56 protein-coding genes (1 of these 56 cut by a window edge) are annotated in these 55,414 nt (G+C 62.9%); 34 read left to right on the top strand and 22 right to left on the bottom strand.

Features of this window, described 5'->3' with window-relative positions; all coding sequences use genetic code 11:
* Together KBB36_RS10555 and KBB36_RS10550 are read left to right on the top strand one after the other, a co-directional pair.
* On the top strand, window positions 1-363 hold the end of the coding sequence (locus tag KBB36_RS10555; protein ID WP_290979957.1) for a leucyl aminopeptidase. It extends 1,134 nt beyond the left edge of the window; 363 of the gene's 1,497 nt are visible here — the last part of the coding sequence; its start codon lies beyond the left edge, outside the window; its stop codon occupies window positions 361-363.
* Between the two features lie 107 nt (window positions 364-470).
* Window positions 471-923 (top strand): DNA polymerase III subunit chi, encoded by a 453-nt coding sequence (locus KBB36_RS10550; RefSeq protein WP_290979954.1) that lies wholly within the window; start codon window positions 471-473, stop codon window positions 921-923.
* Here KBB36_RS10550 and KBB36_RS10545 read toward each other — a convergent pair.
* Window positions 920-2,824, bottom strand: a complete 1,905-nt coding sequence (locus KBB36_RS10545) for an ABC-F family ATP-binding cassette domain-containing protein (RefSeq protein ID WP_290979951.1) — start codon at window positions 2,822-2,824, stop codon at window positions 920-922. The genes KBB36_RS10550 and KBB36_RS10545 overlap by 4 nt on opposite strands.
* 118 nt (window positions 2,825-2,942) lie before the next feature.
* On the opposite strand from KBB36_RS10545, the gene ndk reads away from it, so the two are divergent.
* The 3 genes from ndk (at window position 2,943) to KBB36_RS10530 (ending at window position 4,146) form a co-directional block, all read left to right on the top strand.
* Window positions 2,943-3,365, top strand: a complete 423-nt coding sequence (gene ndk, locus KBB36_RS10540; protein ID WP_290979948.1) for a nucleoside-diphosphate kinase — start codon at window positions 2,943-2,945, stop codon at window positions 3,363-3,365.
* A 195-nt stretch (window positions 3,366-3,560) separates the two neighbouring features.
* Entirely contained in the window at window positions 3,561-3,881 is a 321-nt protein-coding gene (locus tag KBB36_RS10535) for a type II toxin-antitoxin system RelE/ParE family toxin (RefSeq protein WP_290979944.1), read from the top strand.
* A complete protein-coding gene (locus KBB36_RS10530) occupies window positions 3,859-4,146 on the top strand; it encodes an addiction module antidote protein (RefSeq protein WP_290979942.1) in 288 nt (95 codons plus the stop codon). Before KBB36_RS10535 ends, KBB36_RS10530 begins: the two co-directional genes overlap by 23 nt.
* Before the next feature lie 30 nt (window positions 4,147-4,176).
* Here the strand turns inward: KBB36_RS10530 and purN are convergent, their stop codons facing one another.
* Both purN and purM read right to left on the bottom strand, forming a co-directional pair.
* Window positions 4,177-4,803 carry a phosphoribosylglycinamide formyltransferase gene (purN, locus tag KBB36_RS10525; protein WP_290979939.1) on the bottom strand — a complete coding sequence of 209 codons (627 nt, stop codon included), beginning with the start codon at window positions 4,801-4,803 and terminating at the stop codon, window positions 4,177-4,179.
* A gap of 2 nt (window positions 4,804-4,805) precedes the next feature.
* Window positions 4,806-5,888, bottom strand: coding sequence for a phosphoribosylformylglycinamidine cyclo-ligase (gene purM, locus KBB36_RS10520; protein WP_290980015.1), 1,083 nt, complete (start codon window positions 5,886-5,888; stop codon window positions 4,806-4,808).
* Window positions 5,889-5,936: 48 nt separating this feature from the next.
* On the opposite strand from purM, the gene KBB36_RS10515 reads away from it, so the two are divergent.
* From KBB36_RS10515 to KBB36_RS10505, 3 genes are read left to right on the top strand one after another with little or no spacing between them, the layout of a single operon-like run.
* Entirely contained in the window at window positions 5,937-7,079 is a 1,143-nt protein-coding gene (locus KBB36_RS10515) for a DUF2066 domain-containing protein (RefSeq protein ID WP_290979936.1), read from the top strand.
* A complete protein-coding gene (locus tag KBB36_RS10510) occupies window positions 7,076-8,158 on the top strand; it encodes an AI-2E family transporter (RefSeq protein WP_290979932.1) in 1,083 nt (360 codons plus the stop codon). The genes KBB36_RS10515 and KBB36_RS10510 overlap by 4 nt, the downstream gene beginning before the upstream one ends.
* Window positions 8,159-8,824 carry a DNA replication protein gene (locus KBB36_RS10505; protein ID WP_290979930.1) on the top strand — a complete coding sequence of 222 codons (666 nt, stop codon included), beginning with the start codon at window positions 8,159-8,161 and terminating at the stop codon, window positions 8,822-8,824. It abuts the gene before it with no gap.
* Here KBB36_RS10505 and KBB36_RS10500 read toward each other — a convergent pair.
* The gene (locus KBB36_RS10500) at window positions 8,821-9,714 is read right to left on the bottom strand and encodes a DMT family transporter (protein ID WP_290979927.1); all 894 of its coding nucleotides are present in this window, start codon (window positions 9,712-9,714) and stop codon (window positions 8,821-8,823) included. The two genes, KBB36_RS10505 and KBB36_RS10500, sit on opposite strands and share 4 nt — an antisense overlap.
* Before the next feature lie 147 nt (window positions 9,715-9,861).
* Here KBB36_RS10500 and KBB36_RS10495 point away from each other — a divergent pair, with 147 nt between their 5' ends.
* Entirely contained in the window at window positions 9,862-10,743 is an 882-nt protein-coding gene (locus KBB36_RS10495) for a prolyl oligopeptidase family serine peptidase (protein ID WP_290979924.1), read from the top strand.
* Here the strand turns inward: KBB36_RS10495 and KBB36_RS10490 are convergent.
* On the bottom strand, window positions 10,740-10,913 hold the full coding sequence (locus tag KBB36_RS10490) for a DUF4169 family protein (protein WP_290979921.1): 174 nt from the start codon (window positions 10,911-10,913) through the stop codon (window positions 10,740-10,742). The genes KBB36_RS10495 and KBB36_RS10490 overlap by 4 nt on opposite strands.
* A gap of 38 nt (window positions 10,914-10,951) precedes the next feature.
* A complete protein-coding gene (locus KBB36_RS10485; RefSeq protein ID WP_290979918.1) occupies window positions 10,952-11,491 on the bottom strand; it encodes a histidine phosphatase family protein in 540 nt (179 codons plus the stop codon).
* A 137-nt stretch (window positions 11,492-11,628) separates the two neighbouring features.
* On the opposite strand from KBB36_RS10485, the gene KBB36_RS10480 reads away from it, so the two are divergent.
* Together KBB36_RS10480 and KBB36_RS10475 are read left to right on the top strand one after the other, a co-directional pair.
* Entirely contained in the window at window positions 11,629-13,833 is a 2,205-nt protein-coding gene (locus KBB36_RS10480; protein WP_290979915.1) for an RNA degradosome polyphosphate kinase, read from the top strand.
* 2 nt (window positions 13,834-13,835) lie between these two features.
* Window positions 13,836-15,356, top strand: a complete 1,521-nt coding sequence (locus tag KBB36_RS10475; RefSeq protein WP_290979912.1) for a Ppx/GppA family phosphatase — start codon at window positions 13,836-13,838, stop codon at window positions 15,354-15,356.
* A gap of 4 nt (window positions 15,357-15,360) precedes the next feature.
* On the opposite strand, the gene rnd is transcribed toward KBB36_RS10475, so the two are convergent.
* On the bottom strand, window positions 15,361-16,530 hold the full coding sequence (gene rnd, locus KBB36_RS10470; protein ID WP_290979909.1) for a ribonuclease D: 1,170 nt from the start codon (window positions 16,528-16,530) through the stop codon (window positions 15,361-15,363).
* 138 nt (window positions 16,531-16,668) lie between these two features.
* On the opposite strand from rnd, the gene aspS reads away from it, so the two are divergent.
* Genes aspS through KBB36_RS10455 form a run of 3 tightly spaced genes read left to right on the top strand, consistent with a single transcriptional unit; the run spans window position 16,669 to window position 20,077 of the window.
* Window positions 16,669-18,453: an aspartate--tRNA ligase gene (gene aspS, locus KBB36_RS10465; RefSeq protein WP_290979904.1), complete on the top strand. Its 1,785-nt coding sequence runs from the start codon at window positions 16,669-16,671 to the stop codon at window positions 18,451-18,453.
* 25 nt (window positions 18,454-18,478) lie between these two features.
* Window positions 18,479-19,111 (top strand): MarC family protein, encoded by a 633-nt coding sequence (locus KBB36_RS10460; RefSeq protein ID WP_290979901.1) that lies wholly within the window; start codon window positions 18,479-18,481, stop codon window positions 19,109-19,111.
* 24 nt (window positions 19,112-19,135) lie between these two features.
* Window positions 19,136-20,077, top strand: coding sequence for an alpha/beta hydrolase (locus tag KBB36_RS10455; protein WP_290979898.1), 942 nt, complete (start codon window positions 19,136-19,138; stop codon window positions 20,075-20,077).
* Window positions 20,078-20,080: 3 nt separating this feature from the next.
* On the opposite strand, the gene KBB36_RS10450 is transcribed toward KBB36_RS10455, so the two are convergent.
* From KBB36_RS10450 to KBB36_RS10440, 3 genes are read right to left on the bottom strand one after another with little or no spacing between them, the layout of a single operon-like run.
* Window positions 20,081-21,016 (bottom strand): pentapeptide repeat-containing protein, encoded by a 936-nt coding sequence (locus tag KBB36_RS10450; protein WP_290979895.1) that lies wholly within the window; start codon window positions 21,014-21,016, stop codon window positions 20,081-20,083.
* A 44-nt stretch (window positions 21,017-21,060) separates the two neighbouring features.
* A complete protein-coding gene (locus KBB36_RS10445; RefSeq protein ID WP_290979892.1) occupies window positions 21,061-21,498 on the bottom strand; it encodes a CAP domain-containing protein in 438 nt (145 codons plus the stop codon).
* A complete protein-coding gene (locus KBB36_RS10440) occupies window positions 21,489-25,139 on the bottom strand; it encodes a vitamin B12-dependent ribonucleotide reductase (protein WP_290979889.1) in 3,651 nt (1,216 codons plus the stop codon). The genes KBB36_RS10445 and KBB36_RS10440 overlap by 10 nt, the downstream gene beginning before the upstream one ends.
* Before the next feature lie 286 nt (window positions 25,140-25,425).
* Here KBB36_RS10440 and KBB36_RS10435 point away from each other — a divergent pair, with 286 nt between their 5' ends.
* The 4 genes from KBB36_RS10435 (at window position 25,426) to KBB36_RS10420 (ending at window position 27,265) form a co-directional block, all read left to right on the top strand.
* A complete protein-coding gene (locus KBB36_RS10435) occupies window positions 25,426-25,902 on the top strand; it encodes a hypothetical protein (protein ID WP_290979886.1) in 477 nt (158 codons plus the stop codon).
* Window positions 25,903-25,990: 88 nt separating this feature from the next.
* Complete coding sequence (locus KBB36_RS10430; RefSeq protein ID WP_290979882.1) at window positions 25,991-26,326, top strand: NADH:ubiquinone oxidoreductase subunit NDUFA12; 336 nt, start codon at window positions 25,991-25,993, stop codon at window positions 26,324-26,326.
* A 12-nt stretch (window positions 26,327-26,338) separates the two neighbouring features.
* Window positions 26,339-26,815 carry an outer membrane lipid asymmetry maintenance protein MlaD gene (mlaD, locus tag KBB36_RS10425; RefSeq protein WP_290979879.1) on the top strand — a complete coding sequence of 159 codons (477 nt, stop codon included), beginning with the start codon at window positions 26,339-26,341 and terminating at the stop codon, window positions 26,813-26,815.
* Between the two features lie 6 nt (window positions 26,816-26,821).
* Window positions 26,822-27,265 carry a DUF2155 domain-containing protein gene (locus tag KBB36_RS10420; protein WP_290979876.1) on the top strand — a complete coding sequence of 148 codons (444 nt, stop codon included), beginning with the start codon at window positions 26,822-26,824 and terminating at the stop codon, window positions 27,263-27,265.
* Window positions 27,266-27,283: 18 nt separating this feature from the next.
* Here the strand turns inward: KBB36_RS10420 and KBB36_RS10415 are convergent, their stop codons facing one another.
* From KBB36_RS10415 to aroQ, 5 genes are read right to left on the bottom strand one after another with little or no spacing between them, the layout of a single operon-like run.
* Window positions 27,284-28,345, bottom strand: a complete 1,062-nt coding sequence (locus KBB36_RS10415) for a metal-dependent hydrolase (RefSeq protein ID WP_290979873.1) — start codon at window positions 28,343-28,345, stop codon at window positions 27,284-27,286.
* Window positions 28,338-29,024: a leucyl/phenylalanyl-tRNA--protein transferase gene (gene aat / locus KBB36_RS10410; RefSeq protein ID WP_290979870.1), complete on the bottom strand. Its 687-nt coding sequence runs from the start codon at window positions 29,022-29,024 to the stop codon at window positions 28,338-28,340. Before aat ends, KBB36_RS10415 begins: the two co-directional genes overlap by 8 nt.
* A gap of 24 nt (window positions 29,025-29,048) precedes the next feature.
* Window positions 29,049-30,392 (bottom strand): acetyl-CoA carboxylase biotin carboxylase subunit, encoded by a 1,344-nt coding sequence (accC, locus tag KBB36_RS10405; protein WP_290979867.1) that lies wholly within the window; start codon window positions 30,390-30,392, stop codon window positions 29,049-29,051.
* Window positions 30,393-30,409: 17 nt separating this feature from the next.
* Window positions 30,410-30,895 (bottom strand): acetyl-CoA carboxylase biotin carboxyl carrier protein, encoded by a 486-nt coding sequence (gene accB / locus KBB36_RS10400; RefSeq protein ID WP_290979864.1) that lies wholly within the window; start codon window positions 30,893-30,895, stop codon window positions 30,410-30,412.
* Window positions 30,896-30,921: 26 nt separating this feature from the next.
* Window positions 30,922-31,407, bottom strand: a complete 486-nt coding sequence (gene aroQ, locus KBB36_RS10395; protein WP_290979861.1) for a type II 3-dehydroquinate dehydratase — start codon at window positions 31,405-31,407, stop codon at window positions 30,922-30,924.
* A gap of 163 nt (window positions 31,408-31,570) precedes the next feature.
* Between aroQ and KBB36_RS10390 the strand changes: the two genes are divergently transcribed.
* The 5 genes from KBB36_RS10390 to KBB36_RS10370 all read left to right on the top strand — a co-directional run bounded on the left by KBB36_RS10390 (window position 31,571) and on the right by KBB36_RS10370 (window position 38,027).
* Entirely contained in the window at window positions 31,571-32,239 is a 669-nt protein-coding gene (locus KBB36_RS10390) for an MBL fold metallo-hydrolase (RefSeq protein ID WP_290979858.1), read from the top strand.
* 170 nt (window positions 32,240-32,409) lie between these two features.
* Window positions 32,410-32,979 (top strand): hypothetical protein, encoded by a 570-nt coding sequence (locus KBB36_RS10385; protein ID WP_290979855.1) that lies wholly within the window; start codon window positions 32,410-32,412, stop codon window positions 32,977-32,979.
* A gap of 93 nt (window positions 32,980-33,072) precedes the next feature.
* On the top strand, window positions 33,073-34,128 hold the full coding sequence (locus KBB36_RS10380; protein ID WP_290979853.1) for an efflux RND transporter periplasmic adaptor subunit: 1,056 nt from the start codon (window positions 33,073-33,075) through the stop codon (window positions 34,126-34,128).
* Window positions 34,125-36,899 carry a ribosome-associated ATPase/putative transporter RbbA gene (gene rbbA, locus KBB36_RS10375; protein WP_290979850.1) on the top strand — a complete coding sequence of 925 codons (2,775 nt, stop codon included), beginning with the start codon at window positions 34,125-34,127 and terminating at the stop codon, window positions 36,897-36,899. Before KBB36_RS10380 ends, rbbA begins: the two co-directional genes overlap by 4 nt.
* Complete coding sequence (locus tag KBB36_RS10370) at window positions 36,900-38,027, top strand: ABC transporter permease (protein WP_290979847.1); 1,128 nt, start codon at window positions 36,900-36,902, stop codon at window positions 38,025-38,027.
* Here the strand turns inward: KBB36_RS10370 and KBB36_RS10365 are convergent.
* From KBB36_RS10365 to hppD, 3 genes are read right to left on the bottom strand one after another with little or no spacing between them, the layout of a single operon-like run.
* Complete coding sequence (locus KBB36_RS10365; protein ID WP_290979844.1) at window positions 38,020-39,012, bottom strand: fumarylacetoacetate hydrolase family protein; 993 nt, start codon at window positions 39,010-39,012, stop codon at window positions 38,020-38,022. The genes KBB36_RS10370 and KBB36_RS10365 overlap by 8 nt on opposite strands.
* Window positions 39,013-39,038: 26 nt before the next feature.
* A complete protein-coding gene (locus tag KBB36_RS10360; RefSeq protein WP_290979841.1) occupies window positions 39,039-40,202 on the bottom strand; it encodes a homogentisate 1,2-dioxygenase in 1,164 nt (387 codons plus the stop codon).
* A gap of 29 nt (window positions 40,203-40,231) precedes the next feature.
* The gene (gene hppD, locus KBB36_RS10355; RefSeq protein WP_290979837.1) at window positions 40,232-41,302 is read right to left on the bottom strand and encodes a 4-hydroxyphenylpyruvate dioxygenase; all 1,071 of its coding nucleotides are present in this window, start codon (window positions 41,300-41,302) and stop codon (window positions 40,232-40,234) included.
* An 80-nt stretch (window positions 41,303-41,382) separates the two neighbouring features.
* Between hppD and KBB36_RS10350 the strand changes: the two genes are divergently transcribed.
* Window positions 41,383-41,829: a MarR family transcriptional regulator gene (locus KBB36_RS10350; RefSeq protein ID WP_290979834.1), complete on the top strand. Its 447-nt coding sequence runs from the start codon at window positions 41,383-41,385 to the stop codon at window positions 41,827-41,829.
* A 4-nt stretch (window positions 41,830-41,833) separates the two neighbouring features.
* Here the strand turns inward: KBB36_RS10350 and KBB36_RS10345 are convergent, their stop codons facing one another.
* A complete protein-coding gene (locus KBB36_RS10345) occupies window positions 41,834-42,691 on the bottom strand; it encodes a LysR family transcriptional regulator (RefSeq protein ID WP_290979831.1) in 858 nt (285 codons plus the stop codon).
* Between the two features lie 97 nt (window positions 42,692-42,788).
* Between KBB36_RS10345 and KBB36_RS10340 the strand changes: the two genes are divergently transcribed.
* Window positions 42,789-43,166 carry a tautomerase family protein gene (locus KBB36_RS10340; RefSeq protein ID WP_290979828.1) on the top strand — a complete coding sequence of 126 codons (378 nt, stop codon included), beginning with the start codon at window positions 42,789-42,791 and terminating at the stop codon, window positions 43,164-43,166.
* A gap of 23 nt (window positions 43,167-43,189) precedes the next feature.
* On the opposite strand, the gene KBB36_RS10335 is transcribed toward KBB36_RS10340, so the two are convergent.
* Window positions 43,190-43,828, bottom strand: coding sequence for a DedA family protein (locus tag KBB36_RS10335; RefSeq protein ID WP_290979826.1), 639 nt, complete (start codon window positions 43,826-43,828; stop codon window positions 43,190-43,192).
* A 23-nt stretch (window positions 43,829-43,851) separates the two neighbouring features.
* Window positions 43,852-44,838 carry a sulfur carrier protein ThiS gene (thiS, locus tag KBB36_RS10330; RefSeq protein WP_290979823.1) on the bottom strand — a complete coding sequence of 329 codons (987 nt, stop codon included), beginning with the start codon at window positions 44,836-44,838 and terminating at the stop codon, window positions 43,852-43,854.
* 191 nt (window positions 44,839-45,029) lie between these two features.
* Here thiS and maiA point away from each other — a divergent pair, with 191 nt between their 5' ends.
* From maiA to KBB36_RS10315, 3 genes are read left to right on the top strand one after another with little or no spacing between them, the layout of a single operon-like run.
* Entirely contained in the window at window positions 45,030-45,668 is a 639-nt protein-coding gene (gene maiA / locus KBB36_RS10325) for a maleylacetoacetate isomerase (RefSeq protein ID WP_290979820.1), read from the top strand.
* Window positions 45,669-45,671: 3 nt separating this feature from the next.
* Complete coding sequence (locus KBB36_RS10320; protein WP_290979817.1) at window positions 45,672-46,730, top strand: TAXI family TRAP transporter solute-binding subunit; 1,059 nt, start codon at window positions 45,672-45,674, stop codon at window positions 46,728-46,730.
* Complete coding sequence (locus tag KBB36_RS10315) at window positions 46,730-48,130, top strand: ATP-binding protein (RefSeq protein WP_290979814.1); 1,401 nt, start codon at window positions 46,730-46,732, stop codon at window positions 48,128-48,130. Before KBB36_RS10320 ends, KBB36_RS10315 begins: the two co-directional genes overlap by 1 nt.
* A 131-nt stretch (window positions 48,131-48,261) precedes the next feature.
* Here the strand turns inward: KBB36_RS10315 and gph are convergent, their stop codons facing one another.
* The gene (gene gph, locus KBB36_RS10310; RefSeq protein ID WP_290979811.1) at window positions 48,262-48,930 is read right to left on the bottom strand and encodes a phosphoglycolate phosphatase; all 669 of its coding nucleotides are present in this window, start codon (window positions 48,928-48,930) and stop codon (window positions 48,262-48,264) included.
* A gap of 152 nt (window positions 48,931-49,082) precedes the next feature.
* Between gph and glmU the strand changes: the two genes are divergently transcribed.
* From glmU to KBB36_RS10280, 6 genes are all read left to right on the top strand, one after another.
* Window positions 49,083-50,456, top strand: a complete 1,374-nt coding sequence (glmU, locus tag KBB36_RS10305; protein WP_290979808.1) for a bifunctional UDP-N-acetylglucosamine diphosphorylase/glucosamine-1-phosphate N-acetyltransferase GlmU — start codon at window positions 49,083-49,085, stop codon at window positions 50,454-50,456.
* A gap of 30 nt (window positions 50,457-50,486) precedes the next feature.
* Entirely contained in the window at window positions 50,487-52,310 is a 1,824-nt protein-coding gene (gene glmS, locus KBB36_RS10300; protein WP_290979806.1) for a glutamine--fructose-6-phosphate transaminase (isomerizing), read from the top strand.
* Window positions 52,310-52,885, top strand: a complete 576-nt coding sequence (locus tag KBB36_RS10295; RefSeq protein WP_290979803.1) for a protein-tyrosine phosphatase family protein — start codon at window positions 52,310-52,312, stop codon at window positions 52,883-52,885. Before glmS ends, KBB36_RS10295 begins: the two co-directional genes overlap by 1 nt.
* Before the next feature lie 12 nt (window positions 52,886-52,897).
* On the top strand, window positions 52,898-54,256 hold the full coding sequence (gor, locus tag KBB36_RS10290) for a glutathione-disulfide reductase (protein ID WP_290979800.1): 1,359 nt from the start codon (window positions 52,898-52,900) through the stop codon (window positions 54,254-54,256).
* A gap of 5 nt (window positions 54,257-54,261) precedes the next feature.
* A complete protein-coding gene (locus KBB36_RS10285) occupies window positions 54,262-54,981 on the top strand; it encodes a GNAT family N-acetyltransferase (RefSeq protein WP_290979797.1) in 720 nt (239 codons plus the stop codon).
* On the top strand, window positions 54,978-55,414 hold a 437-nt coding region (locus KBB36_RS10280), incomplete at its 3' end, for a hypothetical protein (protein WP_290979794.1). The genes KBB36_RS10285 and KBB36_RS10280, both read left to right, overlap by 4 nt.

The raw sequence follows: 55,414 nt of genomic DNA, 5'->3' as shown, positions 1-55,414 counted from the left end.
ATCGCCCTGGGCCATGAGCATGCCGGCCTGTTCGCCAATGACGACAAGTTGTCGGAGCAGTTGACCAAGGCCGGCAAGGCCGAGGGCGAACCGCTCTGGCGCCTGCCGCTGAGCGACAATTACGACAAGGCGATCAATTCCCCCATCGCCGACATGCAGAATATCGCCGGGCCGGGCGCGGGCGCTGGCTCGATCACTGCCGCGCAATTCCTGCAACGCTTTGTCAACAAGACACCCTGGGCGCATCTGGATATCGCCGGCACCGCCTGGAGCAAGGCCGACAAGCCGACCGTGCCGAAGGGCGCCACGGCTTTCGGCGTGCGCCTGCTCAATCGTCTGGTACAGGATAATTACGAGGGCTGACAGCCCATTCGTCACCCTCGGGCTTGACCCGAGGGTCCCTTGATCCTGGGCTGTGAGGCGAGATTCGCGGGTCGAGCCCGCGAATGACGATGGAGGAGCTGGCGTTCGTGACCGAAATGCTGTTTTACCACCTGACCCGCCGGCGGCTGCAGGACGTGTTGCCGGACCTGCTCGGCCGCTCGTTGCAGCGCGGCTGGCGGGCCGTGGTGAAATGCGGCAATGCCGAGCGGGTTGAGCCGCTCTGCGATGAGCTCTGGACCTATGACAAGGCGGCCTTCCTGCCGCATGGCAGCAAGCTGGATGGCCATGCTGAACGCCAGCCGATCTGGCTCACCGCTCAGGACGAGCGCCCCAACCAGGCCGAAGTGCTGTTTCTGGTCGATGGCGCCGACACGGCAATCCACGCGGATTTCATCCGCGTTTGCGATCTGTTTGACGGCAACGATCCGGAAGCCGTGCAGGCCGCCCGCCAGCGCTGGAAGGCCGCCAAAACGGCCGGCCACAAGCTGACCTACTGGCAGCAGAACGAAAACGGCTGGGTCAAGGCCGCAGAAGGCTAAGCCGCGTCTGCCGCCTGGGCCTGTTCCAGCGCCGCTTCGGCGGCCATCCAGGCTTCTTCCTGGTCTTCGATGCGCTTCTGCAATTCGCCGTGGCGCTTCTGCAACTCGGCCACCTTGGCCGGGCTGAGCTTGGTGTAGGTTTCCGGATCGGCCAATTGCGCATCCAGCATCATGCGCTCGGCGCTCAGCTTGGCATGCTGGCTTTCGGCATCCTTCACCGCCTTGCGCAGCGGCGCCAGGGCGCGGCGGGCTTCTGCCGCATTGCGCCGGTCGGCCTTGCGGTCGGTTTTCGAGAGCGGCTCGCCGGCAGCCTCGCGTGCCGCTTCCTTCACGCCCTTGCGGCGATCCGCCAGCAGCTTGGCGTAATCGTCCAAAGTGCCGTCAAACGGCGTCACGCTGCCATCGGCCACCAGCCAGAAACGGTCAACGCAGGCTTCCGCCAGATGGCGATCATGGCTCACCAGCAGCACCGCGCCGGAATATTCGTTGAGTGCCTGCACCAGTGCGTCGCGGGTGTCGATATCCAGGTGGTTGGTCGGCTCGTCGAGGATCAGCAGATGCGGCTTGTGATGCGTCACCATGGCAAACAGCAGCCGGGCGCGCTCGCCGCCCGATAGTTTGCCCGAGGGTGTCTCGGCCTTGCTCTGGGTCAGGCCGAAACCGCCGAGCCGGGCGCGCACCTGCATCGGCGGCAGGTTGGGCAGCAAATCCTGTAGATGCTCAATCGGCGTGCGTGCCGGGTCCAGCACATCTTCCTGATCCTGGGCGAAATAACCGATACGTAGCTTGCCGGCTTTGAACAGCTTGCCGCCCTGCACCGCCAATTCGCCGGCCAGCATCTTGGCCAGCGTCGATTTGCCATTGCCATTGGCACCCAGGAAGGCGATGCGGTCTTCCATATCGATACGCAGGTCGAGCTTGCGCAGCACCGGCTTGCCCGGCTGGTAGCCGACGCTAACCCCATCCAGGGTAATGATCGGCGGCGCCAGTTCCTCCGGATCGGGCAGCTTGAAGATCACCGTCGGGTCTTCAAGTGCGGCCGAGATCGGCTCCATCTTGGCCAGCATTTTCAAGCGGCTCTGCGCCTGGCTGGCTTTGCTGGCCTTGGCGCGGAAGCGGGCGACGAAGGCTTCCAGATGTTTGCGCGCGGCATCCTGGCGCTGCGCCATGGCGGTCTGGCGCGTCATGTTGGCGCGCCGCTCGGCTTCGAAACTGTCGTAATTGCCGCGATACAGCACCAGCTTGCCGCGGTCGATATGCAGGATATGCTCCACCGCGTTGTTCAGAAAATGCCGGTCATGGCTGACCAAAAGAAACGTGCGCGGATAGCTGCGCAGATAACCTTCCAGCCATAAGGCCGCTTCCATATCGAGATGGTTGGTCGGCTCGTCGAGCAGCAGCAGGTCCGGCTCCACAAACAGCGTGGCGGCCAAAGCCACGCGCATGCGCCAGCCGCCCGAGAAGGTGTCAAGCGCTCGGTTCTGCATCGCCTCGTCAAAGCCCAGGCCGGCCAGGATCACCGCGGCGCGGGCCGGGGCGGCATGGGCCTCGATATCCACCAGCCGGGCGTGGATCAGCGCCACCCGCTCGGGATCGCTGGCGGTTTCGGCCTCGGCCAGCAGGGCGGCGCGCTCGGTATCGGCGGCCAGCACATAATCCAGCGGGCATTGTTCGCCGCCCGGCGGTTCCTGCGGCAATTTGGCGATGCGGGTGCGCTCGCCCAGTTCCACGCTGCCGCTTTCCAGGCCGATTTCCCCGCAAATTATCTTCAGCAAGGTGGATTTGCCGGTGCCGTTGCGCCCCACCAGGCCGACTTTGTGGCCGTCCGGAATGGTGGCCGAGGCGCCCTCGATCAGGGTGCGGCCGGCAATCCGGCAGGTGATGTCGCGAAAAAGCAGCATTTGACGTGTTTTCTGGGGGCTGATGGACGGTTGCAGGGCGAAAAAGAAGCCTCTATATAGCCGCGACCGTATTCCGGGCCAATCCCGGGGCCTCACATTTCATGCAAGGACCAGCACCATGGCCATCGAACGCACTTTTTCCATCATCAAGCCGGATGCCACCCGCCGCAACCTGACCGGCGCCATCAACGCCAAGATCGAGGCCGCCGGCCTGCGCATCGTGGCGCAGAAGCGCATCCAGCTCAGCCAGGCCCAGGCCGAGACCTTCTACGGCGTGCACAAGGAGCGCTCCTTTTTCAAGGATCTGGTTGGCTTCATGATCTCCGGCCCGGTTGTTGTGCAGGTGCTGGAAGGTGAGGGCGCCATTGCCAAGTATCGTGAAGTGATGGGCGCCACCAACCCGGCCAATGCCGCCGCCGGCACCATCCGCAAGGAATTCGCCGAAAGCATCGAAGCCAATTCCGTGCATGGCTCGGACGCACCGGAAACCGCCGCCGTGGAAATCGCCTATTTCTTCTCGGGCCTGGAACTGGTCGGCTAATCGCCGCTTTTCCAGTCTTTCTGACTATGGCATGGCCGGGCTCGTCCCGGCCATGTTCGTTTTGGCCGCCGCTGGTATTCGCTCATGTTCGTGAGCTTTAATTTTTTTACGGCCCATTACGTGCTCGGTTGTGATTGTGGCGGATGTTGTGTCTTTTGATTGATAATTGACTGGCTGTGATTTATAAGCTACAAAATGGATATAGAGGTCCGACTTACCGAAACATTTGAGCAATGGCTAGATCGGCTGCGTGACCGGCAAGCACGTGCCAGAATCTCAGCCCGGCTGGCTCGGCTTCAGATTGGTAATTTTGGGGATGTGAAGTATTTCGAAGGCATCGGAGAGCTGCGCATCCCCTATGGGCCAGGCTATCGATTATACTTTGTGCGGCAAGGCGCCGTGCTGGTCGTGTTGCTTTGTGGTGGCGACAAGAACACTCAGTCGCGGGACATAGACCGCGCCAAACGAATGGCCAAGGAAATGGAGGTGCAGAATGGTCAAGACCGTGCCATTTGACGCAGCCAAATATCTCACGGAACCAGAAGACCAGATTGCATTCTTGGAAGAAGCGTTCGAGAGCGGCGATCCGAAATTTGTGGCACATGCACTTGGGATTATCGCGCGCGCACGCGGAATTTCCAGTGTGGCGCAAGAAACCGGATTAAGCCGGGAAGCGCTTTACAGGTCGCTGAGCAGCGAAGGCAATCCAACGATCACAACAGTGATGGATGTAATGCGTGCGCTCGGTCTCAAACTATCGCCCCATAAAGCGGCTGCCTAGCGCAATCTGTGGCTAGACTGACGCGCAGGGCTAATTGCCATCTGCATGCCGCACCCGGTTGCCTTCAACCCGCAGCCGGCCTTCTGCCAGCAGCCTAAGCGCCAGCGGATATAGCCGGTGTTCCTCGGTCAGCACCAGTTCGGCCAGGGTATCGGGCGTGGCATCATCCGGCACGGCGATGGCGGCTTGCAGGATGATCGGGCCTTCATCCATTTCCGGCACCACAAAATGCACCGTGCAGCCGGTGAAGCGCGCGCCGCTTTCGATCACGCGCTCATGCACCTGGGTGCCGCGAAAGGCCGGCAGCAGCGAGGGGTGGATATTGAGCAGCCGGCCGCGCCAGCTTTCGACAAAGCCGGCAGTGAGCAGGCGCATGAAACCGGCAAGGCAGACAATCTCGACACCATGCTGGCGCAAGGCGGCATCCAGTTCGCCGTCAAAAACCTCGCGGCTTTTGCCCTTGCTGGGGATCACGGCGGTGGCGATGCCCTGGGCCCGGGCATAATCCAGCCCCTCGGCTTCCGCCTTGTTGGCAATCACCACGGCAATGCGAGCCGGAAAATCCGCCGCCTGGGCGGCTTGCACCAGGGCGCGCATATTGCTGCCGCGCCCGGAAATCAGGATCCCGACGGCTTTGGTGGCGCCAGACTGACTCATGGTCAGTTCCAGGCACCCGCCATGTTAATCATGGCAGTGAAGGGCTCGGCGGCGGCATCATCCAGCGTCTCGATATGGCCGATGCGATGCACAATCTCGCCGGCAGCGCACAGCCGCGCGGCCACGGCTTCGGCCTCTGCCGCATCCACCGCCAGCACCAGGCCGATGCCGCAATTGAAGGCGCGGGCCATTTCGGCATCGCTGATCCGGCCCGCTGCCTTGAGCCATTTGAACACCGGCGGCAAATCCCAGGCTGCGGCATCAATCACTGCCTTGGTGCCATCGGGCAGCACGCGCGGGATATTCTCGGTCAGGCCGCCGCCAGTGATATGCGCCATCGCCTTGATCTGGCCATCGCGCACCAGCGGCATGCAGCTCTTGATATAGATGCGGGTCGGCTGCATCAGGATTTCGGCCAGCGGCTTGTCGGTCGAGAACGGCGCCGGGCTGTCAAAATGCAGGCCGTTATCGGCAATCACCTTGCGCACCAGCGAAAAGCCGTTGGAATGCACGCCGGAAGAGGCGAGGCCAAGCAGCACATCGCCGGGCTTCACATCCAGCGGCAGCAACCGGCCACGTTCGGCGGCGCCAACGGCAAAGCCGGCCAGATCATAATCCTTGGCGGCATACATGCCCGGCATTTCGGCGGTTTCGCCGCCGATCAGGGCGCAGCCGGCCTGGCGGCAGCCTTCGGCAATGCCGGCCACCACGCGCTTGGCCACTTCAACTTCCAGCTTGCCGGTGGCGAAGTAATCCAGGAAAAACAGCGGCTCGGCACCCTGCACCAGGATGTCGTTCACCACCATCGCCACCAGATCGATGCCGACGCCATCATGGCGCCCGGTTTCGATGGCGATTTTCAGCTTGGTGCCCACACCATCGGTGGATGACACCAGGATCGGATCGCTGAAACCCGCAGCCTTGAGATCAAACAACGCGCCAAAACCGCCCAGAGACGCATCGGCACCCGTGCGACGGGTGGAAGCGGCGAGCGGTTTAATCGCATCGACAAGAGCCTCACCGGCATCTATATCGACACCAGCGGCTTTATAAAGCGGCGACGTGTTGATGGCGCCCTCACGTATCGGCTAGAATTTGACGGCGCCACCATATCCATTCCGGCCTCATTTGCAATGCCCCCACGCACCGCCCCAGCCTATATGATTCTTGCCCTGTTCCTCGGGCTGGCGCTGCTTGTCGCCAGCGGCGGGGGCCAGGCCCAGCCGGCCAATGCCGGCCGCACGGCTGCCGCCGGGCTGGGCAATCCGGTTTTTGTGGTGAGCAATGTGGCGGTGGATGCCAATGCCGATAGCAGCGCCGCGGCGCGGCCGATTGCCTTGCAGGATGGCCAGCGCCGCGCCTTCACGCTTTTGCTGCGCCGCCTGACCCTGCCCGAGGATCGTGCCCGCCTGCCACAGCCGAGCGAGGCTTTGCTGAATGATACCATCGCCGGTTTTGAGATTGACGAGGAACGCACCTCGGCCACGCGCTATCTCGGCCGCATAACGGTGCGCTTCCGGCCCGATGCGGTGCGCGCCCTGCTGCAAAACCTGAAACTGGGTTATGCCGAGGTGATGAGCCGGCCGTTGCTGCTGTTGCCGGTATGGCAGACACCGGAAGGCGCCCGCCTGTGGGAAGCCGATAATCCGTGGCGTGAAGCCCTGCGCCGCCGGCCGGAAACTGATGGCATGGTGCCGTTGCTGCTGGCCGAACCTGCCAGCGGCCCGGACGCGCTGCCGGTGGATCGCCTGTTGGCCGATCCGGGCCAGTTGCAGGCTTTGGCCAACCGGCGCCAGGCCGGCAATGCGCTGGTGGTGGCGGCCAGCCTGGTGGCCCAGGAAGGCAGCGGCGTGCGGCTGGAAATCCTGCCTTATTATGCCGCCAATGATGCCAGCCCGGATCATATCGAAGCCTTTGTCAGTGCCGGCGCCACGCTGGATGAAGCCCTGAATGCCGCCGCCAATGAATTGGTGCGCCGCATCGAAAGCCGCTGGAAACGCGCCACGCGGCTGGACCTCGACAAGCCGGGCCAGCTTAGCGCCGCTGCCGGTTTCCGCTCATTGGCGGATTGGATCCGGCTGCGCGACCGGCTGGCCGAAGTGCCGGCAATCCGCCGCACCGATGTGCTGCGGCTGACCCATCGCGATGCCCAGATTCAGCTCGATTTTTATGGCGAGCCGGCGCAATTGGCGGTCGCTCTGGCGCAGAAGGAGGTTGACCTGCGGCAACGCGAGGGCTTCTGGGAATTGAGCCTCAAGCCGGCGGCCAAGCGGTGAGCCGGCAACAGCATATCGTCATCTGGGCGCTGCTTGTTGCTCTGCTGGTGCTGGCGCTGATGGTCCTGAGTTCTGTGCTGCTGCCTTTTGTGGCGGCCATGGCGGTGGCCTATCTGCTCGATCCGGTGGCCGACCGGCTGGAAGCGCGCGGCATGAGCCGCACAATCGCCACATCCCTCATCACGGCGGTGTTTTTCCTGCTGCTGGTGCTGCTGGTGTTGCTGCTGGTGCCGGTGTTGATCAGCCAGTTGACTGGCTTTATCGGCCGCCTGCCGGGCTATATCGACAGCTTCCGCGAAAACCTGCTGCCCAACCTGCTTGAACTGGCGCGTGATCTGGGCTTTCCGCTGCGGGTCGATGTGAAGGCGGCGCTGGGCCAGTATGGCGGCGAGGCAGCCGCAGTGCTCAGCAAGTTGGTAGGTGGTCTGCTGGGCGGCGGCCAGGCCGTGCTGAGCCTGATGTCGCTGCTGGTGGTGACGCCGGTCGTGTCGTTTTATCTGCTGCGTGACTGGGATGGCATGGTGGCTACGGTGGATCAGAACCTGCCGCGTCGCCAGGCCGAGTTGATCCGCCAGCAGGCGCACAAGATTGATGGTGTGCTGGCAGGTTTTGTGCGCGGACAGATGATGGTCTGCCTGGCTTTGGGCAGCTTCTACGGTCTGGGCCTGTCGCTGGTCGGTCTGGATTTTGGCCTGGTGATTGGGCTTGGCGCCGGCATGATCTCGTTCATACCCTATGTCGGCACCATTCTCGGCTTTGTGGTCAGCATGGCGGTGGCGCTGGTGCAGTTCTGGCCGGATTGGCCGTGGATTGCCGCTGTTGGCGCGGTTTTTGCCATCGGGCAATTTATTGAAGGCAATTTCCTCACCCCCAAACTGGTCGGCGACCGGGTTGGCCTGCATCCGGTGTGGATCATGTTTGCGCTATTTGCCGGCGGTGCGCTGTTCGGCTTTGTCGGCATGCTGATTGCCGTGCCGGTCTGTGCCGTGATCGGCGTGCTGGCCCGCTTCACGCTGGAACGCTATCGGCAGAGTGCGCTGTATCATGGCGGCGAACCGCCACAAGACACGCCGGCCTGAATGAGCAACGCGCAATTGACGTTGGGCCTGGCACTGCCGGTTTCCTGGGCGCGTGAGGATTTTCTGGTTGCGCCCGGCAATCAAACCGCGCTGGCCTGGCTGGATCGCTGGCCGGATTGGCCCAATGGCAGCCTGCTGCTGCACGGCCCGGCGGGCAGCGGCAAAACCCATCTGGGCCATATCTGGGCCGCCGCCAGCGGCGCGGTTTTTGTGGCGCCGGCAGCGGTGCAGGTGGCGGCCATTGATGCCCTGGCGCAAACACACCTGGTGCTGGATGAGGCCCAGGCCGTCGCCGATCCGGCGGCGTTGTTCCATCTCATCAACCTGATGCGCGAACGCGGCCACGGCCTGCTGTTGCTGGCCGCAGCACCGCCCGCCGCCTGGGGTGTGACGTTGCCCGACCTGGCCTCGCGGCTCAAGGCGATGGCAGCGGCGGCCATCGCCGAGCCGGATGATGCCCTGCTCGGCGCCGTGCTGGTGAAACTGTTTGCCGACCGCCAGTTGATTATTGGCCAGGGCGTTATCGCCTATCTGCTGCCGCGCATCGAACGCTCGTTCCATGCCGCCCGGCATTGGGTGGCGCGGCTGGATGCAGCGGCCTTGGCCGAACAGCGCGCCGTCACCGTGGCCCTGGTGCGCAAGTTGATGGATGAGGCAGAAGCCTAACGCCGGATCAGTGCCAGGCCACCGGCCACGATCAGCGCTGTGCCGGCCCAGGTCGCCAGGCTGGGCAGGTCGCCGAAGGCCACCCAGCCGATCAGCGCCGAAAACGCCACCGAACTGTAGCCGAACGGCGCCAGGAAGGCGGCATCGGCCAGGCGATAGGCGCGCACATTGCACATCTGGCCCACAATCGCCATCGGCCCGAGCAGGCAGAGTGCCGCCAGAACCGGCCAGGGCGCCGCCTGCCACAGCCACAGCACCGGCAGCGCAAACAGCAGGGCGGCGATGCCGTTCACATGCAGCAGCATCGACAGCATACTTTCATCACGCGACAGAATTTTGATCAGGATGATCTCGCTGGCAGTCAGCAAAGCGCCCAGCATCACCGCATAGGGCGCCAGCCCGGCCAGGGCAAAGCCACCGCCGCCGCTATCGCCGCGCACGATCACAAATGCACCGCCCAGGCAGAGCAGGGCGGCCAGCATCTGGGCCAGCCTAAGCCTTTCGCCCAGCAGAAGCACCGCCAGGATCATCACGAACACGCCTTGCAGCAGAGCCAGCGCGGCGGCATCGGCCAGCGGCATATGGGTGGCGCCATAGATTGAGCAGGCGCCGCCGAAAATGCCGCAGCAGGCGCGCAGCAGATGCAGATGGCGCCGCCGGGTTTCCAGCAACTGGCGCAGCCTCACTCGCCGCGCGGCGGCAATGCCACCCACTGTAACGAAGCCACTGACATAGCGGATCCACACGATCTGCAACGCCGGCACCAGGCCGCCGCTCAGCTTGCCCGAGGCATAAAGCAGCGCGAAGGCGAAGGATGCGCCCAGCACCCACAGCGCGGCAGCAAGTTTTGGCTCCAGGGCGCCGCTTTTTCCAACCAGCTTGTTCTGCATGCCGGTTTCCTACGCCAGATCGCATCACAGCACCAGCAGCATCACAATCAACGGTGGTGAATTTGCCCTGAAATAAAGGCTTTTCTGACATTCTGCGGCCTTATTCCGGCGGCCTGTTCGAACCAGCCCTAAAGCTGGATGGTTTTCATGCCACGATCACATTTGCTGCTTTGTGTCTTGCTCTTCGCTTGGCTGCCGCAGGCGAGGGCGCAGGAATTTGTGCGCCTGCCGGTGCAGGTGGATAATGAAACCGTTCGCCTTGTGACGCAGATATATAAACCCGCTGGGCCGGGACCATTCCCCACGCTGATTTTCCATCATGGCTCCACGCAGAACGGCATTTCGGAGCAATTCTCAGAGGTGTTCAGTCCTGAGCCGTTGACCGATTGGTTTGTGGCGCGCGGCTGGGCCGTGGTGCTGCCATCCCGGCGTGGTCGTGGCGGATCGGAGGGGCGCTATGACGAAGGCTTCTCCATCCCGCGTGTTCAGGGCTATAGCTGCGAGCCAAACCTGTCGATCCCGGGGGCTGAACGTGCCTTGCGCGATGTAACGGCGGCGACGGCGGCAATCATGGCGCTGCCTTTTGTGGACCACAGCCGCCTGATGGTTGGCGGGCAATCACGCGGCGGTGTGCTCAGCGTTGCCCATGCCGGCATGAACCCGGGTTTGTATCGCGGCGTGCTCAATTTTGTCGGCGTCTGGGTTTATGAGAAATGCCAGGAGTTTTTCGATAGATCGGCGATCTACATCAACCGCCTGCTGCTGGGGCGCGGCACCACCACCACGCTGCCCATGCTGTGGCTTTATGCCGCCGGGGATTCATATGCTTCGTTGCGGCATAGCCAGAACAATTTTGCCGATTTCCAAATGGCCGGGGGGCGGGGTGAATTTCACGCCTTGCCCAGGCCGGCCGATAGCGATGGGCATGCCCTGGTGGTTTTCCCCAAATTGTGGGCGCCAGCGGTGGAGCGCTACCTGGCGGAACGTAATCTGCCAACCCGCGCCGGCGTTTTGGCGGAAGTGTTTTAGTCCAGTTTCTTGCCGTCGATTTCGCGGCGGGCGCGTTCGGCCTGCTGGCGTTCGGCATCGCGCTCGGCCTTGCTGCGGCCGAACTGGGCGCGGTTCAGGCTGGCCTGTTCGGCCTTGTGCTGCCGCGCCTTGGCCTTGCGCGCCTTGTTCAGATTGACAATCTCAGCCATGGCCTGTGCGCCCCTGAAACAAGGCGCCAGGATAAAGCCTAATCGGTCTCGCTATCCAGCATTGCCGGGGTGACAAAACTGGCCAGGAACCCGCTTTTGGGCGAGAGATCGGCCCAGCGTTTGAGCGGAAAGTTAATTTCGGCCAGCCCGCCGGTGGGGTATTTGCCCCGCAGCCGCTCCAGGGCATCGCCGGCAGCCGAGCCTGCCAGCCGCTCGGCCAAGTCTTCCAGGCCCGGATTATGGCCGATCAGCATCAATTCGCGGCAATTGGTTGGCGTGGTGCGTAAAATAGCCAGCAGGGCATTGGCTTCGGCTAGGTAAAGCCCCTGGTCGAAGCGGGCTTCGATATCGCCCCCCATGCCGCTGCTCAGGCGCTTGGCCAGTCTTTCCCAGGTCTGCCTTGTGCGCTGGGCCGGCGAGCATAACACCAGATCGGGCCGCACTGCGCGTTCGGCCAGATGGCGCGCCAGGCGGCGGCAGGCTTTTTTGCCGCGCGGCGCCAGGCTGCGGGCGAAATCGTCCAGGCCCGGATCATCCCAGGCGGATTTTGCGTGCCGCAGCAGCCAAAGACGCAACATACTGACCTCCAAAGCTATTTACTGTAAATCAGACGGCCATTGTCGCCGCTTTGACATATTCCGCCGTTACACCTATACCCGAACCGGGCCCAGGCATATCGCCGCTGGGCCGGTCGGACAAGGCAGGATATTCCGACATGCCGTTGAGCACGCAAGCAGCGCTGGAAAAGCTCGCCCCGGGTGGTCTGGTGCAGGCTGAAACCTATACCCCGCCCGCCTTGGTGGCGGCGGTAAGCCCGCGCGACCGCTATATCAATCGTGAACTTTCCTGGCTCGCTTTCAATCTGCGGGTCATGGAAGAAGCCAATAATCTGCGCTACCCGCTGCTGGAGCGGCTGCGTTTCCTGTCGATCTCGGCCAACAACCTGGACGAATTCTTCATGGTGCGCGTCGCCGGCCTGCATGGTCAGGTCAAGGCCGGCATCGAGGAGCCGAGCCAGGACGGCTTGACGCCGGCGCAGCAGCTCAGCCGCATCAACGACGATGCCGCCGACCTGATGGCGAAGCAGCAGGCCTGCTGGCGCCGGTTGTGCGGCGAACTGGATCAGGCCGGCATTGCCGTGCTGGAGCCGGAGCAGCTTACCGACGACGAGCGCAAATGGCTGGAGGATTATTTCCTCGCCCATGTTTTTCCTGTGCTGACGCCGCTCGCCATTGATCCGGCGCATCCGTTTCCGTTCATACCCAATCTCGGTTTCGCGATGGTTATGCAAATGCGACGGATTCGTGACGGTCGCAGCCTGAATGCCTTGCTGCCGTTGCCAAGCCAGGTGGATCGTTTCACCCGCCTGCCGGGCGAGAAAATCCGCTTCCTGTCGCTGGAGAACCTGGTCGGCCTGTTCATGCACAAGCTGTTTCCAGGCTATGAGAGCATCGGCCGCGGCCTGTTCCGCGTCACACGCGACAGCGATATTGAAATCGAAGAAGAAGCCGAAGACCTAGTGCGGTTGTTCGAGACCGCGCTGAAGCGGCGCCGGCGCGGCAACGTGATCCGCCTCAAGATCAATGCCGACATGCCGGACGATCTGCGCCGCTTTGTCTGCGAGGAACTGGAAGTCAGCCCGCAGGCGGTGGTGCCGGTGGAGGGCCTGCTCGGCCTGGCGGATACCAAGCGGTTGATCGTGGATGATCTGCCGGAATTGAAATTTCCGCCCTTCAGCCCGCGTTTCCCCGAGCGTATCCGCGATTTTGCCGGTGATTGTTTCGCTGCGATCCGGCACAAGGATCTGGTGGTGCATCACCCGTATGAGAGTTTCGACGTGGTGGTGCAGTTTCTGCATCAGGCAGCGGCCGATCCGCAGGTGGTGGCGATCAAGCAGACGCTGTATCGCACATCGGATGACAGCCCGATCGTCAAGGCACTGATCGAGGCGGCCGAAGCCGGCAAGTCGGTCACGGCGCTGGTGGAGTTGAAGGCGCGGTTTGACGAGGCGGCGAATATCAAATGGGCGCGCGATCTGGAACGCGCTGGCGTGCAGGTGGTGTTCGGCTTCATCGAACTCAAGACCCATGCCAAGATTTCGCTGGTGGTGCGGCGCGAAGGCGGCGTGCTCAACACCTATGTGCATTTCGGCACCGGCAACTACCATCCGATCACCGCCAAGGTTTACACCGATCTCAGCTTCTTCACCGACGATGCCGAGCTGTGCCACGACGCCACCTGCCTGTTCAACTTCCTCACCGGCTATGCCGCGCCCGAACAGTTGAAGCAGATTGCGATTTCGCCCTACACGTTGCGGCCGCGGCTGCTGGAACTGATCCAGGACGAGATCAAACATGCCAAGGCCGGCCGCCCGGCGGCGATCTGGGCCAAGATGAACAGCCTGGTTGATCCGGCCGCCATTGATGCGCTGTATGTTGCCAGCCAGGCCGGTGTGCAGATTGATCTGGTGGTGCGTGGCATCTGCTGCCTGCGCCCGGGCGTGCCCGGCCTGTCGGAGAATATCCGGGTCAAGAGCCTGATCGGCCGTTTCCTGGAGCATTCACGCATTGTCTGCTTCGGCGCCGGGCATGGCCTGCCGTCGCAGCAATCCAAGGTCTATATTTCCTCGGCCGACTGGATGCCGCGCAATTTTGATCGTCGGGTGGAAGTGTTGATCCCGGTCACAAATTCCACTGTGCGCGAGCAGATACTGGATCAAATCCTGGTGGCCAACTTGAAGGACGAGGCGCAAAGCTGGTATCTCGGCGCTGATGACAAATACACCCGCGCCAGTTCCAACGCCGATGTCGAAGCCTTCAGCGCGCATACCTATTTCATGACCAATCCGTCGCTTTCCGGCCGTGGCAAGGCGCTCAAGTCGCCACAGGCGATTCCGCGTCTCAAACTGAAATCCGGCTAGGTATGACGGCGATCCATTTCTCGCCATCAGCCCTGGCCGCGCGCGGCAAGGCCGCAGAGCTCTTGCCGCTCGGCGTCATCGATATCGGTTCCACCTCGGTGCGCCTGGTGGTGTTCGACGAGCCGTTGCGGCTGCCGACACCACGCTTCAACGAAAAGGTGCTGTGCGGCCTGGGCCGTGGCCTGGGTGAAACCGGCAAGCTGGATGAAGCCGGCGTGGTGCTGGCCCTGGCCACCATTCGCCGCTTTGTGACGCTGGCGCGTTACATGCAGGTAAAGCAGTTGCAGGTGGTGGCCACTGCCGCGGCGCGCGATGCCAGCAATGGTCCGGATTTTATCGCCCGTATCGAACGCGAAACCGGCGTCACTGTGCGGCTGTTGTCCGGCACCGAGGAGGCGCAATTCTCCGCCTTCGGTGTGCTATCCGGCATCCCCGAGGCCGAGGGGGTGATGGGCGACCTGGGCGGCGGCAGCCTGGAACTGGTGGCCATCGACAAGCGCCGGGTGGGCGACAGCGTCACCCTGCCGCTCGGGCCGCTGCGGCTCGGCGGCATCGGCGGCTATAATCAGCTCAAGAGTTTCATCGATGCGCGCTATGCCGAGGTGGCGTGGCTGAAACGCTGGCAGGGCAAGCCGCTTTATGCCGTGGGCGGTGCCTGGCGCGCCATTGCCCGCGTGCATATGGCGCAGACCAAAAGCCCGCTGCACATCATTCACGAATACACGATGGGGCGCGACGAGGCGCTGGATTTCACCCGGCTGCTGGCGCGCCAGGGCAAGGAATCGGTCAGCCGCATGGAAGGTGTGCCGCGTCGGCGCCAGGATGCCTTGCCGGTGGCCGCCCTGGTGATGCGCCGTCTGCTGCGTGTGTTGCAGCCCAGCCAGGTGGTGTTTTCGGCGCATGGCCTGCGCGAGGGCCTGGCTTATGCCATGCTGGATGATGCCACGCGCGCGCTTGATCCGCTGCTCAGCTATTGCGCCCATATGGCGGCGCGTGAAGGCCGCTATGCCGAGCATGGCGCCGAACTGGATCGTTTCATCGCGCCGCTGTTTGAGAAGGAAAGCATCGCCGAAAAGCGCCTGCGCCTGGCTGCCGCCATGCTGGCAGACATCGCCTGGCGCGTGCATCCGGATTATCGCGGCGAGCAGGCTCTGGGCCTGATCCTGCATGCGCCGTTTGGCGGCATCAGCCAGCGTGAACGTGCCTTGCTTGGCCTGGCGGTGTTTGCCCGCTATGCCGGCACGGTGAGCGATCCGGTGGCGGCGCCGGCCTGGCAGATGCTGGAAACCCGCCAGGCGGATTATGCCCTGGTGATCGGCCTTGGCTTGCGCCTCGGCCAGACCTTGTCGGGTGGTGTGCCGGGCCTGCTGCGTGATTGCCGGCTGCGTTTCCAGAGCGGCAATCTGGTGCTGGAATTATCCCAGGCCCTGGCGGTGCTGGATGGCGAGCAGGTGCAGCGCCGGGTGGAGACGCTGGCCAAGGCACTCAATCGCGGCTGGGAAGTGCGAGTTGTGAAGGGCTGATTTTTCAGCCCTTGTTCAATTCCACCAGCTTGATGCGGTTGCCGTTCACGGCCAGCGCCACTTCGCCGCGCTTGAGGCGCAGCGCATCATTGCCAAACAATTCACGGCGCCAGCCTTGCAGGGCGGCCACATCGGCATTGTCATCGGCGGCGATCCTGTCGAGATCGGACGATGAGGCAACCAGCTTCTGTGCCACGTCATGCTCGTCGCATTTCTGCTTCAGCAGCACTTTCAGCAATTCCACAATCGGGCCGATGCCGCGCGGCAAATCCGCCTCGCGCTCGATCTGCGGCCAGCTTTCGCGCGGCTCTTCCAGCCGGGCAGTGATGGCGGCCAGCAGGCCCTGGCCCATCTTGCCCTCGGCAAAACCTTTGGAGAGGCCACGGATATGGCCAATATCCTCGGCATTCTTCGGTGGATGCGCGGCGATTTCCATCGCCGCCTCGTCGCGCAGGATACGCTGGCGCGGGATGTCGCGCTGGCGCGCTTCCAATTCGCGCCAGGCCGCCACGGCTTGCAGCACGGCCAGGTATTCCGGCCGGGTGACGCGCGGCTTGAGCCGGCGCCAGGCTTCCATCGGCGGCAGGTCATAGGTGGCGGGATCGTTCAGCGTTGCCATCTCGGCATCCAGCCAGCTTGCCCGGCCACTCTTTTGCAGCCGCTGGCTCAGCTTTTCGTAGCAGACGCGCAGATGCGTCACGTCCGACAGCGCATAGAGTATCTGCTTTGGCGTCAGCGGGCGGCGCGCCCAGTCGGTGAAACGCGAGCTTTTGTCGATCTGCGCATTGGCCAGCTTGCTGGCGAGATTTTCATAGGAAACCTGGTCGCCGAAGCCACAGACCATGGCCGCCACCTGGGTATCGAATAGCGGCATCGGCACGGCGCCGGCCTGGCGCACAAAAATTTCCAGATCCTGCCGCGCCGCATGGAACACTTTCAGAACATTCTGATTGCTGAACAATTCAAAAAGTGGCGCCAGATCAAGCCCATCGGCCAGCGGGTCAATCACCCGGGCTTCTTCCGGGCCGGCCACCTGGATCAGGCAGACTTTGGGCCAGAAGGTGGTTTCCCGCATGAATTCGGTGTCGACAGTGACGAATTCCGTTGTGGCCAGCGAGGCGCAGAAACGGGCAAGTTCGTCGGTGGTGGTGATCGGAGTCGGATTTGCGTTCATATCCTGGCCCTCATAACACGCCCACGCTGCAACCCCAACCCGGCTGTGCGGGAAAATGCATGTTCTAATCGCTTGACTTTCGTGGGCGTTTCGCGACTGTTCCGGTTCGTTTTCACCGATTTTGCCCAGGATTCTCCGATGTCCCGTTACCGCACCCATCATTGTGGCCAATTGCGCGCCGAGCAAGTCGGCGAAACGGTCAAGCTCGCCGGCTGGGTGCATCGCCGCCGCGACCATGGCAACCTGCTGTTCATTGATCTGCGTGACCATTTCGGCGTTACGCAATGCGTCGCCGAAAGCGGCTCGGCCGCCTTCGCCCAGCTTGAAAAGCTGCGCTCGGAATTTGTCGTGTCGGTCAGCGGCAAGGTGGTGGCGCGTTCGCCCGAGACGGTGAATGCCAATCTGCCCACCGGCGGTGTTGAACTGGTGGTAAGCGATGTGGAAATTCTGGGCGAGGCCCAGGAATTGCCGATGCCGGTGTTTGGCGAGCAGGAATATCCCGAGGATATCCGCCTCAAATATCGTTTCCTTGATCTGCGCCGCGACCGGCTGCACAAGAATATCGTGCTGCGCAGCCAGGTGATCTCGTCGATCCGCCGCCGCATGATCGATCAGGGTTTCATGGAATTTCAAACCCCGATCCTGACCGCTTCATCGCCGGAAGGCGCACGCGACTTCCTGGTGCCGAGCCGTATCCATCCGGGCAAGTTCTATGCCCTGCCGCAGGCGCCGCAGCAATTCAAGCAGCTCATCATGGTGTCGGGCTTTGATCGCTATTTCCAGATCGCGCCCTGCTTCCGCGACGAGGATGCGCGCAAGGATCGTAGCCCTGGCGAATTCTACCAGCTCGATCTTGAGATGAGCTTTGTCGAGCAGGATGACGTATTTGCCGCCGTGGAGCCGGTGATCCATGGTGTGTTCCAGGAATTCGCCAATGGCCGCGATTGCGGCCCGGCACAATTCCCGCGCATTCCATATCGCGAGGCGATGCTGAAATATGGCGTCGACAAGCCCGACCTGCGCAACCCGATTGTGCTGGCCGATGTGACCGAAGCCTTCCGCGGTTCGGGCTTTGGCGTGTTTGCCCGCGCCATCGAAAACGGCGCCGTGGTGCGTGCGATTCCGGCGCCGGGTGCCGGCTCACGGCCACGCAGCTTCTTCGACAAGCTGAATGACTGGGCGCGCTCGGAAGGCGCCGCCGGCCTGGGCTACATCATCCTGGAAAATGGCGAGGCCAAGGGGCCGATTGCCAAATTCCTCAATGCCGAACGGATTGCCATGCTGAAGCAGCTTGCCGGCGTGACAGACGGCGATGCGCTGTTCTTCGCTTGCGACAAGGAAGCCGCAGCCGCCAAGCTGGCCGGTGCGGCGCGCATCCGCATCGGCGACGATCTCGGCATTTGCGAGAAGGGCGTGTTCAAATTCTGCTGGATCGTCGATTTCCCGATGTTCGAGTGGAATGAGGACGAGAAGAAGGTGGATTTCTCGCATAACCCGTTCTCGATGCCTCAGGGCGGCCTGGAAGCGCTCAACAGCATGGACCCGCTGGAGATCAAGGCCTACCAGTATGACATCGTGTGCAACGGCGTGGAGCTTTCCTCGGGCGCGATCCGTAACCACAAGCCCGAGATCATGTATCGCGCCTTCGAGATTGCCGGTTATGGCAAAGAAGTGGTGGAAGGCAAATTCGGCGGCATGCTGAATGCGTTCAAATATGGCGCCCCGCCGCATGGCGGCATCGCGCCGGGCATTGATCGTATCGTGATGCTGATTGCCGACGAGCCGAATATCCGCGAAGTGATCCTGTTCCCGATGAACCAGCAGGCGCAGGATCTGATGATGCAGGCCCCCAGCGAAGTGACGCCGAAGCAATTGCGCGAATTGCATATCCGCAGTGTTCTGCCGGAGGCAGACAACAAGTAACTGCCAGGGGAAGGGCGGCGCAGCGATGCTCGATCATCTCGAATATGTCCGCTACGCCGTCACCCTGTTTTCCATCCTTGATCCATTCGCGGCGATCCCGCTTTTTCTGCTGCTGATGGAAGGCCGCTCGCAGGCCGAAAAGGCCGGCACAGCGCGCACTGCCTCGATTGCGGTATTCGGTGTTCTGGTGATCTCGGCGCTGTCTGGCGATCTGATCCTGCGCCTGCTCGGCACCAGCCTGGCTGCGTTCCAGGTTGGCGGCGGCATTGTGTTGTTTCTGATGGCGCTGAGCATGGTCAACGCCCAGATGAGCCCGCAGCACCAGACCCCGGAAGAAGCCGAGGAAGCCGGCTCGCGCAATGCGGTGGGCGTGGTGCCGATTGCCATGCCTTTGCTGGTTGGCCCCGGCTCAATCTCAGCCACTATCATCACCATGCAGCGCGGCCAGGGCTTTGTGCATGAAGCCATCGTGATCGGCTGCATTGCCGTGGTATGCTGCGGTGTGTGGGTGGTGCTGCGGTTGGCGGTGCCGATTGGTCAGCGCCTGGGGCGTACCGGATTGAATATCCTCAACCGCATTTTCGGCTTGCTGCTGGCCGCCGTTGCGGTGCAGATTTTTGCCAATGGCCTGCGTGGCCTGTTCCCCGGCTTGCAATGACACTTGATGCAAAGTGAGAACAACATGCTTGATCCCGAAGCCCAGCGCTTGCTCGATCTGGTTGCGGCTGCCAACCGCCCGACTTTTGAAGCCATCGGCGCCGAGGCGGCGCGTAAGCTGTATAAGGAAACCCGCGCCGCGGTGACCCCGGATGCGCCCGACGTGTCCAAGGCGCTCAACCTGGCGGCACCCGGCCCGCATGGTCCGATTCCGCTGCGTTATTACCGGCCGCTGGGTGCCGACAAGAAGCAGGCTTTGCCGGTGCTGCTGTTTTATCATGGCGGCGGCTGGGTAGTGGGCGACCTGGATACCCATGATGTGGTGTGCCGCACCCTGGCCAACACTGCCGGCTGCGCCGTGGTCAGCGTGGATTACCGCATGGGGCCGGAGCATAAATTCCCCGCCGCCGTGGATGATGCCTTTGCCGCCCTGCTCTGGGTGGTGGAGGAAGCCAAGGAATTGCATATCGATGCCAGCCGCGTTGCGGTGGGCGGCGATAGTGCCGGCGGCAACCTTGCCGCCGTGGTGGCCCTGCTGGCGCGCGATGCCGGCGGGCCGGCGCTGAAGCGCCAGGCGCTGATCTATCCGGCCACCAACATGGTGATGGACACCCAGTCGCATCGCAGCTTTGCCGAGGGTTATCTGCTCACCCATAGCAGCATGACCTGGTTTCAACTCATGTATCTCAATGGTGCGCAGGACCGCGAAGACTGGCGCGCCTCGCCGCTCAAGGCGCCGTCGCTGGCCGGCCTGCCGCCGGCCCTGGTGATCGTGGCCGGCCATGATCCTTTGCGCGATGAAGGCGAGGCCTATGCCAAGGCCTTGCAGGCGGCCGGCAACGAAGTGACCTTCCGCGAATTCGCCGGCAGCATCCACGGCTTCATCACCATGGGCCGCGTGCTGCCCCAGGCCAACGAGGCTTTGGCGGAGATCGGCGCGCTGCTGAAGGCGGATTTCGCCGGCTGAGGCTCACATACTGCCAACAGGCATGAAGCCGTAGGCCTGATCGAGCATGGCGCCGCGAAAGTCGGCGTCCTTGATATCGGCGGCGCTGAGATTGGCGCCGCGCAGGTCGGCGCAGATCAGCCGGGCGCCGCGCAAGCTGCACCGTGCCATGTTGGCATTGCGCAGGTCGGCGCCGGAAAGCTCGGCGCCATCGAGATTGAGGCCGACCAGGTTCCAGCCGCCCAGTTCGGCGCGTTTGCCCACCTTGCCGTCGCTGGCAACCCAGGAGGCGTGGTTTTCCAGCGCCAGATAGACGGTGGCGGGTTTGGATGCCTTGGGCACCTTGCCGCCGGCGGCGATGATCTGCTCGCCGAAATCGCCCGGCAGGTCGGCCATCGAGAAATCCGCGCCGCGCAGGTCGGCACCTTTCAGCGACATGCCGTTGATATTGGCATAGGCGAAATTGGCATCCTGCAAATTGGCCTTGTCAAACACGGTATCATTCAGCGTTGCCGCCACAAAGGAAGCGCCGCGCGCCGAGGCGCTGCCAATGCGGCTGGACATGGTTTCGTTCAGGCTGTCGGGCGGTGTGAAGGGGCGGAAATCGGCGCCATCAAAGCGCGTGCCGTTGAGGATGGCGCGGCTCAGGTTGACGCCGCGCATCATGGCCTGGGAAAAATTGCCTTCCGAAAGATCGGCGGCGGTCATGTCGCAGCCGTTGAATTCGCCTTCCACCGCATCCACGCCGCGCAGGTCGGTGCAGAACAGCTTGCATTGCTGTAATTGCACGCGGCGCAGGTTGCGCCTTGTCAGCTTGGTGGAGCCGAGATCGGTGCGGGTCAGCTTCATCTGCCGGCCAACCTTCACCGAGGTGCCGATTGAGAGCGTGAAGCGCGAATGCGATTCCAGCCGATCCAGCAGGTCGGCGGGGCAGGGGTTGTATTCGAAGGCACCAGTCATGGTGCCTAACTATACGCAGCGGATTGCGGATTGGTAAACGCCGATCAAATCCGACGGCCCAATACCAGCACCCAGAGTATTTGCCCGTTCAACTGGCCCAGACCAAGGCCGGCTTCACGCAGATCGGGCCGCAGCAGGTTGGCGCGATGGCCCGGGCTGTTGAGCCAGGCCGCCAGCGTGGCGGCAGCATCCGGTGTGCCGAGCGCGATATTCTCCGCAGCTTGGGCAAAAGCATAGCTGGCGCGGCGCAGGCGCTGGCGCAGGTCGCTGTCATCGCAGCCGTCATGGCTCAGGCGGCCGCAGAGCGGCAGGTCGTCGGCATGGGCCTGGGCGGCCTGGCGCAATTGCGCATCGGCTTGCAGCAGCGCCAGGCCGTGATTGGCCCGTTCGGCATTCACTGCGCGCAGTAGGTCAGCCTCTCCGGCCTGGGCCGGCTGCGCCAGCAGCAGGCCCAGGAGCAGCAGCAGGCGCCTTATGAGCAACCCGTGGTGCCGCCGCAGGAATCGCATTTCATACAGGTGCCGTTGCGCAGCAGGGTGAAATTGCCGCATTCCGGGCAGGCATCGCCTTCATAGCCCTTCATGCGCGCTTCCATGATGCGGCTGGAGCGGCTGGCGCCGGCCGGCTGCTCCTGGCTCAGCACATTGATCGCCGCCGCAAGATTGAGGCCAGGGCCATCGGTGCCGGTCGCCTGTAATTGCGCCGTGGTCTCGATCTGCGCCACCGCCCCAGCCTGCTGCTTCAGCACGTAGAGGTTGGAGCGGATATAGCCATTGGAAGCCAGTTGCATGTCGGCAGCCACTGCGGCGGCGGTGGTCTTGGCCGCGACAGGCTGTGCCGTGGTGTGGTCTTCCTTGCCGCCGAGCGTATCCGGCAGCAGATCCTCGGGCTGCACATGCGCCAGATCGGTGCGGCCAAGATAGCTCACCGCCAGTTCGCGGAACACGTAATCCAGGATCGACGTAGCCATCTTGATCACATCGTTGCCTTCCACCATGCCTGAAGGCTCGAAGCGGGTGAAGGTGAAGGCATCAACAAATTCCTCCAGCGGCACGCCATATTGCAGGCCGATGGAAATGGCGATGGCGAAATTATTCATCAGGCTGCGGAAGGCGGCGCCTTCCTTGTGCATGTCGATGAAGATTTCGCCGATCTTGCCATCATCATATTCGCCGGTGCGCAGATACACTTTATGCCCGCCCACCACGGCCTTCTGGGTATAACCCTTGCGGCGCAACGGCAGTCGCTGGCGGCCGGCGATATATTTCTCCACGATGCGCTCGGCCACAATCTGGGCGCGTGCGGCGGCCGGCGCTTCCACAATACGCTCCACCACATCGTCATCCGCATCGCTGGCATCATCCAGCAATTGCGATTGCAAAGGCTGGCTCAGCTTGGAACCATCGCGGTAGAGCGCAATCGCCTTGCAGCCCAGCTTCCAGGCCGCCAGATAGGCCTGGGTGCATTCCTCCACGCTGGCGCTGTTGGGCATGTTGATGGTTTTGGAAATTGCGCCGGTGATGAAGGGCTGTGCCGCCGCCATCATGCGGATATGGCTTTCGGCCGAGAGGAAGCGGGTGCCTTCCTTGCCGCAGGGATTGGCGCAATCAAAAACCGGCAGGTGTTCGTCCTTGAGATAGGGCGCGCCTTCCAGGGTCATGGCGCCGCAGCAATGCAGATTGGCGGCGGCGATATCGTCGGCGCTGAAACCCAGCGCGGTCAGCAGATCAAAATCCGGCGCATTCAGCCGCGCTTCCGAAATGCCGAGCGCGTTGATGCAGAAGCCGGTGCCGAGCGTGAAGCGGTTGATCACGAACTTGATGTCGAAGGCGGTGCGCAGGCCAGCTTCCACCTTGGCAATGGCTTCCGGCGTGAAACCCTTGGCCTTCAATGCCGAATGGTTGACGCCCGGGGCGCCGCGCAGGCTGCCATGGCCCACGGCATAGTCGATGATGGCGCGGATTTCGCCTTCGCTGTAGCCCAGCGTGCGCAAGGCCAGCGGCACGGTGCGGTTGATGATCTTGAAATAGCCGCCGCCGGCCAGCTTCTTGAATTTCACCAGCGCGAAATCCGGCTCGATCCCGGTGGTGTCGCAATCCATCACCAGGCCGATAGTGCCGGTGGGCGCGATCACACTGACCTGGGCATTGCGGAAACCGTATTGCTCGCCCAGCGCCAGGGCGCAATCCCAGCTGGTCTGCGCCGCCGCCAGCAGGTCGGCATCGGCGCAATTGGCCGCGTCCAGCGGCAGCGGCAGGGTGCTGAGTGCCTCATAGCCGATACGCTCGCCCAAAGCTGCGCGGCGATGGTTGCGGATCACCCGCAGCATCGCCTCGGCATTGCGGGCATGGCCGGGGAAGGCGCCCAGTTCAGCCGCCATCTCGGCCGACGTGGCATAGGCAGTGCCGGTCATCAGCGCCGTGATGGCGCCACACATGGCGCGGCCGGCATCCGAATCGTAGGACAGGCCGCAGCTCATCAACAGGGCGCCGAGATTGGCATAACCCAGGCCCAGGGTGCGGAATTCATACGAAAGCTTGGCAATCTCGCGGCTGGGGAATTGCGCCATCAGCACGCTGATTTCCAGCGTGATGGTCCACAATCGGCAGGCATGGGCAAAACCATCGGCATCGAAGCGGCCATCGGCGCGACGGAAGCACATCAGGTTCAGCGAGGCCAGGTTGCAGGCCGTATCGTCCAGGAACATGTATTCGGAACAGGGGTTGGACGCATTGATGCGGCCATCCTCGGGGCAGGTATGCCAGTCGTTGATCGTGCTGTCATATTGCAGGCCGGGATCGGCCGAAGCCCAGGCGGCCTGGCCGATCTTGTCCCACAAAGCCCGGGCCGGCAGGGTCTTGGCCGGCTTGCCATCGGTGCGGCGGGTCAGGGTCCAATCTGCATCCATTTCCACGGCGCGCAGGAAATCGTCGCCCACGCGCACGGAATTGTTGGAATTCTGCCCCGAGACAGTGAGATAAGCCTCGCCATCCCAATCCGTGTCATAGGCGCGGAAATCAATCTCGGTATAGCCCTGCTGGGCGAACTGGATCACGCGCTGCACATAGTTTTCCGGAATCATCGCGGCGCGGGCGGCGCGGATTTCGCGGCGCAGGGCGGCATTCTGCTTCGGATCGGTGCCTTCGCCGCAGGCTTTCAGCACCAGATTGAGATGCTTCCGCGCCAGTTTCGAGCCGGCCACCAAAGCGGCCACCTTCTGCTCCTCGATCACCTTCCAGTCGATGAAGGCTTCGATATCCGGATGGTCGATGTCGCAGATCACCATCTTGGCGGCGCGGCGCGTGGTGCCGCCGGATTTGATCGCGCCGGCAGCGCGGTCGCCGATCTTGAGGAAACTCATCAGGCCGGAGGATTTGCCGCCGCCGGCCAGCTTTTCATTCTCGCCGCGCACGCGCGAGAAATTCGAGCCGGTGCCGGAGCCGTATTTGAACAGCCGCGCCTCGCGGGTCCACAAATCCATGATGCCGCCCTCGTTCACGAGGTCGTCGGCCACCGACTGGATGAAGCAGGCATGCGGCTGCGGATGCTCATAGGCCGAACTGGATTTCACCAATTCGCCGGTGCGGTAATCCACATAATGATGGCCCTGGGCCGGGCCGTCGATGCCATAGGCCCAATGCAGACCGGTGTTGAACCATTGCGGCGAATTCGGCGCGCCGACCTGGGCCGCCAGCATGTAGCGCATTTCATCGAAATAAGCGCGGGCATCGTCTTCCGAATCGAAATAGCCGCCCTTCCAGCCCCAATAGGTCCAGGTGCCGGCCAGCCGGTCAAAAACCTGGCGGGCCGAGGTTTCCTCGCCGAAGCGTTCGGCTTCGGGCAGCTTGGCCAGCGCCGCATCGTCCGGCTGCTGGCGCCACAGCCAGGCCGGCACATCCGGTTCCTGCACCGGCTTCAGCGCGGCCGGCACCCCGGCGCGGCGGAAATATTTCTGCGCCAACACATCGGCGGCCACCTGCGACCAGCCGGCGGGCACTTCCAGTTTGTCGAGCCGGAACACCACAGAGCCATCCGGATTGCGGATTTCGCTGGTGGTGAGGCGGAATTCGATCCCGTCATAAGCCGAGGCGCCCTGATTGGTGAAATGCCTTTGAATGCGCATCCAGTAACGCTCCCCGACTCGAAAATATGTCCACGGAATCAAGCACTTGAGGTCAACCAAAACACTATATCTGGTGGCCCGCCAGCTCGCTTGGCCTAAATCTAGGGGATGGCTCGGGCGTGGGTCAATCCGCTATTGGAACGATAACGCCATATTTTCGCCTTGCCGGTCATGCTATTCTGTCGCCATGCGCCGCTTCATTCCCCTGCTGCTGATAGTGTTCCTGGCTGTTCCCCTCTGGACCCCAGGGGGCGACCCAGGTTTTGTGCCTGCGGCCCAGGCCGCGGTGCCTGACAAGGCGACCCGTCAGGCCGCCGACCGGCTGATGGACACGCTGGGTCTGGAAAAGCGCGTCGATTCGATTTTGCAGCTTTATCTGCAATTCATGCCCCAGGGCACGCAGGAAGAGCAGATGAAGGCCCGGCTACTCCGCGAGCGGGCGCCGGGGGCAGGGGCGCGCTTCCGCGGCGCGGTGGCCAATGCCGCGCTGGCGCATTACAGCCGCAGCGAATTGCTGGCCTTGAACGATTATTTTGCCAGTGATGATGGCCAGCGGCTGATTGCCACAGCGGTGGGCCGGGCGCTGCTGAGTGTCGGCCGCGGCGGTAATGTGAAGGCCGGCGACCTGCTGCGGGCCGAGGATTTTGCCGGTCGGCCCGGCCTGGAAAAGGTGATGACCAAATATCCGGGCTTCGAGCGCAGCGCGCAGGCCGAATTAGGCCGTGAATTTGCCACCGAAATCGGCCTTCTGGTGATGAAATAGATAGCCCTATAGGGGCTTTACGCTTTTGCGAACGGATGCCATAGTCCGCCCGAAATTCGGCGCACCAGCAGCGCGGGGAAGCAAGATCATGAGTCTGTTCGGCACAAAGCTCTATACTTGGTGGAAAGGCGAGGCGGTCGGTAGCGACAGTTTCGGCAACAAGTATTTCCGCGAGCGCAGCGGCCGCCGGCGCTGGGTGATCTTCAACGGCCTGCCGGAAGCATCCAAAGTGCCGCCGGAATGGCATGCCTGGCTGCACCACACTGTGGATGATGCGCCTGTTGATGGCGTGCCCCACCATAAATGGGAAAAAGAGCATCTGCCGAATCTGACCGGCACGCCCTATGCGTATCATCCGGCCGGCCAGGGCGGCGGCGAACGCCCCAAGGCCACCGGCGATTATGAAGCCTGGCGGCCCGAATAGGCGGGGCTGAACATGCAAGGTAATCTGGTTGAAACTCTGATTGGCGCCGTGGTGCTTGCCGTGGCCGGCTTTTTCCTGGCTTTTGCCTATAGCACCGCCGGGGTTGGCGGCGGCGTCACCGGCTATGAATTGAAGGCGCATTTCAATCGTGCCGACGGCCTCAATATCGGCAGCGATGTGCGGCTTTCGGGGATCAAGATCGGCACCATCACCGGGCAGACGCTCGATCCCAAAACTTATGATGCGGTGGTCACCTTCACGGTGGATGGCCGCTACAAGCTGCCGGATGATTCGGCGGCCAAGATCGCGTCTGAAAGCCTGCTCGGCGGCAATTACCTGTCGATTGAGCCGGGCGGCAGCGATGCCATGCTGAAGGCGGGCGAGAAAATCAAATTCACCCAGGGTTCGGTGAGCCTTATGGACCTGATTGGCCAGGCGATTTTCAGCGCCACCGCCAGCAGTGGCGGCGACAAGGCCAAGGCGCAGTAACACGGCATGCGCCACTCCCTGGCATCATGGCGGGCATTATCCTGCGGGCTGCTGGCCGGCATGCTGCTAAGCTGGGCGACCTTGCCGGCAGCGGCGCAGCCGGCGCCGTCGCTTGCGGCGCCCAATGATGCGCTGCCCAGCAATCCGATGCCGCTGGCAGTGTTGCAGGGGTTGGACAAGATCACCGCCCGTATCATCACCTTCGAAGTGGCGATCGACCAGACTATCGGCTTTGGCACATTGAAGGTAACGCCGCGTGTCTGCCGCAAGCGGCCGCCGGAATATCCGCCGGAAAGTGCGGCCTATCTTGAAATCGTTGAAGAGCGCCCGGGCGAAACCCCGGTGCAGCGTTTTGCCGGCTGGATGTTTGCGTCCAGCCCGGCGCTCAATCCGCTGGAACACCCGGTCTATGATGTGTGGGTGGTGGATTGCCGCGCCAAGCCGCGCTGAGCACGTTTTGCTCTAATCTCAGCGACCGCGAACACCATCCAGCAATGCGCCAAACGCCGCCCAGGTGAAGCCCGGCCGCTCGGATAGCCTTTCGGGTGTACCGCTCAGCCTGCCCTCGGGATCAACACGGAAGCGCAGGCCCCAGAAACCCAGAATGCTTTCGCCCGGCATGCCATAACGGTAGTCGCGGGCTTCGACGATGGTTGTGGCGCCAGAAGCCTGCACCGTCCAATGCAGATGATCGCTGGAAAACCAGCGGAAGACCTGGGCTTCATGGCTTGCTTGCACGGCATCCAGCGCGGCGCTGGCCGGCAGGCGTGGAAAACGCTGCCAGGCAATGGGCTTGGCGCTTAAGGGTGAAACGAAGCCGATCAGGATTTCATCCGGCCGATCAACAACGATGCGGCGCCACCAGGGCTGGAAAATCACCGGAAAGGCGCTGATCCGCGCCATGGCCGCGCCGGGTGCGTTTGCTGCCAGTTGGTTGCGCGCGCGCTGCTCCAGATGCAGGCCGATGCCCCAGGCCATCGTGGTGTACAAAAAGACATAGACCAGGGCCAGTTGCGCGGCGCGCTGTGCTGCATCGGCCAGTCGTCGGCTGGTCAGCGCAAACAGAAACACCAGCAGCAGCGGCAGCGAATAGAGCGGATCGATAATCGGCATCGCGTTGATGGCGAAACGCACATCGCTGAATGGCGCCAGCAATTGTGTGCCATAGGCGGTGAACAGGTCGAGCATCGGATGGGTGACGGCGCAGAGGGTGCCAAGCCACATCCACTGGCCGCGTCGGGCCGTATCCATCTCGGCTTCAAGCTGCGGGCGGCGCAGACGGCCGGCTTTCCAGATCAGCCAGCCGATGGCGGCGCCATAAACCAGCGTGGCCGGAAAGGAATGGCTGATGGCGCGGTGATGCTGCCAGCTATCCACCACGCTCGGCTGACCGATCAGGCCGGAAAGCACATCCAGATCGGGCAGGGTGGCGATCAGCCCGCCGGCCGCCACGGCGCGGCGCCCCAGGCTTTTGCGAAATCCGGCCGCTGCCAGCACGCCGCCAAACAAAAGCTGAGTCACGCTATCCATGCGATGTCCTTTTGGGCAAGGCTGCCAGCACTTCGTCTGGCGCGGGCTCTGGCGCCATGCGTCGGAAATCGGCCCGCACCGCCAACGCTGCCTGCAGGCGATGCAGATACTCGGCGCGCGGAATCTCCTCGGTGCCGAAGCGGGCCAGATGCGGGGTTTGGAACTGGGTATCGAGCAGCAGGAAACCGCCCAGCCGCAGCCGCGCCACCAGATAGGCCAGCGCCAGCTTGGAAGCATCGGTGGCGCGGCTGAACATGCTCTCGCCAAAGAAGGCGCCATTCAGCCGCACGCCATAAAGCCCGCCGACCAGCCTGTCGCCGACATCGTAGCATTCCACGCTATGGGCAAAACCGCGCCGATGCAGTTCGATGTAAGCCGCGCGGATCGGCTGGTTGATCCAGGTGTTGCGCCGCATATCCAGCGGATCGGGCGAGGGTTCGGCGCAGGCCGCAATCACCGCCGGAAAATCATGATCCACCCGCACCCGGAACGGGCCGCGCCGTAATGTCTTGGCCAGCGAACGCGGCAGGTGGAAATGATCCAGCGGGATCACGCCGCGCCGCTCAGGGTATACCCAGTAATAACCCGGATCGTCGGCGCTGTCGGCCATCGGAAAATAGCCGCTGGCATAGGCATGCAGCAGCAGGTCGGTGGTCAGCGGTTCCGGGTTCTGCGGCATGTTCCGATGACCTGCGCGCTCGGCCTAGCCCTGGCGGGCGATGAACTCCTCCAGCCAGTGGATGTCATAGGCGCCATTGACAAAATCCGGGTCGCGGATCAGCGCCAGATGCAGCGGGATGGTGGTTTCCAGCCCGCCGATGACATATTCCTCCAGCGAGCGACGCAGCCGCATCAGGCATTCGTTGCGGCTGGTGCCATGCACGATCAGCTTGCCGATCAGGCTGTCGTAATGCGGCGGAATTTGGTAGCCGGTGTAAAGCGCGCTATCAACCCGCACGCCCAGGCCACCCGGCACATGGTAATCGGTGACACGGCCGGGCGAAGGCGCAAAGGTGCGCGGATTTTCGGCGTTGATCCGGCATTCGATGGCATGGCCGTTGAACTTGATGTCGTCCTGGGTATAGCCCAGCGGCGCACCGGCGGCGATGCGGATCTGCTCGCGCACCAGATCAAGCCCAGTGATCATCTCGGTCACTGGATGCTCCACCTGGAGGCGGGTATTCATCTCGATGAAATAGAATTGCCCATTCTCGAACAGGAATTCGATGGTGCCGGCGCCGCGATAGCCCAGCTTGGCGATGGCATTGGCGGCGATGGCGCCGATATGATTGCGCTGATCGTCGTTCAAGGCCGGCGAACGGGCTTCTTCCAGCACCTTCTGGTGGCGCCGCTGCAACGAGCAGTCACGCTCGCCGAGATGCACGGCATTGCCATGGCTGTCGCCAAAAATCTGCATTTCGATATGGCGCGGCCGGGTCAGGTATTTCTCGACATACACCGCGTCATTGCCGAAGGCGGCGCGCGCCTCTGCCTTGGCCTGGGCCAGGGCGGGGCCGAATTCCTCAGGGCTGCGCACCACTTTCATGCCGCGCCCGCCGCCGCCGGCGGTGGCCTTGATCAGCACCGGGTAGCCCATGCTGTCAGCCAGCTTGCGGCCTTCGATTTCATCCGCGATGGCGCCATCCGAACCCGGCACGCAGGGAATACCCAGCGCTTTGGCGGCTTCCTTGGCGGCGATCTTGTCGCCCATCAGGCGGATATGTTCGGGCGTCGGGCCGATGAAGGTGATGCCATGCGCCTCAACGATCTCGGCGAATTTGGCGTTTTCCGACAGGAAGCCATAACCCGGATGGATGGCATCGGCGCCGGTGATTTCGGCAGCCGAAATGATCGCCGGGATATTGAGGTAGCTCTGGCCGGAAGGCGGCGGCCCGATGCAGACGGATTCATCGGCGATCCGCACATGCATGGCATCGGCATCGGCGGTGGAATGCACCGCCACGGTATGGATGCCCATTTCCTTGCAGGCGCGATGGATGCGCAAGGCAATCTCGCCGCGATTGGCGATCAGCACTTTGTCGAACATCGGGCGATCCGGCCGGCTTATTCGATCACCAGCAGAACCTGGCCGAATTCGACAGGCTGCTGGTTCTCGATCAGGATCCGGGCCACCCGGCCGCCCTTGGGCGCGGTGATCGGATTCATGGTTTTCATCGCTTCCACGATCAGCAGGGTCTGGCCGGCATTGACCACGCTGCCAACGCTGACGAAGGGCGCTGAATTGGGGTCTGGCGACACATAAACCGTGCCGACCATCGGCGACTTCACCGCGCCGGGATGGCTGGCGGCATCATCGGCGCCTGCGCTGGCGCCGGCAGGCAAAGCGGCGCCAATGGCAGGGGCGGCCGGTGCAGCGGCATAAACCGGGGCACTCACGGCTGGCGCGGTTTTGGCCACACGCACTTTCAGCGAGCCTTCATTCCATTCGATCTCGGTCAGGCCGGTTTCGTTCAGCAGACCCGCCAGATCGCGGATCATCTGCTGGTCGATGCGGCTATCCTTTTTGTCCTTGGCAGGCGTCGACGCCATCCTGGAATCCTCTTTTTTGCTATAGCTCAGGCAATGATATCGGCAAGCGCTTCCAGCGCCAGGGCATAACCCTTGGGGCCGAGGCCGAAGATGCCGCCGCGCGCGGCGGGCGACACATAGGAATGATGCCGAAAGGCTTCGCGCTTGAAGATATTGGAGAGATGCACCTCGATCACCGGCTTGTCGACCGCATTCAGCGCGTCGAGCATGGCCACCGAGGTATGGGTGAAGGCGCCGGCATTGATGACGATCCCGGCCGCCTTGAGGCGCGCCTCCTGGATCGAATCGATCAGCACACCTTCATGGTTGGTCTGGCGGAAATCCAAATCCAGGCCGAGCCGGTCGGCGGTGAAACGGCACAGCGTTTCCACATCATCCAGCGTGTCGCGGCCATAAATTTCCGGCTGGCGCACGCCGAGCAGATTCAGGTTCGGGCCATTCAGCACAAAGATCAGCGGCTTGGCTGCTGCCTTGCCGCGCCCGCTGCCCGTGGTTTTGCCTGTCTGCGCCATCGGCTCTGGCTCCTGGGGTGAAATCCGAAGGATTGGCCTACACCATTCCGCCCCGCCAGGGCAACTACCGGGAGGGTATCGGCGGGCAGGGGTTGGCCTCTGCACGGGTAGATGGGGTGTGCCGGGGGTGGCAACAAGGCCGCAGATTTGCGATAACCCGGCCATGACGACCAAGCCGCCGCTCCAGATCGAAATTCTGCCTGTTACACCCTTTCAGCAGAATTGCAGCCTATTATGGTGTACCGCCACCATGCGCGGGGCTCTGGTGGATGCCGGCGGCGAGCCGGAAAAGCTGCTGGCGGCGGTGAAAAAACACGGCGTGACGCTGGAAAAGCTGCTGGTGACGCATGGTCATCTCGACCATGCCGGCGCGGTGATGCAGCTGGCCGAACAGCTCAACCTGCCAATCGAGGGGCCGCAGCAGGACGATAAATTCTGGATCGACGGCATGCCGCAGGCGGCGCAGCAATATGGTTTTCCGCCCAGCCGTGCCTTCACCCCGGATCGCTGGTTGCAGCAGGGCGATAGCGTCACCCTCGGCAACCTGACGTTGGACGTGTATCACTGCCCGGGCCACACGCCGGGCCATGTGGTGTTTGTGCATGGCCCTAGCCGCGTGGCGCTGGTGGGCGACGTGTTGTTCCGTGGCTCGATTGGCCGCACGGATTTTCCGCGCGGCAACCACGAAGACCTGATCCGCTCGATCCGCGAACGGCTGTTTCCGCTCGGCGACGACATCACCTTTGTACCCGGCCATGGCCCGCTTTCCACCTTCGGCGCCGAGCGCAAAAGCAACCCGTTTGTCTCCGATATTGCCCTTGGCCTTGACTAACCCTTAGTTGTTAAAGGCTTATTTACCCTTTTTAACGTGCGTGCCGGCGCCAAACATGGTAAATATTAACCATGGTGCAGTCGGTTTCGGGCAGATATCTGCCCGCAGTCTTTCCTGGCTCAGCCGCGGCGCGCAATCTGGCCCAACAGAATTTGGTCCTGCCGTCCCCGTTGTCCTCGCCTGAGCAGCAGGCGCAGCAGCGGGCATCCGCGATTCTGCGTTTCAATGCCCCCACCTTGAGCAGCGCCACACTAGCCAACCTACAGGATAGTGCGTTGCGGTCTCAGGTGGCGCCCGAGAGTGAAACCGGCCAGAGCCGTACAGACCAGAGCCGCGCCGATGATGCCAGCCGGGCGGCGCAGGCCTATGCCAGTGCCGCCCAGTCGCTGCAACCGCTGATCGCTCTCGGCACGCCGCCGCCCAGCGTGCCGAACCTGCAAGTGCTGGTGCCCGGTGCTGCCGGCAGCGCTGAAGACGAGCGCAGGCCAGAAGAGCGCAAGGCTGAGCGCAGCGATAGCGATGAACGGCGCCAGAATCGCAATGGCCGCGATGCCGTTGCCCGTGATCCGGCGCGGGAAAACCCGCTGCGGCCTGAGCCAAGGCAGAATTTCCCAGCCCTTGGCCCAGGCATTGGTTCCGGCATTGCCCCGGTCGCCAGCCCGGCCGTGGCACCCAGCCTGCCGGCCGCTGCCGGCAGCAGCGGCGCAAATCTTGGCCTGCGAGTCGATTTCGGCGCCTGATCCAGCTATGCGGTAAGACCCGATTATGCCATGCTGCATTGCAGCATGCGGATGGGGTGGCATCCACGGCGCCTCATTTTGGAAAGTTATGCCATGAAGGCGAAAACCCTCATTCTCGGCCCGGTTCTGGGCCTGCTGGCGGCTGTATTGCTGCCGGACTTTACCGTGATCACCAGCAAGCCGGCCCTGCATCTTACCCGGCCGGCCCAGGCCAACGACCTGCTGGACGCCGCCTTGCGCAAGCTGCGCGGCACCAAGCTGCCAATCGGCTTTGCCAGCGCCAATGGCCGGCTGGAGGCGGAGTATGTTGAGATCGCCAGCAAGCTGCCCGGGCGGGTGGCGGAAATGCTGGTGGAAGAGGGCGCCATGGTGCGCGCCGGCAGCGTGGTGGCACGGCTGGATGCCAGCGAGATCGAAGCCCAGTTGCGCGCCGCGGAAGCCCAGGTGCGGCGTGCCGAGCGGCTGCGCGAGCAGGCCCAGGCCAATGTGGCATTGCGGGTCAGCGAACGCACCTTGGCGCGGCAGGAGTTGGAGCGCGCCAGCACATTGCAGCAGCGCGGCTTTGGCACTGATCAGCTGCGCGACCAGCGCCAGAGCCAGTTGCGCGCCGCCGAAGCGGCGCATACCGCTGCGCTGGCAGCAGTGGAAGAGGCGCGCGCCGCCATCGATGCCGCCAATGCCGATGTGGACCGGCTCAAGACAGTGCTGAAGGATACCGTGCTGCTGGCACCCAGTGATGGCCGGGTGCAATACAAGCTGGTGCGGGCTGGCGAAGTGGTGGCGGCCGGGGCGCGGCTGGCAACGCTGATTGACCTGTCGGATATCTACATGACGGTTTTCCTGCCCGCCCGCGAAGCTGGCCGGCTGAATATCGGCGACGATGCCCGTCTGGTGCTGGACCCGTTTCCCACTTATGTGATTCCGGCCACGGTGAGTTTTGTGGCCAGTGATGCGCAATTCACGCCCAAATCAGTGGAGACCAGGGACGAGCGCGAAAAACTGGTCTTCCGGGTCAAGCTGCGGATTGATGCCGATCTGCTCAAGCGCCATGAAGGCTTGGCCAAGAGTGGCATCCGCGGCATCGGCTATGTGCGCACGCGCAGCGACGTGGTGTGGCCTGAACACCTGGCGCTAAACCTGCCGCAATGAATCCGCTCGAAGCCGGCGCAGCAGCAGCAAGGGCAGGGGATGATTGCGCCGTAAGGCTGCATGGCGTGGGACATGCCTTCGGCGCCAAGGTTGCCCTGGCCGATATCGCGCTGGCGATACCGGCCGGCCGTATGTGCGGCCTGATCGGCCCGGATGGCGTGGGTAAATCCACTCTGCTGTCACTGATCGCGGGGGTGCGGCGGATACAGCAGGGCGAGGTCTCGGCCTTGGGCGGTGACATGCGCGACGCGGCGCATCGGCGCCGGTCATGCGCGCGGCTGGCTTATATGCCGCAGGGCCTGGGGCGCAATCTCTATCCCACGCTCAGCGTGCGCGAGAATCTGGATTTTTTTGGCCGCCTGTTTGGCCAGGGCGCGGCTGAGCGCACGGCGCGCATCGACATGCTGCTGCATGCCACCGGGCTGGACCCGTTTCCTGACCGCCCGGCTGGCAAGCTTTCCGGCGGCATGAAACAGAAGCTGAGCTTGTGCTGCGCGCTGATCCACGATCCTGACCTGCTGCTGCTGGACGAGCCGACCACGGGCGTTGATCCGCTGTCGCGCCGGCAATTCTGGGAGTTGATCGACCGGCTGCGGCGCCAGCGCCCGGGCATGAGCGTGATCGTGGCCACCGCCTATATGGAGGAGGCCGAGCGTTTCGACTGGCTCGCGGCGCTGGATGACGGGCGGATCACCGCCAGCGGCAGCCCGGCCGAGATCAAGGCGCAAAGCGGCCAGAGCACATTGGAAGCCGCCTTCGTGGCGCTGCTGCCGGAAGGCAAGCGCGATGGCTATCGTCCGTTGGCTTTGCCGCCGCACCAGCCGGTGGCCGGCGCTGCCGCCATCGAGGCTGAGGGCCTGACCTGCCGCTTTGGTGATTTCACTGCCGTCGACAATGTCAGCTTCCGCATCGGGCGCGGCGAGATATTCGGCTTTCTCGGCTCGAATGGTTGCGGCAAGACCACCACGATGAAGATGCTGACCGGTTTGCTGCCGGCCAGTGCCGGCAGCGTGCGGCTGTTTGGCGAACCGCTGGCGGCGAGCGACATGGCAGTGCGCCGCCGCGTCGGCTACATGTCGCAGAGTTTTTCGCTCTATAGCGAATTGACCGTGTGGCAGAATCTGGCCTTGCACGCCAAGCTGTTTCGGTTGCCGGCGCAAAGCATCGCGGCCCGCCTGGATGAATTGCTGGCGCGCTTCGATCTGGCGGCGGTGGCCGATACCCGGCCGGAAGCTTTGCCGCTCGGCGTGCGGCAGCGGCTGCAACTTGCCGTGGCGGTGCTGCATGCGCCGGAGATTCTGATCCTCGACGAGCCGACTTCCGGCGTTGATCCGGTGGCACGCGAAAGCTTCTGGCATTACTTGCAGGAATTGTCGCGCCGCGATGGTGTGACCATCTTCCTTTCAACGCATTTCATGAATGAGGCCGAGCGTTGCGACCGGGTGTCGCTGATGCATGCCGGCAGGGTGCTGGCAGTGGGTACGCCCGGTGAACTGGCGGTGCAGCATGGTGGCCATAATCTGGAAGAGGCTTTCATCACCTGCCTCAAGGCGGCGATGCCGGAAGCGGCTCCGGTGCCAGATCCGGCACCAGAGCCGGTCGGGAATGCGCCGCACCAGAATGTGGCGAGCCAAGGCGGGCGGCGTTTTGATCCGCGGCGGGCCTGGGCCTATGCACGGCGCGAGGCGACGGAAATCCTGCGTGACCCGCTGCGGCTGGCCTTTGCGCTGCTGGGGCCGCTGATTCTGATGCTCACTTTCGGCTATGGCATCTCGTTTGATGTCGAGCATCTCACCTATGCGGTCTATGACCAGGATCAGACCCGCGAAAGCCGCGATTTCACCGAGAGTTTTGCCGGCACCGCGATTTTCAAGGAACAGGCCGCGTTGGGCAGCGCGGCCGAAATGGATCGCCGCCTGGCCGGCGGCGGCCTCACCATTGCGATAGAGATTCCACCCAATTTTGGCCAGGATATGATGCAGGGCCGGCGGCCGGAAATTGCCGTGTGGCTGGATGGCGCCATGCCGTTCCGCGCCGATACGGCGCGCGGCTATATTGAGGCGACGGTGCTGGCCTATGCTGCCGAGCAATATCGCCGCCGCCATGGCAGCACGCCGCAAATCCTGCCCATCGGCATCGAAACCCGCTTCCGCTACAATCAGGCATTCAAGAGCATCTATGCAATTGCGCCCGGCATTCTGATGCTGATGCTGGCGCTGATCCCGGCGATGCTGACGGCGGTGGGCGTGGTGCGTGAGAAGGAAACCGGCGCCATTGCCAATTTCCGCGCCGCCCCGGTCAACGGCCTGGAATTCCTGCTCGGCAAGCAGCTGCCTTATATCGGTATCGCCCTGCTCAGCTTCGTGTCGTTGCTGCTGCTGATCGTGACCGTGTTCGGTGTGCCGATCCGCGGATCGCTGGCGGTGCTGGTGCTGGGGGCGCTGCTCTATGTTTGCGGCACCACCGGCTTCGGCGTGCTGATTTCTTCTTTCACTCGCAGCCAGGTGGCGGCGATTTTCGCCACCGCGATCATCACCATCATTCCGGCGGTGAATTTCTCCGGCCTGCTGGTGCCGGTCTCCTCACTCACCGGCTCCGGCCGTCTGCTCGGCTTAGCCTTTCCGGCATCCTGGTTTCAGCAGATCAGTATCGGCACCATCACCAAGGGCCTTGGTTTCAATGCCCTGTGGCATGATCTGCTGATGCTGGCCGGATTCTCGGTGCTGTTTCTGGCTATCGCCGTGCTGGCGATGCGCAAGCAGGAGGATTAGATGCTGCGGGCGCTTGGCAATATCTGGCATCTCGGCGTCAAGGAATTGCGCAGCCTGCGCACTGATCCGATCCTGATCGGGCTGATCCTCTACACCTTCACCGTGGCGGTCTATTCGGTGTCCACCGGTGTGCGGTTCGAGGTTGAACGCGCCGCTGTGGCGATTGTGGACGAGGATCGTTCCGGCCTGTCGCGGCGCATCGCCGAGGCGGTACAGGAGCCGTATTTCCGGCCGCCGCAACTGATTGCCGCCGATGCCATCGACCGCGTGATGGATGATGGCGCTTATGTCTTCGTGCTGGAAATCCCGCCACGTTTTGAGGCCGATTTGCTGGCCGGTCGTCGGCCGGCCTTGCAGATCAATATTGATGCCACAGCGATGGCAACGGCAGGTAATGGCGCCACCTATCTCACCAGTATCATCGGCACTGAAATCTTGACCTGGCTCGGCCGCAGTGATGCGGCCAAGACGCTGCCGGCCAATGTGGTGGTGCGCGCCCGCTTCAATCCCAATGGTCAGTCGGCCTGGTTCATGGCGGTGATGCAGGTGATCAACAATATCACCATCCTGGCGGTGATCCTGACCGGCGCGGCGCTGATCCGCGAGCGCGAGCATGGCACGGTGGAGCATCTGCTGGTGATGCCGGTGGCGCCGCTGGAAATCATGCTGGCGAAAATCTGGGCCAACGGCCTGGTCATTCTGGTTGCCGCCAGCCTGTCGCTCAGCCTGGTGGTGCAATGGCTGCTCGGCATTCCGATTGCTGGCTCGATCAGCCTGTTCATCCTCGGCGCCACGATCTACATGTTTTCAGTGGCGGCGCTCGGCATCCTGATCGCAACCTTCTCGGGTTCGATGCCGCAATTCGGCTTGCTCTCGATGCCGATCCTGATCGTGCTCAACCTGCTTTCCGGCAGCACCACGCCGCTGGAAAGCATGCCGGGATGGCTGCAGATTGCCGTGCAGCTTTCACCTGCCACACAATTCGTCGCCTTTTCGCAAGGCGTGCTGTATCGCGGCGCCGGGCTGGAAATAGCCTGGCCCTACCTGCTCAGTCTGGCTGGTATTGGCGTCGGCTATTTCCTGATAGCCCTGCTGCGCTTCAAGCGCATGCTGGCGCAGATCAACTAGCCGGCGGCGTATATTTTACCACCGTCTGGTCGATGGCGCCGAAGATGCTGCGGCCGGCTTTATCCAGCATTTCGATATGCACGCGGTCGCCGAATTTCATGAACGGGGTTTTCGGTTTGCCCTCGTTGATGGTTTCGATCATGCGGATCTCCGCCAGGCAGGAAAAGCCGCGCGAGGCATCGCGGTTGGATACAGTGCCGGAGCCGACGATGCAGCCGGCGCGCAGGTTGCGGGTCTTGGCGGCATGGGCGATCAGGTCGGCGAGGCTGAACTGCATGTCGTCACCGGCCTGCGGCGCGCCGAATTTCACGCCATTGATATGGCTCACCAGCGGCAGGTGAATCTTGTTGTCGCGCCAGGCATCACCCAGTTCATCCGGGGTCACGGCCAGCGGCGAGAAAGTGGTGGCGGGCTTGCCGTGGAAAAAGCCGAAACCCTTGGCCAGTTCGTTCGGGATCAGGTTGCGCAAAGACACATCATTCACCAGCATCAGCAGCTTGATATGGCCGGCGGCGGCGGCGGGTGAAATCCCCATCGGCACATCATCGGTGATGGCCGCCACTTCGCCCTCAAGATCAATGCCATAGGCTTCATCGGCCACCAGGATATCGGCGGTGGGCGGGGTGAAATCATCCGAGCCGCCCTGATACATCAGCGGATCATGCAGGAATTCCGGCGGCATCTGCGCGCCGCGCGCCTTGCGCACCAGTTCCACATGATTGAGATAAGCCGAGCCGTCGCACCATTGATAGGCACGCGGCAAAGGCGCCGCCAGCTTGGTGGGATCATAAGGCAGGGCGGCGCCGGCCTGGCCGGCATTCAGCGCGTCATAGGCCGCTTGCAGCTTGGGCGCCGCAACAACCCAGGAATCGAGTGCCAGTTGCAGCGTCGGGATCAGGTTGTCCACCGGCAGCATATGGGCCAGGTCGCGGCTGACCAGACAGAGGCGGCCATCGCGGCCATGCTTGAGCGATGCAAGTTTCATAATCAATCAACTCCAGAGAAACAGATTTATTCAGCGGCCTGGCGGAAACCCTGCGGGTTCCAGGTGCCGACATAGCCGGTGAATTCCACACTCTCGGCAGCCGGGGCCACATCCAGCGCATCGCGTGTATCCAGCATCACCGCCACTTCATCCAGCATGCGCGGCTGTGTTGTGTCGGTGGCGCGGGCCGCCAACTGGAACGCTTTCGGATGCGGGCCATGCGGGAAGCCGCAGGGATGCAGTGTGATCATGCCGGGATGGATATTGTCACGGCTGAAGAACTGGCCGTGGTGATAGAAGATCACCTCGTCGTAATCATCATTGTTGTGGAAGAAGGGCAGTTTCAGTGCCTCCGGATCGCTTTCCGCCGGGCGCGGCACAAAGGTGCAGACCACGAAGCGGTTGGCCAGGAAGGTGGTATGCGCCGAGGGCGGCAAATGGTAGCGATGGCTCATCAGCGGCCGGATGTCGCGCCAGTTCAGCTTCACTACGCTAAGATCGCCCTTCCAGCCCACGGCATCCAGCGGGTTGAACGGGTAGGTGACGGTGGAGAGTTGGTCGCGCCGCTTGATCACCACGCGCCAGGTTTGCGTATTGCTCTGCTGCGCCTTGAAGGCTTCGTCCATGGCCGGAATGCCAAGCACGCCGGGATCAAAGATGGCATGCGGGCCAAGCAGGCCCTTTTCCGGCAGGCGGTAGCTGTCATTGGTCGCCTCGATCAGCAACAGCTTGGTTGCTTCGGCCGGCTCCAGGCGCCACATCGTGCCGCGCGGCAGCATGATGTAATCGCCTTCGCTGTAGGTCAGGTGGCCAAAATCGCAGAACAGCGAACCGCTGCCGGCATGCACAAACAGCAATTCGTCGCCATCGCCATTACGCACCAGATGATCCATCTTCTGCGCGATGCTGTGATGACGATATTTCACATGGGCATTGCCGAGCAGCAGCTTGGCAGCCCAGGGCGAGGTATCGCCGGGGCTGAATTTGGTCGTATCGAAGGCGCGCGGTTTCAGCGGGCCATCCCAGTCAATCCAGCCGGTGGGCGGATTGGCATGGTAAAAATGTGCTGCCGGGCCGAAAAAGCCTTCCTTGCCCATCTCGCGCTCAAAGCTGCCTTCCGGCAGCGCCACATGGGCCTGGCGCGAAGCGGTGCCGGCAGAATGCATCATCGGTATCCAGGTCTTGGCCATGGCGTTTCCTCCACTACTGATTACTAAACTCAGGCATTGGCTTTCAGCACGCCGCGCTTGATCTGGTCCAGTTCGATTGATTCGAACAGAGCCTTGAAATTGCCTTCGCCAAAGCCGTCATTGCCCTTGCGCTGGATGATCTCGAAAAAGATCGGGCCGATCACCGTGTCGGTGAAGATTTGCAGCAGCAGGCCCTGGCCTTCGGTGGGCGCGCCATCAATCAGGATGCGCAATTCGCGCAAGCGGGCCAGGTCTTCGCCGTGATTCGGCACGCGCTTGTCCACGCCGTCGTAATAGGTTTCCAGCGTGTCCTGGAACGGCACGTCGCGGCCGCGCATGCGGCTCACCGTGTCGTAGATGTCGTCGCTGCCCAGGGCCACATGCTGGATGCCTTCGCCATGATAGGCATGCAGGTATTCCATGATCTGCGACTTGTCGTCGGAGCTTTCGTTGATCGGAATGCGGATCTTGCCGCAGGGGCTGGTCATGGCCTTGGATTTCAGCCCGGTCAGCTTGCCTTCAATGTCGAAATACTTGATCTCGCGGAAGCCGAACAGGCGCTCGTAGAAATCCGCCCATTCGCCCATGCGGCCACGATGCACATTATGGGTCAGGTGATCGATATAGGTCAGGCCGCAGCCGGGCGGATTGCGTTCGGCGCCCGGGATCGGCATGAAATCCACGTCATAGATGGTGCCGCGTTCGCCATAGCGGTCCACCAGATAGATCAGGCTGTCGCCGATGCCCTTGATCGCCGGGATGTTGAGTTCCATCGGCCCGGCCTTGCCTTCCACGCCCCAGGCGCCCAGCGAAACGGCGCGCTTATAGGCGAAGGCGGCATCCTTGACCCGGAAGGCGATGGCGCAGATGCAGGGGCCGTGGATGCGGGCAAAACTCTGCGCGAAGCTCGATGGCTCGGCATTGAGGATGAAATTCACATCGCCCTGGCGATAGAGTGTGACATTCTTTGAGCGATGCTTGGCCACCGCCACAAAGCCCATGCGCTCAAACAGCGCGGCCAGCTTTTCCGGCTCCGGTGCGGCATATTCCACGAATTCGAAGCCATCGGTGCCCATTGGATTGTCCCAAAGGTCGGCCATTGCGTATCCTCCCGGATGGAAATTGCATCTGGCGCGCATAATAGTTACATTTGTAACTAAATCAAGAGGGAGTCCGATCCGTGGCCAAAGCCGAGCAAACCGCGCGCCTGGTGCTGGAGACATTCCTGCCTTACCGGCTCTCGGTGATGACCAACCGGATCAGCGGCGCGCTGTCGCGGCATTATGCCGAGCGTTTTGGCATCGGCATCCCGGAATGGCGTGTGATCGCCAATCTCGGCCGCCAGCCGGAAATGAGCGCCAATGAGGTGGTGGAGCGTTCGGCGATGGACAAGGTGACGGTAAGCCGCGCCGTGGCGGCGCTTGAGCAGAAGGGGCTGCTGCTTCGCAGCCGTGATAGCGGCGACAAGCGCAAAAGCCAGTTGCGCCTGTCGCCACGTGGCGAGGCGGTTTATGCCGAGATCGTGCCGCTGGCGCTGGGCTTCGAGCGCGACCTGCTGGCACAGTTGACGCCAGAGGAACGCGCCGTGCTGGAGCGTGTCATCGACAAGTTGACCGGCGCGGCCTGAGGCATCAGCTCCGCGCCACATTGCGGAAAGCGGCCGCAAGCGCGGCCAATGCTGCGCCCGGCTTGCCGCCACGCAGCCGTGTATGTAGCAACACCGGCAGGCGCGGCAATGCCGGCAACCGCAGCCGCGGGCCGATATCGATGGCGCCGAAAGGCAGCATACGTGGAGCCAGGGCGCTGATGCCGATGCCGGCCATCACCGCTGCCACCACCGCCGTCACGCCGCCACCGACAAACACTTCGTTCCAGACAATGCCGGCTTCGTCCAGCAACTGACCAGCAAGCACGCGCACGCCGCAAGGCTCCGCCATGGTGGCCAGCGGTAGCGGTTCGCCAGGGCGATGCTGCCAGTGCGGCGCGGCAAACCAGCCGAATTTTTCCTCGGCCAGCAATACGCCATCATTGCGCCCGGCATGCAGGCGAACGATGACGGTATCCAATTCGCGCCGATCAAATCGCTGCAACAGCTCGGCCGAAGAACCGATGCGGATTTCGATCAGCAAATCCGGGTCCTGGGCGTTCATGCGGGCGATCAGCGCCGGCAGTTCCGGCCCCGCCACATGGTCGCTGATACCGATGCTGAGGCGCTGCCGCGCGCCGGCAAAGCCGGCCAGGGCACGGTCATGCACGGCCAGCAGGTCGCGGGCATGGTCCAGGAAACTGGCACCGCGTGGTGAAAGTTCCAGATGGCGGGGCGTCCGTTCCAGCAGCCGGCAGCCAAGCCGCTTTTCCAGCCGTTGCAGCTTCAGGCTGACCGCGCCCTGGGTGGTTTGCAGGGCTTCCGCCGCGCGGGTGAAGCTGCCGAGTTCGGCGATGCGGATAAAGGCCCGCACCGCATCCAGATCAAGGGGTGGTTCAGTCATTTGCAATGAAAATAGCTGAAATCAGTATCAATGCCATATGAAAATAACTGGCGGTGTCCGAGTTTTGGCGCGGTCAACAACGGAAAGGGACCAAACGATGCCGCTGCTGCATGTTTCAATGCGGGCCGGAAAGCCGGAAGCCTACCGGCAGGCAATTCTGGATGGTTTGTATCTGGCGTTGCGCGAAGCGCTCGATGTGCCGGAAGACGACCAGTTCATGACCATCTCCGAACATTCGGCGGCGAATTTCCGTAAGGGCAACGCCTTCGGCATCAGCCGCAGCGACGATCTGGTCTATATCCAGGTCACTGTATTCAGCAGCCGTACGGCCGAACAGAAACGCGCGCTGTTCCGTTGCATTGCCGCGCAGCTCGGCGCCAATCCCGGCATCCGCCCGGAGGATGTGTTTATCAACATCCTGGACGCGCCGAAGGAAAACTGGTCGGTCGGCCACGGCCAGGCGCAGTTCACCTGACCGCGTAGTACAAGCTCAGCTGCTCAATCCACCTTGGTTTCGGGCAGCTTGGCCTGTTCGGCGGCCTGCTGTTCGGCGATCTTACGCTCGAAATTGGCTTTGCCACGCCGATGCACCAGGAACAGGATCAGGCCAACCAGCGCGAAGACGCAGAGCATGATCAGGCCAAAATCCTTGGCGATATCGCCCAGCACAGCCTCGAAGGTCTTGCCCAGCAGATACCCGGCCCAGGCAAAGGCATTGGCCCAGACAAAGGCGGCAATGAAATTCAGGGCGGCAAAACGCGGCCAGCCAATCGGGCTCATGCCCATGGCAAAGGACGAGAAATTGCGCACGCCGTAGATGAAGCGGAAGGAGAGGATGAAGCCGACATGGTATTTATGCAGCATGCCGAGCGCCACGTTGACGCCGCCCTGCATTTTCGGGAAACGCTTCAACAGGCGATGGCCATAGCGGCGGCCGATCCAGAAATAGAGCTGATCGCCGCAGAAGCTGCCAAGCCAGGCGGCGGCAATCAGCATATACTGGTTCAACATCCCCTGACTGGCGGCAGCGCCGGCGAAGATCACGAAGGTTTCACCCTCGAGAAACGCCCAGACAAAAGTGATGATGTAGAACAGGTCTTCGTATTCTTCGATCAGCTTATAGATGTCGAGGTCCACGGCGGGGCCTTTGCGCTACAGGGTCAAATCAGGCCCGCGAGGGGGGATGAAGGATCGGCATAGCGCTTTTTCGGCATGCGCCCTGCCCGATAGGCGAGGCGGCCGGCTTCCACTGCCAGCCGCATGGCATGCGCCATGCGGATCGGGTCTTTCGCTTCGGCGATGGCAGTGTTCATCAACACGCCGTCGCAGCCCAGTTCCATGGCGATGGCGGCATCCGAGGCGGTGCCAACACCGGCATCGACCAGCACCGGCACACGGGCATTTTCCTTGATAATGCGAATCTGCACCGGATTCTGCACCCCCAGGCCGGAGCCGATCGGCGCCGCCAGCGGCATGATGGCGCAGGCGCCAAGGTCTTCCAGCTTGCGGGCGGCGATCGGATCATCGGCGCAATACACCATCACGTCGAAGCCCTCGGCCACCAGGATTTTGGTGGCAGCCAGGGTCTGCTCCATGTCGGGATACAGCGTCTGCTTGTCGCCCAGCACTTCCAGCTTCACCAGCTTCCAGCCACCGGCCTCGCGCGCCAGCCGCAGGGTGCGCAGGGCTTCCTCGGCAGTGAAGCAGCCGGCAGTGTTGGGCAGGTAGGTGTATTTCTTCGGGTCGACATAATCCATCAGCATCGGCTGCTTCGGATCGGTCACATTCACCCGGCGCACGGCCACGGTAACGATCTCGGCTCCCGAAGCCTCGATGGCTGCCTTGGTTTCGGCCAGATCCTTGTACTTGCCGGTGCCAACCAGCAGGCGCGAGCGGAAACGCTGGCCGGCCACTTCAAAGTAATCGTCATCCGGGTGCTGGGCGGCATTGCCGCCGCCAATGAAATGCACGATCTCGATGGCATCGCCATCCTTCAGCGCGGTGGCGCCATAGGCAGAGCGCGGCACGATCTCCCGGTTCAACTCGATGGCAATCTTGCGCGCATCCAGGTCCAGTTGTGTCAACAAATCGGCGACACTGGCCGCCTGGCCCAGGTCGCGGGTTTCTCCATTGATCGACAGCCGCATACTTCCTGCTCTTTCCCAGTCTTGGCCGGCCCCGCTTTTATAGATGGGGGCTCCTGGCGCAGCGACAATAGAATGTGGCGCATCCAGGGGCAACCACCCTGCTTGGCGGATACCGGCTGGCAACACCATACTACCTCTTTGTTACATCCTGGCTGTGGTTTACAGTTGGTTCAGGCAAGGAGATTGGGCATATGCGGCTTTATGGGTATTTTCGATCATCGGCAGCGTATCGCGTGCGAATCGCGCTTAATCTGAAGGGGCTGGATTACGATCTGGTGCCGCTGCACTTGCAGAAGAACGAACATCTGTCGGCGGATTATGCCCGGCTCAACCCGCAGAAGCTGCTGCCGGCCTTGCAGGTGGGCGACGAGATCATCACCCAGTCGCTCGCCATTGCGGAATATCTCGACGAAATGCATCCCACGCCGGCCCTGCTGCCCCAGGCGCCGTTGCTGCGCGCCCAGGTGCGTGCCATGGCGCTGGCGATTGCTTGTGATATCCATCCGGTCAACAACCTGCGCGTGCTGCGTTATCTGGTGCACGATATGGGCTTGTCGGAAGACAAGAAAAACCAGTGGTATCGCCATTGGGTGGAAACCGGCCTGGGCGCCGTGGAGCAGACCCTGACGAATAGTCCGCATACAGGTGTTTTCTGTTTTGGTGACGCGCCCAGCCTGGCGGATATCTGCCTGGTGCCGCAGGTGTATAATGCCCGGCGCTTCAACAGCGATCTTTCCGGCTGCCCCACGGTGGTGCGCATCGCCGATCACTGCGCCACGCTGGATGCTTTTGCCCGCGCCGCACCAGACAAGCAGCCCGACGCGGAGTAGGCGATGTTGGCAAGGCGCCTGCTGCTGGGATTGCTGACTGCGCTAGTGCTGGCGGTGGTGCCTGCTCCGGTGCAGGCCCAGGCCAGTGCGGCGCCGGCCGGCAAAGCTGTCGCCATGCCAACCTTTTTCCGTATCGCCACCGGCGGTAGTGCCGGGGTGTATTTCCCGCTGGGCAACCTGATTGCCCGGGCGGTGGCGGAAAGCAGCGGCCTGCCGGATTGCCCGGCGCCCTTGCCACAGCCCTGCGGCGTGCCGGGCCTGCTGGCAGTAGCGCAGAATTCCAATGGCTCGGTGGCCAATGTGCAGGCGATCCAGGCCGGCGCGGTGGAGGCTGCGCTGGTGCAATCCGATATCGCCTATTGGGCCTATAGCGGCAGCGGCATCTTTGCCGGCAAGCTGCCGGCCACACAACTCAGCTTTCTCGCCCGGCTATATCCCGAGGCGGTGCATGTGGTGGTGCGGCGTGGTGCCGACATCCGGAATATTGCCGATCTGGCCGGGCGGCGTGTCAGCCTGGACGAGCCGGGTTCCGGCACGCTGGCAATGGCGCGCACCCTGCTGGCTGCGCATGGCCTGACGGAAGCACGTTTGCAGGCCGAATATATCAAGCCGGAACTGGCCGGGCCGCGCCTGATGGCAGGTGAACTGGATGCTTTCCTGTTTGTTGGCGGCTGGCCTTTGCGTGATGTGGCGCAACTGGCCGCAGAAGGCCGCATCATTCTGCTGCCGATCACCGGGGCGGCGGCGGCAGACCTGCTGGCGCGCAATCGTTTTCTCAGCCGCACCACTATCCCGGCCGGTGTCTATCCGGGCCAGGATGCGGTAGAGACGCTGACGGTGACAGCGCAATTGCTGGCCCGGGCCGATCTGCCGGAAAATTTGGTGGAAGCCGCGTTGCGCCAGCTTTGGAGCCGGCGCGGCCAGGATTTGGTGCGGGCCGGCCATCCGCGCGGTGTTGATCTGTCCCTGCAACTGGCGCTGGAAGGGCAGGCGATCCCGCTGCATCCCGGCGCGGCGCGTTTCTATCGCGCGGCGGGTATTGCAGAAAGCGCCAGGCCCTGATGCCGAAACCCTTTGCGCAATGGGGCTTTGGCCGGCGCCAGATCAGTATCGCCATCGTGGCGGTGGTGGCGCTGGCGATGGTGATCGGCGTTTATATACAGCAAAGCCTCAGCTCCATCGCGCGTGATCTGCCGGTTACCCTGCTTGATCAGGAACGGGATGCCGAAGTGCTGATCCGTGAAATGGCCAATCTGGCCTGGGCGATAGAATTCTGGCGCAGTGAGCCGGGCGAGACCAACCGCGAGCGGGTGCGCCAGCGGCTGGGTGTGGCGACACAGCGCGCCGAGTATCTGCGCACCAACTATAATCTCGATAATCTGGTAGGCGCTGCCGGCATGTATGCGGTGGCACGGCCGGCCTTGCAGGATTTGGAACGCTGGTTTGAGGACGGCGCCATGGGCCATGCCGCCGGCTCGGCCTCAGCCATGTGGCTGATGCAGTCTCGCGCCCGTGATGCCGAAGTCCGGCTCATCGCCCTGCTGGGCGAAGGCCGTGACAGCGCCCGCGCCCTGTTGCGGGCGCAGGAGGCGCGGCTGGATCGTTTTTCGCTTGGTGTGGCGGTGCTGACCGCTTTCGCCGCCATGCTGGTGCTGGGTCTGGTGCTGCTGCTGTTTCGCCAGCGACATATTCTGGAATTGAAGGAAGATGCTGAAACCACCCTGGTCGCCGCCAAGCGCACCGCCGAGGAGGCCAATCGCGCCAAGAGTGATTTCCTGGCCAATATGAGCCACGAATTGCGCACGCCGCTGAATGCCATCATCGGCTTTTCCACCATGATCAAGGATGAAATGCTGGGGCCGGTGGGCCAGCCGCGCTACCGCGATTATGCCGGTGATATCCATGCCAGCGGCGAACATCTGCTGTCGATCATCAGCGATATCCTGGACCTTTCCAAGGTGGAAGCCGGCAAGCTGGAACTGGCCGATGATGAATTTGAGGCCGACGAAGTGATGCGCGCCGCGATCCGGCTGGTGCGCGAAAAGGCCGAGGCCAACCGGCTAAGCCTGATCCTGCGGCCGCTGGATCAGCGTGTGCGGCTCTATGCTGATCGCCGCGCCATTTTGCAGATTGTTATCAACCTGCTCAGCAATGCGGTGAAATTCACCGAGCGCGGCTCGGTGGAGTTGAGCGGCGGGCTGACCCCTGAAGGCGGCTTTATCCTTCGCGTGCGGGATACCGGCATCGGCATGACACCAGCCCAGTTGGCCAAGGTGCTGGAGCCGTTCTATCAGGTGCAGAATGCGCTGACCCGCGAACAACCCGGCACCGGCCTGGGCCTGCCGCTGGTGGATCGCCTGGTGCGGCTGCATGACGGCCAGTTGCGCATCGAAAGCCAGCAGGGTTTCGGCACCACCGCCAGCGTGGAATTGCCGGCCAGCCGCGTGATGCGTAATGGATGATAGTTTCCGATTAAGTCTCGCGAGGCGGCTCCGCGCTGCCGCTATCGCGTCATACCCGTTTCATCTGGTGCTGCGGACCATCACCGGGCAGATGGCAACATTTATAACGCCAAGCGGGTCGTCTGCCAAGTTCAGGCCCCAAGCGCGTTGAGCGCGGCGCGCAACTCATCAAAATGATCGATCAGGCGGTCGGCGCCAAGTTCGTGCGGCGGGATGCGGGTATAGCCGAAACTCACCACCACGCTGGGCAGGCCGGCGGCTTTGGCGGCGTTGATGTCATTGGCCGAATCGCCCACCATGGCGGCCCAGCTTGCAGCAGCACCCGCGGTGGCGCGGTCGATGGTGCCGGTGAGATGGCCCGGATCGGGTTTTTTCACCGAGAAGCTATCGCCGCCCACGATGGCGTCAAAATGCCGCGTCAGATCAAGCTGATCCAGCAAGGGCCGGGTGAATTGCTCGGTTTTGTTGGTGCAGACGGCGAGGCGATAGCCATCGCGGCGCAGGCCCTCAAGGCAGGCAACCACTCCGGGAAATGGCCGGCTGGTGGCGGCGAGGTTGGCCCCGTAGTAAACAAAGAAGGCATCAACGGCGGCCTTGAACTGTGTCGGCGAGGTGATGCCGCCGGTGGCTTCCAGGCCGCGCTCCACCAAAGCTACGGCGCCATCGCCCACCATGTGGCGCACGGCATCCAGGCCAACTGCTGGGCGGCCCTGGCTCTGCAAGGCATGGTCGAGGGCGCCGGCAAGGTCGGGCGCAGTATCCACCAAGGTGCCGTCGAGATCGAACAGGATAACTTTCATGATCGCTGTAACACTCGGAAAAACCTTGAAACAGTCGGAAAAACCTTTTGATTTCCGGCATAGCCCAAGGATATGAGACAACCAATCCCGGCCCAGGCTGACCCGCCCGCGCCGATCTTTATCTGTTTCTCAGTTTTAAACGGCATTGCATCATGGCGAAACACTCTTTGGCGGTAATTGTGCTGGCGGCGGGGCAGGGCACGCGGATGCGGTCGGCCTTGCCCAAGGTGCTGCATCCGGTGGCGGGCCTGCCGATGGTGCGGCATGTGCTGAATGCTGCTGCCATGCTCAAGCCGGAACGCAGCATTGTGGTGCTGGCGCCGGGCATGGAGCAGGTAGCCAAGGCGGTGGCGCCAGCAACCATCGCCATCCAGCAACAGCCGCTCGGCACCGGCCATGCGGTGCAGGCAGCGCTGCCGGCCTTGAAAGGCTTCACGGGTGATGTGCTGGTGTTGTTTGGCGACACACCGATGCTGACCACCGCCACCTTGAAGGCGATGCTGGCGGCACGGCGTAGCAAGTCGCGTTCAGGCGGAGACGGGCCGGCCGTGGTGGTGAGCGGCTTCCGCCCGGCCGATGCGGCGGCCTATGGGCGGCTGGTGCTGGATGCCAAGGGCGAGCTGGAAGCCATCGTGGAATACAAGGATGCCACGCCGGAGCAGCGCGCCATCGGCTTCTGTAATGGCGGTGTGATGCTGCTGGACGGCGCTCGCCTGCCTGGCCTGCTGAAGCGGCTGGATAACAGCAATGCCAAGGGCGAATATTATCTCACCGATCTGGTGCAACTGGCGCGCGCCAAGGGCTGGGGCTGCCGCGCCGTCGAGGTTTCCGAGATCGACGTGATGGGCGTGAACAACCGCGCCGAACTGGCCCTGGCGGAAGCGTATATGCAGGCCAGGCTGCGCGCCGCAGCGCTGGAAGCCGGCGTCACCATGACCGCGCCGGAGACGGTGTATCTGCGCGCTGATACAAAGCTCGGCCGCGATGTCAGCATCGAGCCGCATGTAGTGTTTGGCGCCAATGTTGAGATCGGCGATAGCGTGACGATTCGCGCCTTCAGCCATATCGAGGGCGCGCGTGTGGCCGCTGGTGCCGTTCTTGGCCCCTATGCGCGGCTGCGGCCCGGCGCCGATATCGGGCCGGAGGCGCATATCGGCAATTTTGTCGAGATCAAGCAGGCGCGGGTGGAAGCCGGCGCCAAGGTGAACCACCTGACCTATATTGGCGATGCCCGCATCGGCGCCAAAGCCAATATCGGCGCCGGCACCATCACCTGCAATTATGATGGCTTCAACAAGAGCCACACCGATATCGGCGCCGGTGCCTTTATCGGCTCGAATTCTGCATTGGTGGCGCCGGTAACGATTGGCGATGGCGCCATCGTGGCGGCCGGCAGCACCATCACCGGCGATGTGCCCGCCGATGCCATGGCGCTGGCGCGTGGCCGGCAGGAAAACAAGCTCGGCCTGGCGGGGCGATTTCGCGCCCAGCAGGCCAAGAAAAAGCAGCAGAGCAAAAACCAATAGTCTCCCTCAGTTTTTTTCAGGAGTAGCCTCATGTGCGGAATAGTCGGCGTTCTCGGCAATCGCGACGTTGTGCCTTTGCTGGTCGACGGCCTGAAGCGGCTGGAATATCGCGGTTATGATTCAGCCGGGATTGCCACGCTGGTGGATGGCGCCATTGAACGCCGCCGCGCCGAAGGCAAGATCGCCCGGCTGGAAGCGCGGCTGGACGAGGCGCCGTTGCATGGCAATAGCGGTATCGCGCATACCCGCTGGGCCACCCATGGTGCGCCCAACGAAACCAACGCGCATCCGCATGCCACGGCGCGCGTGGCTTTGGTGCATAACGGCATCATCGAGAATTACCGCGAGATCGGCCAGGAACTGGCCGCCAAGGGCCATGTCTTTATCGGCCAGACCGATACCGAAGTGGCGGTGCATCTGATTGACGATAACCTGCAATCCGGCATGGAGCCGGAAGCCGCCGTGCTGGCGGCTTTGCAGCGCATGCGCGGTGCCTTTGCGCTTGGCATCCTGTTTCGCGGCGAGACCGATTTGCTGATCGGCGCCCGGCGCGGCGCTCCGCTGGCAGTGGGCTTCGGCAATGGTGAGATGTTCCTGGGCTCGGATGCGCTGGCGCTGGCGCCGCTGACCGACCGCATCGCCTATCTGGAAGAGGGTGATTGCGTGGTGCTGCGCCGCACCGGGGCGCGCTTCATCGATGCCGATGGCAATGTGGTTGAACGGACCATCCGGCCCACCGCGATCAGCGGCGCCATGATCGGCAAGGGCAATTACCGCCATTACATGCAGAAGGAAATCTACGAGCAGCCGGCGGTGCTGGGTGATACCATCAACAATGTGGTCAGCCCGATTGACCGCTCGATCCATCTGCCCGAATTGGGCCTTGATCTTGCCGCGCTGCGCCGTGTCACCATCATCGCCTGCGGCACATCATATTATGCCGGCCTGGTGGCGAAATACTGGCTGGAGCGCTATGCGCGGGTGAATGTGGAAGTGGATGTGGCTTCCGAATACCGCTATCGCGAAAGCCCGGTGGATGCCGATGGCTTGGCGATTTTCATCTCCCAATCCGGCGAAACCGCCGACACGCTGGCGGCCCTGCGGTATGTGAAGCAGCATGGCGGCCGCACGCTGGCCATTGTGAACGTGCCGGAAAGCAGCATGGCGCGTGAAGCCGATGCGATGCTGCAAACCAAGGCCGGGCCGGAAATCGGCGTGGCTTCCACCAAGGCTTTCACCTGCCAGCTTGGCACCCTGGCGGCGGTGGCGCTGGCGGTGGCGCAGGCGCGCGGCGCCTTGCCGGCCGATGAAGTGGCCCGTCTGGTGGGCGCGCTGACCGAGATTCCGTCGCGCATGTCGGAAGTGCTGAACCATGACGAGGCGCTGCATGCCCTGGCCGAGCGCATCATGGACAAGCGCGATGTGCTCTATATCGGCCGCGGTGCCTGCTATCCGCTGGCTATGGAGGGCGCGCTCAAGCTCAAGGAAATCTCCTACATCCATGCCGAGGGCTATGCTGCCGGCGAATTGAAGCATGGCCCGATTGCGCTGATCGACGAGAGCGTGCCGGTGATTGTGATTGCGCCGAGCGATGCGCTGTTCGAAAAGACCATTTCCAACATGCAGGAAGTGATGGCGCGGGGCGGCCAGGTGATTTTCCTGTCTGACCATGTTGGCATGGCGCATATCGATCCGGCGGCCGCAGCCACAGTGGAACTGCCACTGGTTGACCCCTTTGTGGCGCCGATCCTGTATGCTATTCCGGTTCAGTTGCTGGCCTATCATGTTGCGGTGCTGAAAGGCACCGATGTGGATCAGCCGCGTAATCTGGCCAAATCAGTCACGGTGGAATGATGAGCGCGCTCAAACTCGGTCTGCTGCCTTTTGAAGTCAGTGTCTGCGGCGTCAGCGAATTGCCCAATTTCGCCGGTCAGGTTTCGCATGTCATCGGCATCCTGGATCCCGGCACGGCGCGCCCGCCGGCCTATGCCGAGCTTGGCGCCGGGCATCACAGCGAATTCCGTTTCCACGATATCGTCACCCCCGATCCGCTTAAGCTGGCGCCAAGCCCGGCCGATGTGGCGGCGGTGATTGCCGCCTGCGAAGCCGTGCTTGATTCCGGCCCCGGCCATGTGCTGGTGCATTGCTGGGCCGGCATCTCGCGCTCCACCGCCACCGCCACGATCCTGATGGCGTTGCGCAACAAGGGCCGCGAGGCTGATATATTCGCGGCATTGGCGGCGATTCGGCCGCGCTCCTGGCCCAACAGCCTGATGATCCGTCAGGCGGATCGTATGCTGGGCCATGGCGGCGCCCTTGTCGCGGCAATGGAGGCGCACCATCTCTCCGTGGCCCGCCAGCATGCCGATATGCGTGACCTGATGTTTGCTGTCGGGCGCGGCCATGAAGTGCCGGCATCCCTGCAATAAGGCTTGAACCCGATGACCCAGTATGACGTAGACCTGTTTGTGATTGGTGGCGGCTCGGGCGGTGTGCGGGCCGGCCGCATTGCCGCCGGCCATGGCGCGCGGGTTGCCGTGGCCGAGGAATACCGCTACGGCGGCACCTGCGTCATCCGTGGCTGCGTGCCGAAGAAGCTGCTGGTCTATGCGTCTGAATATGCCCATGGTTTCCAGGATGCCGCCGGCTTCGGCTGGAGCGTCGGCGATACCAGTTTTGACTGGGCTAGGCTGATCGCCAACAAGGACAAGGAAATCGGCCGCCTGGAGCGCATCTATCGCGGCCTGTTCGAAAATGCCGGGGCCAAGACCTATGACGGCCGCGCCCGGCTGGTGGATGCCCATACCGTTGAAGTGGCGGGGCAGCAGATCACCGCCGGCACCATCCTGATTGCCACCGGCGGCACGCCGGTGAAGCCCGAGATTCCGGGCGCCGAACTGATGATCACCTCGAACGAGGCGTTTCATCTGCCCGAACAGCCGAAGCGCGTGGTGGTGCTGGGCGGCGGCTATATCGCGGTGGAATTTGCCGGCATCTTCAACGGCCTCGGCTCGCAGGTCAGCCTGGTTTATCGCGGTGAGCAGATTTTGCGCGGCTTCGACGATGATGTGCGCAACCATCTGGCAGCCGAGATCGTCAAGAGCGGCATCGACCTGCGCGTCAAAACCGATATCGTGAAGCTTGAGCAGGCCACCGATGGCAGCCTGCTTCTCCATCTTGGCGATGGCAGCAGCATTGCCTGCGATGCGGTGATGGCAGCCACCGGGCGCAAACCGAATACCCAGGGCCTGGGCCTGGAAGCCGTGGGCGTTGCGCTGGATGCCGATGGCGCGGTGCAGGTGGATGCCTGGTCGCAAAGCAGCGTGAAGCATATCTATGCCGTGGGCGATGTCACCAACCGGATCAACCTGACCCCGGTGGCGATCCGCGAGGGCCATGCCTTTGCCGACACCGTGTTTGGCAACCGGCCGCGCCAGGCCGATCATGCCGATGTGCCGTCTGCCGTGTTCAGCCAGCCGCCGGTGGGCAGTGTGGGCTTGACCGAGGCGCAGGCGCGGCAGCGTTACAGCGCGGTGGATATCTACCGCACCAGCTTCAAGCCGATGCGCCACACATTGTCGGGCCGCGACGAGCGCATCCTGATGAAGCTGGTGGTGGATGCCGCTTCCGACCGTGTGCTCGGCGCCCATATGGTGGGGCCGGAAGCCGGCGAGATCATCCAGGGTATTGCCATCGCCATCAAGGCCAAGGCCACCAAGGCGGATTTCGACGCCACCGTGGGCATCCATCCCACCGCCGCCGAGGAATTCGTTACCCTGCGCGAGAAGGTGAAGGCCTAGCCGCCATGCGCATCCTGCCGCTGCACGCGATCAATGCTGCCGAGCGCAGCCGGCTGTGCCATCGGTTTCATGCCGAAGTGGCGTTGGCGGCGTTTCCGATGGCAGCGGAACTGGAAACCGCCGAAGCCTGGCTCGACCGCATGACGCAGCCCGGTGCTGATAACCAGCCGATTCTGCATATGCATCTGGCGCTCGACGATGCTGCCGAAAAACCAGCCATAGCCGGCGGCCTGCTGGTGGAGATTTATCCGGCCTCGCGCTGCATTCTGTTCACCTATATCGCGGTGGCGCCGGCCTATCGGGGCCAGCGGCTGGCGCATCGGCTGGTGCAGGCGGCCGAGCAGGCGTTAGCCGCAGCGGGTTATGGCGATTGCCCGATCCTGGCCGAAGCGGAAGATCCTGCCCGTGTCGGCGCGGCTGCGCACAGCGCCAATCTGGATCTTGGGCTGCGCCTGCGCATCCTCAAAGCGCTGGGTTTTGTGCGCACCGATTTCCCCTATGTGCAGCCGGCCCTGGCGCCGGAGAAGGCGCCGGTGGATTGGCTGTTCCTGCTGGTGCTGCAGCGCTCGTTGCCGGGCGGCATGCTGCCGGCATCGCGCCTGGCGGCATTCCTGGTTGAATTTTTCGCCAGCCTGGATAACCACCCTGACAATGCCCGCCATCTGGCGGTTATGCAAAACTGGCTTGCCAAGCGCGATACACTGGCGTTTCATGCCTTGGCATGAGCCATGATGAAATAGCGCCCGGCGCCTTCGCGCCGGTGCTCACCGCGCTGCCGGGCGATACGGCGGCGATCCTGCTGACCTTCCTGATCCGCTGCCATGAGCGTGACAGCGCGCCGGCCGGATTCCTGATGCGCAGCCTGCGCCAGCGCCTGGAAAGCAGTGAGGATGCCAGCCTTGTTGCCGCCCGCATGGCATTGGTGGAACCCGCCGCATCCTTTCTGGACGATATCATCGCCCCGGCCTTTCGCGCCGATACCGTGCCGCTGCTGCTGCTGGCGCAAAGCGCGGACCAGCCGGCGCCGGTGCTGGAACTGCGCTGGCCGCAAAGCCTGCGCTACAGCGCCGAGGGGGGCGAGCAGCCGATACCCGGCCTGGAGCGGCTGGCAGCCCCATTGCGCTTGGCCTGGCGTGATTCCTTTGCGCTGTTCGGTTC

The organism is Ferrovibrio sp. (assembly GCF_017994015.1).
Taxonomy (GTDB): Bacteria; Pseudomonadota; Alphaproteobacteria; order Ferrovibrionales; family Ferrovibrionaceae; genus Ferrovibrio.
Note: the sequence above shows the minus strand (reverse complement) of the source record. Positions and strands in the feature narration are given on the sequence as shown.

Excerpts from the sequence above, each read along its gene's own strand:
- KBB36_RS10545 (WP_290979951.1), bottom strand. The coding sequence starts at position 2,824 with ATGCTGCTTTTTCGCGACATCACCTGCCGGATTGCCGGCCGCACCCTG.
- ndk (WP_290979948.1), top strand. The coding sequence starts at position 2,943 with ATGGCCATCGAACGCACTTTTTCCATCATCAAGCCGGATGCCACCCGC.
- KBB36_RS10535 (WP_290979944.1), top strand. The coding sequence starts at position 3,561 with ATGGATATAGAGGTCCGACTTACCGAAACATTTGAGCAATGGCTAGAT.
- KBB36_RS10530 (WP_290979942.1), top strand. The coding sequence starts at position 3,859 with ATGGTCAAGACCGTGCCATTTGACGCAGCCAAATATCTCACGGAACCA.
- purN (WP_290979939.1), bottom strand. The coding sequence starts at position 4,803 with ATGAGTCAGTCTGGCGCCACCAAAGCCGTCGGGATCCTGATTTCCGGG.
- KBB36_RS10515 (WP_290979936.1), top strand. The coding sequence starts at position 5,937 with ATGCCCCCACGCACCGCCCCAGCCTATATGATTCTTGCCCTGTTCCTC.
- KBB36_RS10505 (WP_290979930.1), top strand. The coding sequence starts at position 8,159 with ATGAGCAACGCGCAATTGACGTTGGGCCTGGCACTGCCGGTTTCCTGG.
- KBB36_RS10500 (WP_290979927.1), bottom strand. The coding sequence starts at position 9,714 with ATGCAGAACAAGCTGGTTGGAAAAAGCGGCGCCCTGGAGCCAAAACTT.
- KBB36_RS10495 (WP_290979924.1), top strand. The coding sequence starts at position 9,862 with ATGCCACGATCACATTTGCTGCTTTGTGTCTTGCTCTTCGCTTGGCTG.
- KBB36_RS10490 (WP_290979921.1), bottom strand. The coding sequence starts at position 10,913 with ATGGCTGAGATTGTCAATCTGAACAAGGCGCGCAAGGCCAAGGCGCGG.
- KBB36_RS10485 (WP_290979918.1), bottom strand. The coding sequence starts at position 11,491 with ATGTTGCGTCTTTGGCTGCTGCGGCACGCAAAATCCGCCTGGGATGAT.
- KBB36_RS10480 (WP_290979915.1), top strand. The coding sequence starts at position 11,629 with ATGCCGTTGAGCACGCAAGCAGCGCTGGAAAAGCTCGCCCCGGGTGGT.
- KBB36_RS10475 (WP_290979912.1), top strand. The coding sequence starts at position 13,836 with ATGACGGCGATCCATTTCTCGCCATCAGCCCTGGCCGCGCGCGGCAAG.
- rnd (WP_290979909.1), bottom strand. The coding sequence starts at position 16,530 with ATGAACGCAAATCCGACTCCGATCACCACCACCGACGAACTTGCCCGT.
- aspS (WP_290979904.1), top strand. The coding sequence starts at position 16,669 with ATGTCCCGTTACCGCACCCATCATTGTGGCCAATTGCGCGCCGAGCAA.
- KBB36_RS10460 (WP_290979901.1), top strand. The coding sequence starts at position 18,479 with ATGCTCGATCATCTCGAATATGTCCGCTACGCCGTCACCCTGTTTTCC.
- KBB36_RS10455 (WP_290979898.1), top strand. The coding sequence starts at position 19,136 with ATGCTTGATCCCGAAGCCCAGCGCTTGCTCGATCTGGTTGCGGCTGCC.
- KBB36_RS10450 (WP_290979895.1), bottom strand. The coding sequence starts at position 21,016 with ATGACTGGTGCCTTCGAATACAACCCCTGCCCCGCCGACCTGCTGGAT.
- KBB36_RS10440 (WP_290979889.1), bottom strand. The coding sequence starts at position 25,139 with ATGCGCATTCAAAGGCATTTCACCAATCAGGGCGCCTCGGCTTATGAC.
- KBB36_RS10430 (WP_290979882.1), top strand. The coding sequence starts at position 25,991 with ATGAGTCTGTTCGGCACAAAGCTCTATACTTGGTGGAAAGGCGAGGCG.
- mlaD (WP_290979879.1), top strand. The coding sequence starts at position 26,339 with ATGCAAGGTAATCTGGTTGAAACTCTGATTGGCGCCGTGGTGCTTGCC.
- KBB36_RS10420 (WP_290979876.1), top strand. The coding sequence starts at position 26,822 with ATGCGCCACTCCCTGGCATCATGGCGGGCATTATCCTGCGGGCTGCTG.
- KBB36_RS10415 (WP_290979873.1), bottom strand. The coding sequence starts at position 28,345 with ATGGATAGCGTGACTCAGCTTTTGTTTGGCGGCGTGCTGGCAGCGGCC.
- aat (WP_290979870.1), bottom strand. The coding sequence starts at position 29,024 with ATGCCGCAGAACCCGGAACCGCTGACCACCGACCTGCTGCTGCATGCC.
- accC (WP_290979867.1), bottom strand. The coding sequence starts at position 30,392 with ATGTTCGACAAAGTGCTGATCGCCAATCGCGGCGAGATTGCCTTGCGC.
- accB (WP_290979864.1), bottom strand. The coding sequence starts at position 30,895 with ATGGCGTCGACGCCTGCCAAGGACAAAAAGGATAGCCGCATCGACCAG.
- aroQ (WP_290979861.1), bottom strand. The coding sequence starts at position 31,407 with ATGGCGCAGACAGGCAAAACCACGGGCAGCGGGCGCGGCAAGGCAGCA.
- KBB36_RS10390 (WP_290979858.1), top strand. The coding sequence starts at position 31,571 with ATGACGACCAAGCCGCCGCTCCAGATCGAAATTCTGCCTGTTACACCC.
- KBB36_RS10380 (WP_290979853.1), top strand. The coding sequence starts at position 33,073 with ATGAAGGCGAAAACCCTCATTCTCGGCCCGGTTCTGGGCCTGCTGGCG.
- rbbA (WP_290979850.1), top strand. The coding sequence starts at position 34,125 with ATGAATCCGCTCGAAGCCGGCGCAGCAGCAGCAAGGGCAGGGGATGAT.
- KBB36_RS10370 (WP_290979847.1), top strand. The coding sequence starts at position 36,900 with ATGCTGCGGGCGCTTGGCAATATCTGGCATCTCGGCGTCAAGGAATTG.
- KBB36_RS10365 (WP_290979844.1), bottom strand. The coding sequence starts at position 39,012 with ATGAAACTTGCATCGCTCAAGCATGGCCGCGATGGCCGCCTCTGTCTG.
- KBB36_RS10360 (WP_290979841.1), bottom strand. The coding sequence starts at position 40,202 with ATGGCCAAGACCTGGATACCGATGATGCATTCTGCCGGCACCGCTTCG.
- hppD (WP_290979837.1), bottom strand. The coding sequence starts at position 41,302 with ATGGCCGACCTTTGGGACAATCCAATGGGCACCGATGGCTTCGAATTC.
- KBB36_RS10345 (WP_290979831.1), bottom strand. The coding sequence starts at position 42,691 with ATGACTGAACCACCCCTTGATCTGGATGCGGTGCGGGCCTTTATCCGC.
- KBB36_RS10340 (WP_290979828.1), top strand. The coding sequence starts at position 42,789 with ATGCCGCTGCTGCATGTTTCAATGCGGGCCGGAAAGCCGGAAGCCTAC.
- thiS (WP_290979823.1), bottom strand. The coding sequence starts at position 44,838 with ATGCGGCTGTCGATCAATGGAGAAACCCGCGACCTGGGCCAGGCGGCC.
- maiA (WP_290979820.1), top strand. The coding sequence starts at position 45,030 with ATGCGGCTTTATGGGTATTTTCGATCATCGGCAGCGTATCGCGTGCGA.
- KBB36_RS10320 (WP_290979817.1), top strand. The coding sequence starts at position 45,672 with ATGTTGGCAAGGCGCCTGCTGCTGGGATTGCTGACTGCGCTAGTGCTG.
- KBB36_RS10315 (WP_290979814.1), top strand. The coding sequence starts at position 46,730 with ATGCCGAAACCCTTTGCGCAATGGGGCTTTGGCCGGCGCCAGATCAGT.
- gph (WP_290979811.1), bottom strand. The coding sequence starts at position 48,930 with ATGAAAGTTATCCTGTTCGATCTCGACGGCACCTTGGTGGATACTGCG.
- glmU (WP_290979808.1), top strand. The coding sequence starts at position 49,083 with ATGGCGAAACACTCTTTGGCGGTAATTGTGCTGGCGGCGGGGCAGGGC.
- glmS (WP_290979806.1), top strand. The coding sequence starts at position 50,487 with ATGTGCGGAATAGTCGGCGTTCTCGGCAATCGCGACGTTGTGCCTTTG.
- KBB36_RS10295 (WP_290979803.1), top strand. The coding sequence starts at position 52,310 with ATGAGCGCGCTCAAACTCGGTCTGCTGCCTTTTGAAGTCAGTGTCTGC.
- gor (WP_290979800.1), top strand. The coding sequence starts at position 52,898 with ATGACCCAGTATGACGTAGACCTGTTTGTGATTGGTGGCGGCTCGGGC.
- KBB36_RS10285 (WP_290979797.1), top strand. The coding sequence starts at position 54,262 with ATGCGCATCCTGCCGCTGCACGCGATCAATGCTGCCGAGCGCAGCCGG.